The following is a 57,671-nucleotide window of genomic DNA, read 5'->3' on the forward strand; positions in this document are numbered from 1 at the left end:
CCGCATTGCGCCGCATGGCGGCCAGGGCGGGGTGGTCGGAGTCGTTCTACGGCACGCAGCAGCGGTTCCTTGTGGAGAACGGCATTCTGGAAGCGCTGCGCGACCATGACGGAACCGATCCGTTCGGCGTGACGGCCAGGCGGAATCGGGCCATTCGCCAGCTGCTGCTGAGCGATGCGATGAGCGAAGCGTTCAAGGTGCTCGTTCTTCGCCGCTAAAGCGGTTCGACAACAAAACAGCCGGGGCGTCCCGGCTGTTTCGGTTTCCTTATGTTTCTCCCGTCCAAGGCGCAGAAGCCGATTGCGCTTGGGTCCAAGTATACGTCGTAACGGTTTTCGCCCCCGCTCCTAGAAGGGAAGCCCCATCTCGAAAACGGTCCAGTACGTAAAGCCCAGAAACGACAGGACCATATAAGCCCAAAAATCGTCAGGTAAGTACGTTCGGAAAAATTCAAATATCCCAACAGGACGAACACGGCCGTTTGGACAAAGAACAGGATGGCCATCTCGATCATATGTCCTGCAAATGCCATAAGACCGATAACCAGCGTCCAGAAGCCGAGTACCCGAAACATGCGCGCCATGTATTCATCCCCCTCTCGTCAATCATCCACCCAAACACTATTGACATTATAACCGTTCGGGGCAAAGCCTGTAAACCTTTTGCTATGACGAATTTCGTCGACGCCGGACTTGCCGCTGCCGCAGATATCCGCAGCTTGCCTCCGTCCTCTCCAGTTTGCGCCGTTTGGAGCGAAAACATGTATGAGCCCTGTGAAATTTGGATATACATTTTAGTATCCGATAGATTCTATGAACTCTACCAAGGGCATAGAGATAAAGTAAGCGCCTTTTACGTGAGGAGGTTATTGTAGTATGACAGCAGTGAGACAGGATGCGTGGAGCCCGGACGACGATTTGATTCTCGCCGAGGTGACGCTGCGGCATATTCGCGAGGGAAGCACACAACTCGCGGCATTCGAGGAGGTGGGGGAACGGATCGGGCGAACCTCCGCCGCTTGCGGATTCCGGTGGAACAGCTGCGTCCGCAAACGGTACGAGGAAGCGATTCAGCTGGCCAAGCAGCAGCGGCAAAAACGCAACTATATGAAAAACAGTCCTATTCGCCGGTGTCTCAAGTATCTGCCCTGTCCCTGATGGAAGGGGAGGAGAAGGGGGGCAAAGGGGACGCCTTCTCTGAAGAGGGCTTGTCAATCGATGCGGTTATCCGTTTCTTGCGGCAATGGAAATCGACGTATGCGGAACTTACCCGCCAAATCCGGATGCTGGAGAAAGAGTTGAAAGAAAAAGAGGAACTGGTAAGCGAGCTTCGCGAAGAGAACGAGCGGTTGACCAACGAGATAAATAACGCCCAGACCGATTACCGTACCGTCAATGACGATTACAAAACGCTCATTCAGATTATGGACCGGGCGCGGCGGCTGGCTGTGCTGACGGATGAAGAAGATGCGAAGGCCCGCTTCAAGATGGACGCGAACGGTAATTTGGAGCGAATCGAGTAACGTGCGATCGTGTCGCCCGGACGGGAACGGGCCAGGCACAGCCAGCGCGCGCCGGCAACGGCGCGCGTTTTGCGTTTTTGTCCGCCGCTCGCAGCCTGCCTGCCGTTCTGCTACAATGGCAGCATAGCCGCTTTCGGGCAAGCGGAGCAGAGAGCCAAGGAGGAAAGCGCATGGAATTTCATATCGTGGGAGGCGGCTCGATCGGTCTGCTGTACGCGGCGAGACTGGCGCTCGCCGGTTACCCGGCAACGGTATGGACGCGAACGGAAGAGCAGGCGGCGGAATTGAACCGCTGCGGCATCCGGCTGGAGGCGGGGGATGCGGCGAGACAGGCCGCCGTCCGTGCGGCCCCCTTGTCGGAAGCGGCGGCGACCGGACCGGATCAATGCGCAAGCCGGACGGTGCTGCTCGCCGTCAAGCAGCCGCAGCTGACGCCGGAGCTGCTCGGGCTTGCGGGACGGTTGGCGCAACCCGGCGCGGCGGTTTTATGCCTGCAGAACGGCATCGGCCATCTTGAGCGGATCGCCGCGGCGATGCCGGATGCCGACGTATACGCCGCCGTCACGACGGAAGGCGCCCGCAAGCTCGCACCGGCGGTCGTCCGCCATACCGGAGCGGGCGAGCTGTGGTTCGGGCCGGCGGCGCGGAATGCCCGGCCAGGGGGCGCCTCGGGCGGCGCAGATGGCCGCCATGCGCAAGCGGATGGCGAAAATGGGCGCCATTCGCAAAATTTGTTGCTTTTCGCCTTGAAAAAGGCAGGAATTGATGCCTATCTGTCGAATGACATCCATAACCGGATCTATGCGAAATTGTTGCTGAATGCGGTGATCAATCCGCTGACTGCGATTTACGGGGTGCGCAACGGCGCTTTGCCGGAAGATCCCGCCAGACTCCGTCTCATGCTCGCGCTTCACAAGGAAACGGAGGAGGTTCTGCGCGCGGCGGGAATGGCGCCGTCGGAAGACGGTTGGAAGCGTCTTCTGGACGTATGCGCAAGTACGTCGGCAAACGTGTCGTCCATGCTGGCCGACATCCGGGCCGGAAGGCGCACGGAAATCGACTGGATCAACGGAGGCGTATCGGCGCTGGCCAGGAAAGCCGGGCTGTCGTCTCCGCTCAATGACGCGATGGTAACGCTGGTGAAAGCGTTGGAACAATAGACGGGAGGGACGGGCGAACTTGGACTGGATAGTGAAGAACGTCAATTATTTGTACGCGGTTCTGGCGGTGGCGCCGGTCATCCCGTTCGCTCTCGTTTATTATATCTACGGCGCGTTTGTGAAAGACCGCAAAAAAGCGTTCCGTATGGCCATGGATGTTACGACGGGGCTGCTTATCGGCTGCGTTGCGGTTCTGTTTGACAAAATTTTCAACAGCGGGTTCGGTCTGTACGGCATCATGCTCGTCATGCTGCTTGGCGGCGGACTGCTCGGCAATTTGCAGTTCCGGAAACGGGGCGCCGTCAACGTAAAGCATATCGTGAAAGTTGTCTGGCGGCTCGGTTTTTCGCCATGAGTCTGCTTTATGTCGTGCTGATGTGCATCGGCCTCGGCCAAACCTTGATCGCAACCGTATACTAATGAATAATGCAATGAACGTCAGATTCGGCGACTCTTTCGCGTCCAAAGGGTCGTCGATTCGTTTTGACGGTCAACACCGCATTGTGTACAATTTAAAGCAGGTTTTAGCGCCAATGGGTTTCATTGACTATACAGGATACAGAGCAGGAGGTTCTGGCTGTTGACCATAAAATGGGAAACCTACAATTGGCCGGGAGGACAGCCGCTGGCCGAAGCCTATCGGCTACGGACAGATCCCGCCGTGCTGGAGTTGTTCGGCGCCCATCCGCTGGACGCGGAAGGATGGACGCAAAGATTGGAGCGGCTGCGCTCGCATGCCGATAAGCGGGCCGACATCCGGAAAGTCGCGGAGGCACTGCGCGCCTATAATGCCCGTTTCGATGCGCCGGAAGCGGTGGCGAACAATATCGACGCGCTGGCCGAAGGCGCTCCGGCCATCGTCGGCGGGCAGCAGGCCGGATTGTGGACCGGACAGCTGCTTGTCATCCACAAGGCGGTGACGGTCATCCAAGCCGCCCGTGCGGCTGCCGGCCGCCTCGGCCGTCCGGTCGTGCCGGTGTTCTGGATCGCCGGCGAGGATCACGATTGGGACGAGGCGAATCACGCTTATGTGCCGGGCGGCGATCTGGAGCCGCGGAAGATCGCCATTCCCCGGCCCGCCGGGGCGCGCACGTCTGTGAGCCGGACGATCGTCGACGCCGGCGCGTGGGACCGGGCGCTGGCGGAATTGTCGGATACGCTGCCCGATTCCGAGTTCAAGCTCGAATTATTGGAGCGGCTTGGATATGCCTCCCGCCGGTCCGCTACGCTGTCCGAGCTGTTCGCCGACGTGCTGACCTGGCTGTTCGGCCGCGAAGGTCTCGTCCTGCTCGATGCCGACGATCCGGCGCTGCGCCGACTGGAAGCGCCGATGTTCCGGCGCCTCATCGAGCAGGGCGACAGCCTCGCCGCGGCCTACGCGTCGGCGGCCGAACGGGTGAAGCTTGCGGGATACGGCATTCAGGCGGACGTCGTGCGGGACAGCGCGAACTTGTTCCTGTTCAGAACCGATGAACCGGAACGCGGCGGACACGAAGCGTCCGCCGGCGAGCGTACGCTGCTGTTCCGGCGCAACGGCCGCTTCGAAGACCGGCGGGGCTTTCCGGTAGCCGGGTTCGACGAGTTGCTGCGCATGGCGGATGAGCGGCCGGAGCTGTTCAGCAACAACGTGCTGACGCGGCCGCTCATGCAGGATTATGTCCTTCCGGTTCTCGCCGCCGTGCTCGGACCGGCCGAGATTGCGTACTGGGCGCTGACCGGCGAAGCGTTCGCGCTGCTTGATATGGCGATGCCGATTATCGTGCCCCGGCAGTCGTATACGCTCGTGGAGGGAGCGATTGCGAAGCATATCGGCAAGTACGGGTTCACCTTCGACGAGATTGTGAACCGCTTCGAGGCGAAAAAGCGGAATGGCTCGCCCGCCATGACGAGCTTGACATTGAGGGGCGGTTCGCCGAAGCGCGGCGGCGGTTTGCGGAAATATACGGTCCCGTGCTGCAGCTTGCGTCCGCCGTCGATCCGGGGCTGACGCAGCTTGGCGAGACGAACCGGCGCAAAATTATGGAGCAGATCGATTATATGGAAGCGCGGACGATCGATGCCCGCAACAGGCGGTTCGAAACGGTTGTCCGCCGGCTGGACCGGATGGCGAGGGCGATTGTGCCGCTCGGGAAACCGCAGGAGCGGGTCATCAATATGACCGCCTACTGGAACCGTTACGGAAGAGATTGGCTGGACGCGCTGCTGCGGCTGCCGTTTGAGCCGTGCGCCAGCCATCGTATCGTATACTTATAGGCCGCATTGCTAATTTGCGAGGAAAGGTTGTGACAAAATGAGCGCAGCAGCGAAAAGCGAAAGCGTCATTCGCGATATCGGACTTGCGCCGGAAGGTCGCTTGAAAATCGAATGGGTGCAGGCGCATATGCCCGTACTGAACCGGATTCGGGAAAAATTCGAAAAGGAGCAGCCGTTTAAAGGACTGAAAGTGGCGATCTCGCTCCATCTGGAAGCGAAGACCGCTTATTTGGCCAAAGTGGTGAAGGCGGGCGGCGCCGAAGTGGCGATAACGGGCAGCAATCCGCTGTCTACCCAGGACGACGTATGCGCGGCTCTGGTGGAAGACGGCATTACGGTGTTCGCCAAGTACAATCCCGATCCGCAGGAATATAAAGAGCTGCTGATCAAAACATTGGAGACGAAGCCGGATTTGATCATCGACGACGGCGGCGACCTGGTAACGATTCTGCATTCGGAGCGGCGGGATCTGCTTCCGAATATCCGCGGCGGCGCCGAAGAGACGACGACCGGCATTCTCCGGCTAAAGGCGATGGAGAAAGAAGGCTCCCTGCAGTTTCCGATGGTGGCGGTCAACGACGCGTTCTGCAAATATTTGTTCGACAACCGCTACGGCACCGGGCAGTCGGTATGGGACGGCATTAACCGGACGACCAATCTGGTCGTCGCAGGCAAGACGGTCGTCGTCGTCGGATACGGCTGGTGCGGCAAAGGCGTGGCGATGCGGGCCAAAGGGCTTGGCGCCAACGTCATCGTCACCGAGGTCGACGCGATCAAGGCGGTTGAGGCGTACATGGACGGCTTCCGCGTCATGCCGATGATGGAAGCGGCCAAAATCGGCGATTATTTCGTGACCGTAACCGGCAACCGCGATGTCATTCGCGGCGAGCACTACAAGGTGATGAAGGACGGCGCGATCTTGTCGAACGCCGGCCATTTCGACGTCGAAGTGAACAAGCCGGAGCTGGCCGCGCTTTCGTCCGAAGTGCGCACCGTTCGCCGCAATATCGAAGAGTACCGGCTCAAGGACGGGCGCAGCATCTATGTGTTGGCGGAAGGCCGCCTCGTCAACCTGGCGGCGGGAGACGGACATCCGGCCGAAATTATGGATATGACGTTCGCGCTGCAGGCGATGTCGCTCCAATACGTGAACGAACGCTACAAGGAAATCGGCAGCAAAGTGGTCAACGTTCCCTACGAGCTCGACGAGCAGGTCGCACGCCTGAAGCTGGAATCGCTCGGCATCGGCATCGACACGTTGACCGACGAACAAAAGGCCTATCTGGACAGCTGGACCGAGCATTAGGACAAACGGCGGGGCTGCGCCCCGCCGTGCGAATCCGTTTCATGTAATAAAGCACCTTCAGTTCCACTTCAACGTGGTTCCGAAGGTGCTTTTTGTTTGGTTCTCCATTGTTTTCCTCCGCTTTAATGAACGGGCGTCCGCTTGCCCGCTTCGCTTCGCGCGGCAGACAGCCGGCAGGCATGCCGGATCGCGGCGGTGCGCGCCAATTTGCGCAAATCCTGCTCTCCGCAGCACAAGAGCTCCGGATCGCCCGACAACTCCAGGAGCGCGCCGATGCTGGCATGTTCGGCATCGGCATCGTTGCCGAGCAAGTAATGGGCGATTTGATAGCAGTAATGCTCCAGCGATCGCAGCCGCTCCACCTTGGCAGCAAGCGTTGGACTCATAGCAAAACAACCCCCTCTTTCTGCTGACGCCCCGCCCCCGGGAGGCGCCGATATCCCAACAATAGCCGATAATTGTATCCAAGTCGTTTCAAAATCGTAACAATTTACCCGATAAATTAAATTTCTTAAAAAGAGCCGAAAGAGAAGGAATTTTATTTTAGGTGGCGAATTATCTTTTCAGAGTGGTGGAAAGTGGGACGAAGTGGGGAATTTGGGGGAAGGAGTGGACCGGCCGATGTTCATGGGCGAATATCAGCACAGCATTGACGATAAAGGCCGGCTCATCATTCCTTCCAAGTTCCGCGAATCGCTTGGCGCGCGGTTCGTCGTCACCCGCGGTCTTGACAACTGTCTGTTTGTATATCCGATGGAAGAGTGGAGCCTTCTGGAACAAAAGCTCAAATCGCTGCCGCTTATGAAATCGGACGCTCGCGCCTTCACCCGTTTTTTCTTTTCCGGGGCGACGGAATGCGAGCTGGACAAGCAGGGCAGGATCAATGTGCCGAACCACCTGCGTGAATACGCGAAGCTGGACAAAGAGTGCATGGTGCTCGGCGTTTCAAACCGCGTTGAGATTTGGAGCAAAGAAACATGGGCACAATACTATCAACAATCGGAAGAGACGTTCAATGAAATTGCCGAGAAGTTGGTCGATTTCGATTTTAACTTCTAGTTCGCTTTCATCATCAGGGAGGGCTGCCGCGTGTTTCAGCACAAGACGGTACTCAGGGAAGAAGCGGTCGACGGCCTGGCCGTCAAGCCTGACGGTATCTACGTCGATTGTACGCTCGGGGGAGCGGGGCACAGCGAGCTGATCGCTTCGCGGCTGACATCCGAAGGACGATTGATCGCTCTCGATCAGGACGAATGGGCCCACGAGCATGCCCGCAGCCGGCTAGCCCCATATTGGGATCGCGTTACGCTCGTAAAAAGCAATTTCAGATTTCTCGAGGAGGCGCTGCGGGGCGCCGGAGTTCCGGTGAACGGCAGCGGGGTCCCGGCCGTCGACGGCGTTCTGTTCGACCTCGGCGTGTCGAGTCCGCAGCTGGACGAAGCGGAACGCGGCTTCAGCTACAATCACGATGCGCCGCTCGATATGCGGATGGACCGCTCTTCCGGATTGACGGCTTACGATATTGTGAACGGCTGGGAGGAGAAGGAGATATCCCGTATCCTCCACGTCTACGGCGAAGAGCGGTTTGCCCGATCGATCGCCCGGCGCATCGCGCAAGTCCGGGCGGCAAGGCCGGTCGCGACGACCGGGGAGCTGGCGGAATTGATCAAAGAAGCGATTCCGGCGGCGGCAAGACGGACCGGGCCGCATCCGGCCAAACGGTCGTTCCAGGCGCTGCGTATTGCGGTTAACGACGAGCTCGGCGCCGAAGCGGAAGCGCTGGAACAGGCGATCCGCTGCCTCAAGCCGGGAGGGCGCATCGCGGTCATTACGTTCCATTCGCTTGAGGATCGGATTTGCAAGCAAACCTTTGCCCGATATGCGGGGACGTGCACTTGTCCGCCGGATTTTCCGGTCTGCGTATGCGGCGGCAAAGGCGTGCTGAAACTTGTCAACCGCAAGCCGATTACCCCAAGCGAGGAAGAGCTGAAAGACAATCCGCGGGCGCGGTCGGCCAAGCTGCGCATCGCCGAAAAACGCGCCGAAGACTGACGGATATATCGATGTGTAACCAAAGAACGAGTTCATGGGAGGGGAAATGAGCCTTGGCTTACAGTAATGGAAATTTGGCGCTGCAGCCGAAACGCAAACCGGAAGACCGCGCTGTCGTAAGGGAAAGGAAGAAGATCGTCGTCAAGCGCAAATCGCTGCCGGTACAAGAGAAGCTTCTGTACTTGTTCACGGTGGCGGTATGCGTGATCGTGGCCGGGGTCATCATTTTTCGTTATGCCCAAATCTATAAAATGAATTGGGAAATCAAGCAGCTGACGAATCAATATCAGGAGCTGGCTGTCGAAACGAAAGAGCTGCGCAAGCAAGTCGAAATGCTGGCCGATCCGGAACGCATTCGCGAGCAGGCGCTGGCGCAAGGGATGGTCGAAGCGGATCAGGCCGGCATTCCCGTCAAGCCGGATTCGGAGTCCGAGACCGCAGCATCCGCCGAATAGGTGACCGGCTATGAACAAACGGATCAAATTGCGCTCGCTGTTTGTCGGAGGGATCATCACCCTCCTTTTTGTTATTCTGCTCGGCCGCGTTTATTTCGTTCAGGTCGTCAAAGCCGATTTCTGGTTCGAGAAAGCGCGCGAGACGTGGGCGGCATACGATCATCTGGAGCATAAGCGGGGTACGATTACCGACCGTCAAGGACGGGTGCTGGCGATGGACGCGCTGGCCTATACGGTGGCGGTCAACCCCCAAGTGATCAACAAGCTGGGCATCGCGGACGAGGTCGTCGCCCGGTTGCATGACATTTTGGGGAAGTCCGAGAAGGAGCTTCGCGATCTGGTAACGGCAAAGCGCAAGGACGGGACGTATTATGCGCAGCGCGAAATCCGTCCGGAGGGCTGGAAGATCGACAAGGCGCTCAGCGATCAGGTGGCCGCTTTCCGGGATGAGCTGAAGGCGAGGCTGAAGGAGCAGAACGTCGGCATCTATCTATTGAGCGGCCAGAAGCGGTTTTATCCGAAAAAAACGCTGGCGTCGCATCTGCTCGGCTTCGTCAACAAGGAAGGAAACGCCGTATACGGACTCGAAGCGAGCTTTGACGACGTCATCGGCGGCGAAGACGGGGCGATCAAATACCAGCGGGACGGCAAGCAGGTGCAGCTCGCGCAAGGGGAAGTGGAATACAAGCCGGCCCGAGATGGGAAAAATATTACATTGACGATCGATTCGGAAATTCAGCATTATGTGGAGGAAGCGATCGGCGAGGCGCAGCGGGAATATAATCCGAAAAGCATCACGGCGATCGCCGTCGATCCGAACACGATGGAAATATTGGCGCTGGCGAATACGCCGAACTATGATCCGAATACGTATTGGTCCGCGAAAACCGCCAATTTCTACAACCATGCGATCCAATCCCTGTACGAGCCGGGCTCGACATTCAAAATCGTCACGCTGGCGAGCGCCGTGCAGGAAGGACTGTTCAATCCGAACGCGACGTTCATGTCCGGCAACATCCGTATCGGCAAGGATACGGTGAAAGATCACAACGGAGTGGGCTGGGGCGAAATTTCGTACCTGGACGGGGTCAAGCATTCCAGCAACGTGGCGTTCGTCAAGCTCGGCCAGGCGCTCGGTCCGGAGAAGCTTCGCGACTACATCACGGCTTTCGGCTTCGGCCAGAAGACAGGCATCCAGCTGCCGGCGGAAGTCGCCGGGAGCGTAAATTTCAGAAGCAACATTCCGATCGAGGTCGCGACCGTCACGTTCGGACAAGGGGTCGCGGTAACGCCGATCCAGCAGGTCGCCGCGGTCGCCGCGGTGGCGAACGGCGGCAAGCTGCTGCAGCCGCAGCTCATCAAACAAATCGAGGACCCGGTGACGAAGCAGGTGACGAAGGTCGAGCCGAAAGTGGTGCGGCAGGTCATCTCGCCGGAGACGTCGCGCAAGGTCGGCGAATATTTGGAACAGGTCGTCTCCGACCAGAAGATCGGAACGGGCCGGAACGCCTATATCGAGGGCTACCGCATCGCGGGGAAAACCGGTACCGCCCAGAAGTGGGACAACGCGAAACGAGGATACTCGAATGACAAATACGTCGTATCCTTTATCGGTTACGCGCCGGTCGAAAATCCGAAAGTGCTGCTCTACGTTCTTCTGGACGAACCGGACGTGCCGTACGCGGGCGGCGGCTCCGTCGCGGCGCCGATCTTCAAGTCGATCATGCAGAAGACGCTGCGCTACCTCGGCATTCCGCCGAAACTGTCGGACGCCGCGGTGAAGGATGCGAGCAAGGACGCGACCGTCAAAGTGCCCGATGTGACGGGCAAGGCGGTCAACACGGCGAAGAGCGAACTCAGGCAGCTGGCGCTGAGCTACGAGACGGTCGGCAAAGGCGGCAAGGTGCTGCAGCAAATTCCGCAGGCCGGCGCCGTCATCCAGCCGTCCCAGCGCATCTATCTCGTGACCGAGTCGCGCGACAAGCTGGCGGTTCCGAATATGCGGGGACTGTCCCTGCGGGACGCGATGGAAATCTGCTCCCTGCTCGGCATTCGCATCGTCGCCGAAGGCGAAGGATATGTCGTATCGCAAATGGTAGCGAAGCAAAACGGAGAACGCGTCGTGAAAATCGTCCTGAAGCCGTCCGCGCCGTCCGCCGGCGAAGAGAACCGGAACGGGACGGATGGCGCAAAGAAAGAGACGGACGAACCGGCAGAATGAACGCAAGGCGGCCGTCGGCCGGCGTTCTTGTGCCGCGCATGTCCGGACCCGGGCTTGTTCTAACCCCCACTTGTCCCGAATAGGCTGAGAATAACGGTTAATCGGAAACGACCGCTTCATTCTGGCCTGGTCGGAAGGGGGAGCAAGATGAAAGTATCGAGTGTGACGTTAAGGCGCCGGCTGTTCACGGCGCTTCTGCTGGCCGGCGCGGCATTCGCGGCTTTGCTGTTCCGCCTCGGTTACGTCCAGCTTTGGATCGGGGAGGAGCTGTCCGCGAAAGCCGAAGAGTCGTGGCGCCGGGAAGTGCCGTTCGCGGCCAAACGCGGAGAAATTCTGGATCGAAACGGAATCCGCCTGGCCTACAATATCAGCTCGCCGTCCGTCATGGCCATCCCGGTGCAAATCAAGGAGCCGGAGCGAACGGCGCGGGAGCTGGCAAGCGTGCTCGGCATGACCGAAGACAAGCTTTACAAGCTGCTCACGAAGAAGGAAAGCATCGTCAGACTGAATCCGGAAGGGCGGAACATTACGCCGGAGAAGGCGGAGCAGGTGCGGAAGCTGGCGCTGCCGGGCATCGTCGTGGCGGAGGACAGCAAACGCTACTATCCGTTCGGCAGCCTTGCCGCCCATGTGCTCGGCTTTGCCGGCGTCGACAAGGGGCTCGCCGGCGTCGAAGCGAAATACGATTCGCTGCTGAAAGGGATAAACGGCAGCGTGTCGTATTTGGCCGACGCGGCGGGCCGGCAGATGCCGGGCTCCAACGACACGTACCGGGCGCCGCGCGACGGGCTGAACCTGCAGCTGACGATCGACAAGCAGATTCAGGCCGTCATGGAGCGGGAGCTGGACGCGGCGATGAGCAGGTTCAAGGCGGACCATATGATCGCGATCGCGATGGACCCGGACAACGGCGAAATTCTCGGCATGGCCAGCCGGCCGACCTACGAGCCGGACAAATTCCGCGAGGTGCCTGCCGAGGTATACAACCGCAACCTGCCGATCTGGATGACCTATGAGCCGGGATCCACCTTCAAAATCATTACGCTTTCCGCGGCGCTGGAAGAAGGCAAGGTCGATTTGAAAAACGAGCGCTTTTTCGATCCCGGTGCGATCGAGGTGGGCGGCGCCCGGCTGCGGTGCTGGAAAAAAGGCGGACACGGCAGCCAAACGTTTCTTCAGGTGGTGGAAAATTCGTGCAACCCCGGATTCGTAACGCTTGGACAGCGGCTTGGAAAAGAGAAGTTGTTCGATTACATAAAGAACTTCGGATTCGGGGCCAAAACCGGCATCGATATGGCCGGCGAAGCGACCGGCATTTTGTTCAAGCTGAACCGCGTCGGTCCGGTGGAACTGGCGACAACCGCGTTCGGCCAGGGCGTATCCGTAACGCCGATCCAGCAGATTACGGCGGTATCCGCCGCGATCAACGGCGGAACGCTGTATAAGCCTTACGTCGCCAAGGCATGGATTCATCCGGAAACCGGCGAAACGGTGAGCGAGATCGAGCCGGAGGCGGTAAGGCAGGTCATCTCCCCGGAAACGTCGAAGCAGGTGCGGGAAGCGCTCGAAAGCGTCGTCGCCAAAGGAACGGGGCGCAACGCCTTTATCGACGGCTATCGCGTCGGAGGCAAAACCGGCACGGCGCAAAAAGTGGTGAACGGCCGCTATTCGCCGAACGAGCATATCGTGTCGTTCATCGGCTTCGCCCCGGCGGACGATCCGGAAATTATCGTCTACGTCGCGGTCGACAATCCGCAGGGCATCCAGTTCGGGGGAGTCGTCGCCGCGCCGATCGTCCGGAACATTCTGGAGGACGCGCTCGACATCCTCGACGTGCCGCCCCGCAGCAACCAGCTGCCGCGTGCATACAAATATGGAGAGACGCCGATCGTTACCGTCCCGAATCTCGTGGGCAAAACCGTATCGGACATCTACGAAGATATGAACATGAATTTCAATTTGTCGTCCGCAGGCACCGGTTCGACTGTCATCCGTCAGGCGCCGGCGGCCGGCACGAGGGTGGAGCGCGGATCGACGATTCGCATCTATCTCGGCTCGGATGCCGATTTGCCCGGCGATGTTGAAAAACATGACCATGGATCATAATGGAAAATAAGGACAAACCGGTGCCGATAAATGTAAGGAGGAACCGCAGATGAAATTGGAGCAATTGGCCGGTTTGCTGCTGACGGCCCGCCTGGAGGGAGACGGGAACGTGTCCGTCTCCAGCCTGGAGACCGATTCCCGTCAGGTGAAGCCGGGGGCATTGTTCATCTGCCTGCCCGGCCATACGGTCGACGGGCACGACTTCGCCGCGGAAGCCGTGGAGCGGGGGGCGGTCGCCATCGTGGCCGAGCGCCGTCTCGATGTCGGCGTTCCGCAGCTGATCGTGCCGGAAAGCCGGCTGGCGATGGCCGTGCTGGCCGACGCATTCTACGATCACCCGAGCGACAAGATGAAGCTGATCGGCGTAACCGGTACGAACGGCAAAACGACGACAACCTACTTGATCGAGCGGATTTTGCTCGATGCCGGCCGCAAAGCGGGCGTGATCGGCACGATCGAAATGCGGTACGCCGGCTTGACCGTGCCGGTGTCGGGCACGACGCCGGAGGCGCTCGAACTGCAGAAGCGGCTCGCCGACATGGCGCGGGCGGGCACCGAATATTGCGCCATGGAGGTATCGTCCCACGCCCTGGAGCAAGGGCGGGTCAAAGGCTGCAAATTCCGCACCGCGATCTTCACGAACCTGACGCAGGACCATCTCGATTATCATGTGACGATGGAGCGGTACAAGGCGGCGAAAGGGCTGCTGTTCGCCCGGCTCGGCAACGGCTACCCGGCTTCTGCGGAGGAGCGGAGCTACGCGGTGCTCAATGCCGACGACGAAGCGTCCGAAACGTTCCGGCGCCTGACGGCGGCCGAGACGATCACCTACGGCATCGACCGCGAGGCGGATGTGCGCGCCTCGAATATACGCATTACGTCGCAGGGCACATCCTTCCATGTCCGGACGTTTCGCGGCGAAGCCGACGTCACGCTGCGGATGGTCGGCAAGTTCAACGTGTACAACGCGCTGGCGGCGCTGACGGCCGGTCTGATCGAAGGGCTGGAGCTCGGCGCGATCATCCGCAGTCTGGAATCGGTCCCCGGGGTGCCGGGACGGGTCGAGGCCGTTTCCGCGGGACAGCCGTTCGCCGTCATCGTCGACTACGCGCATACGCCGGACGGCCTGGAGAACGTGCTCAAGGCGGTGAAGGAATTCACCGAAGGGCGGGTAATCTGCGTCTTCGGCTGCGGCGGCGACCGCGACCGGACGAAGCGTCCGATCATGGCCCGCATTGCAGGTCAATATGCGGATTATGTCATCGCCACGTCGGACAATCCGCGCACGGAAGACCCCGAGCGGATTCTCGACGATGTGGAAGAAGGATTCCGCTCGTCGGGCGTCGGGAAAAGCCGCTACGAACGCATTGCCGACCGCCGTCTGGCGATTCAAAAAGCGGTTGAAATGGCAAGCCCGGGGGATGTAGTATTGATTGCGGGGAAAGGCCACGAAACGTATCAGATCGTCGGCGGCGTTACGCATCCGTTCGACGATCGGCTCGTGGCCCAAGAAGCGATAAGGGGACTGCTGACGTGATAATACGCAACATGGAACAGATCGCCCGCATGTGCGGCGGGCGATTGGATGAGCGGAGTGGCTCGGCCGTCGTTCGAGGCGTATCGATCGATTCCCGGACGATCGCGCCGGGGGAACTGTTCGTGCCGCTCGCCGGCGACCGCTTCGACGGTCACGATTACGTGGAAGCGGCTGTCCGGGCCGGCGCGGCCGGCGTGCTGTGGCGGGAAGACCGCCCGGTGCCGGAAGCGCTGCGCGCCGCCGGGACGCCGGTCGTGCGCGTCGCCGATACGTTAACCGCTCTTCAGCGTCTTGCCGGCGCCTACCGGGACGAACTCGGTCTGTTCGTCATCGGCATTACCGGCAGCAACGGCAAGACGACGACGAAAGATATGACGCATGCGCTGCTCGGAACGAAGTTCCGTACACGCAAAACCGAGGGCAATCTGAACAACCATATCGGACTGCCGCTTACGATATTGCGGCTCGGCGAAGAAACGGAGGCGGCCGTTCTGGAAATGGGGATGAGCGATTTCGGCGAGATCGAGTTGCTTGCCTCCATCGCCAAGCCCGATATCGCCGTCATTACCAATATTGGCGAGGCTCATCTTCAGCAGCTCGGCTCGCGGGAAGGCATCGCGCGGGCGAAGCTGGAGATTGCCGCCGGTCTGAAGCCGGGCGGACTTCTGCTGTACAACGGCGACGAGCCGCTGCTGCGCGAAGGGGTGAAACGGACGAAGCTCGCGGACGGCGTCCGTCTGGAAACGTTCGGCCTCGGCGAAGGCAACGACTGGACTGCGACCGACATCGAATTGTCGGCGCAGTCATCCGCTTTTGCGGTGCGTGCGCGCGGCGGCGCGTTGGCAGCGGAAGCTGCGGCGATCGGCAGACCGGCCGTCGCGGCGGCCGGCCGCCACAACGTCGCCAATGCGCTGGCCGCTGTCGCCGCCGCGCTTCACGCCGGCGTGCCGGGGGCGCGCATACGGGAAGGGTTCGCTTCCCTGAAACTGACGTCGATGCGGATCGAGCCGACCCGGGCGGCTTGCGGCGCGGTCGTGCTGAATGACGCGTACAATGCCAATCCGACGTCCGTCCGCGCAGCGATCGACCTTGTCGAGCAGCTGCAGGGCTATCGCCGCAAATGGCTCGTGCTCGGCGACATGCTGGAGCTCGGTCCGGACGAGGCGGCGCTGCACCGCGGCATCGGCGAATATGTGACGCCGCAGAAGGCGCAAGGGCTGCTGACGTACGGTCCGTTGTCCCGCCATACGGCGGAAGGCGCGGCGGACGCTTTCGCGGCTGCCGGCCTCGGCGATGCCGTGCGCCACTTCGCCGACAAATCCGAGCTTGCGGCATGGCTGAAGCGGCGGCTCGGTCCGGACGATCTCGTGCTCGTGAAAGGCTCGCGCGGCATGAAAATGGAAGAAGTCGTCCGGGCGCTGGAAGAATGACGGGGGTGAGCTGATGGACATCAAGGTCATTCTGTTAACGATCGCCGTTTCCTTTTTGCTTGCGGTTTTGCTCGGGCCTTTGTTCATCCCGCTGCTGAGGCGCCTGAAGTTCGGACAGCAGATCCGGGAAGAAGGGCCGCAAAGCCACCAGAAGAAGAAGGGAACGCCGACGATGGGCGGCATCATCATTTTGCTGGCGCTTCTGTTGTCGTTCCTTCGTTTTTCCGACAAGACGGGCGACTTCTGGGTGCTGCTTGTCGCCGCTCTCGGCTTCGGACTGGTCGGGTTTCTGGACGACTACATCAAAATCGTGTTCAAGCGCTCGCTCGGATTGACGGCCAGACAGAAGCTGTTCGGCCAGCTGCTGTTCGGCATCATCGTCTGCGTATTGCTGTACCGGACAGACCACAGCACGGCCATTTCCGTGCCGGGTACGGACTGGTCGTTCGATCTGGGCTGGTTCTATTACGTTTTCGTCATCATTATCATGTTCGCTACGAGCAACTCGGTCAATTTTACCGACGGCCTCGACGGCCTGCTGGCCGGTACGAGCGCCATTGCGTTCGGGGCGTATACGATTATCGCCATGCGGATGACGGAGCATGAATCGGCGGTGTTCTCCGCGGCGATGGTCGGCGCCGTGCTCGGTTTTCTTATTTTCAACCGGCATCCGGCCAAAGTGTTTATGGGGGATTCGGGTTCGCTCGCGATCGGCGGCGGCCTGGCCGCCGTGGCGATTTTGACGAAGACGGAGCTCCTGCTGATCGTGATCGGCGGGGTTTTCGTGATCGAAATGCTGTCTGTAATTATCCAGGTCACCTCGTTCAAGCTGCGGGGCAAACGGATATTCAAGATGAGTCCGATCCATCATCATTACGAATTGTCCGGCTGGTCCGAGTGGCGGGTCGTCGTCACGTTCTGGACAGCCGGTCTTGCGCTGGCCGGTCTTGGCCTTGCGCTCGCGAAAGCAATGTAACAAACGCGATATTTGACACCAGGAACGCATTGTCGAAGGAGATGGCAATTATGAATCATCCGGCCTCGTACAAGAACCGTCGCGTCGTCGTATTGGGGATGGCGAAAAGCGGCTTCAGCGTGGCGAGCCTGTTTTGCCGCTACGGCGCGAATGTCGTCGTGAACGACAAGAAAGACCGGGACCAGTGCCCCGAAGCGGACGAGCTGGAGAGGCTCGGCGCGACCGTCATATGCGGCGGGCATCCGGACGACCTGATCACGCCCGACACGGCGCTGCTTGTCAAAACCCCGGCATTCCATACCGCGTGCCGCCGGTTGCGAAAGCGGCGGAGCTCGGCGTAGAGACGGTGACGGAGATTGAAGTGGCGTACCATCTGTCGCCCGCGCCCATTATCGGCATTACCGGCTCGAATGCGAAGACGACGACGACGACGTGGGTCGGCCAACTGCTGGAAGCGGCCGGGATGAACCCGATCGTCGCCGGCAATATCGGCCGCCCGCTGTGCGACGCCGCTCAGGAAGCGGCGGCCGACAATTGGCTCGTCGCCGAATTGAGCAGCTTTCAGCTCAAGGGGACGGCGTCTTTCCGGCCGCGGGTCGCCGCGCTGTTGAACATTGCGGAGACGCATCTCGACTATCACGGCGATATGGACGACTACATCGCGTCCAAGATCAAGCTGTTCGCCAACCAAACGGAAGGCGATTGGGCGGTGTTGAACTGGGACGATCCGGTTTGCCGGCAGGTCGCCCAATCGGTGCGCTCGCAAGTTTTGCCGTTTTCGATTCGCGAGCGGCTGGAACGCGGCCTGTTTGCGGAACCGCCGTATCCCGCGGACGGAGCCGCCCCGGAGGCGGAAGGCCATGCGCCCGTCAGGACGATCGTATGGCGCGACGGACGGGGCGGCGAAACGACGCTGCTGCGGGAGGAAGAGCTCGGCGTGCCCGGCGCGCACAACACGGCCAATGCGCTCGCTGCCGCCGCCATCTGCATCGCCGCCGGGGTCAGCCCGGAGCAGCTGTCCGGGCCGATGCGGAGCTTGCGGGCGGTGGAGCACCGGCTGGAATTCGTTCGCGAGCGGAACGGAGTGAAATATTTCAACGACTCCAAAGCGACGAATTGGGCGGCGACCGCGAACGCCCTGCGCTCGTTCCGGGGCGGCGTCGTTCTCATCGCCGGCGGGCTTGACCGCGGCTCCGACTATATGGAGCTGCTGCCGGTGCTGCGCGAACGGGCGAAGGCGCTCGTCGCGCTGGGCGAGACGCGCGGCAAGCTGGCCCGCGTCGCAGAGCTGGCAGGTTTAGCCGCAATCAAAATCGTCGAACCTGAGAAGGACGCCGAATCGACGCTCCGCAAGGCGGTGCGCGAAGCGGCCCTTCTCGCCGAACCGGGCGATACGGTGCTGCTGTCGCCTTCCTGCGCGAGCTGGGATATGTTCGCATCCTATGAAGAACGGGGGCGCATTTTTAAAGATTCGGCGCATAACTTGTAAGTAGGGGGCTCGTCCCTACTTTCGCAGGCAAGAGGTGTCGATATCTATGGCTAAAGCCCGCTCCGCTCCCGACGTGTTCATGATCGCGTCGATCGCGCTGATACTCGCCATCGGCATAGTTATGGTGTACAGCGCCAGCGCCGTGCTCGCCTTTCACGAATTCGGCGACAAATTTTATTACGTGAAGCGTCAGCTGCTGTTCGCCGCGCTCGGCATCGGCGCGATGATATTCACGATGAACACCGATTACTGGATATGGAAAAAATGGGCCAAGCTCGGCCTGCTCGTTTGTTTCGGGCTGCTCGTCATCGTGATCGTTCCCGGCATCGGCGTCGTGCGCGGCGGCGCGCGCAGCTGGCTCGGGATCGGCTCGTTCGGCATTCAGCCGTCCGAATTCATGAAGCTGGCGATGGTCATCTTTCTCGCCAAGCTTCTCGCCGAACGGCAGCAGCAGGTCACGCAGTTCGCGCGCGGGCTGCTGCCGCCGCTCGGCCTGCTCGGCCTTGCGTTCGGACTGATCATGCTGCAGCCGGACCTCGGCACCGGCGCGGTCATGTGCGGCGCCTCGCTGCTCGTCATCTATGTGGCCGGCGCCCGCCTTTCGCATCTCGCGTCGCTCGCGGCGGTCGGGCTGGCCGGATTAGCCGGGCTTATACTGGCCGCGCCTTACCGGCTGCAGCGGATTACCGCATTTCTGGATCCGTGGCAGGACCCGCTCGGGGCCGGCTACCAGTCGATCCAGTCGCTGTATGCGATCGGGCCGGGGGGGCTTGTCGGGCTCGGCCTCGGCATGAGCAGGCAGAAATACAGCTATTTGCCGGAGCCGCAAACGGATTTCATCTTTTCGATACTGGCCGAGGAGCTGGGCTTTATCGGCGGCGCGGCCGTCATCCTGCTGTTTCTTATTCTGATCTGGCGCGGCATGAAGACGGCGGTGGCGGCGCCGGATGCGTTCGGCAGCTTGCTCGCCACCGGCATCGTCGGCATTATCGGCGTGCAAGTGCTGATCAACATCGGCGTCGTGATCGGCCTGATGCCGGTTACCGGCATTACGCTGCCGCTCGTCAGCTACGGCGGATCGTCGCTTACGCTGCTGCTTACAGCGCTCGGCATTCTGCTTAATATATCCCGTTATTCGAGGTGACGTTCATGCGAATCGTATTGACCGGCGGCGGAACGGGAGGACATATCTATCCCGCCATCGCGGTCGGCAAGCAAATGATGCGCGAGCATCCGAACGCCAAGCTTCTCTATATCGGCACGGAACGGGGACTCGAAAGCCGGATCGTGCCGGAGGCGGGCATCCCGTTCGAGTCGATCGACATCACCGGCTTCAAGCGCAAGCTGTCGCTCGACAACGTGCAGACGGTGATCCGATTTCTGAAGGGCGTTCGCCGCTCGAAGGAGCTGCTCCGCCGCTTCAAGGCGGATGCCGTCGTCGGTACCGGCGGGTACGTCTGCGGCCCGGTCGTCTATGCGGCGGCCCGTCTCGGCATTCCGACGCTCATTCACGAGCAGAACGTCATCCCCGGCCTGACGAACAAGTTTCTGGCCCGGTACGCCGACTGCGTAGCCGTCAGTTTTCAGGAATCGCTCGCCCATTTCGGCAAAGCAAAACGGACCGTTCATACCGGCAATCCGTGCGCGACGCATGTTGCGGCGGCGAACCGGAACAAAGGCTACGCCGCTCTCGGCTTGCCGGAAGGAAGCCGGATCGTGCTGGTGGTCGGCGGCAGCCGGGGAGCGAAAGCGATAAACGAAGCGATGGTGGACATGGCGCCGCTGCTCGGGCGGCTGCCAGGCGTCCACTTTGTGTTTGTGACCGGCGAGACTTATTTCGAGCGAACGATGGAGCGCATCCGGCAGGTTACGCCGATCGTCGCCAATTATTTGCACGTGCATTCCTATCTGCACAATATGCCGGAGGTGCTGGCCGCCACGACGCTCGTCGTGGGACGCGCGGGCGCATCCTCGCTGGCGGAGATTACGGCGCTCGGCCTGCCGTCGATTCTCATTCCGTCGCCCAATGTGACGAACAATCACCAGGAGGCGAACGCCCGCAGTCTGGTCGAAGCGGGGGCCGCGGAGATGGTGCTGGAGAAAGATTTGCGCGGAGCGGAACTGCTTGACAGGATCGACGCCATCTTGAGCGACGAGCATCGTCTCCGTTCGATGCGGCGAGCGTCGGAGGGGCTCGGCATGCCCGACGCGGCGGAGCGGATCGCGGCGGAGCTGAACCGCCTGACGCGGCGAGGCTGACCGCGTGAGGAGCGGAAACCGCCTGACGTGCCGGCTGCAGCGGTCTGGGCGTTTGTCACACCCGCATCGCATGCGGCATAAGATACCGTATAAATCGTGACTGCCAACCAGGCGGCCCGGTTTGACGAATCCTGACGCCGCTGGCGGCCGGACGCAAGGAGCGCTCGGATTCCGGCACAGACGAAGCAACAAGGAGGTTCGACCACATGAGGCAAACGATATCGCAACTGGAAGCGCTCGGGCAAGTCATGTACGACGAACCGCTCGCGCCATATACGACATGGAAGATCGGTGGGCCCGCCGATGTTCTCTTTATTCCCGGCGGCAAAGATGAGCTGGTGTCGGCCATCCGTCTGCTTAATCGGCATGGCGTCCCGTGGACTCCGCTCGGCCGGGGCTCCAACATGCTCGTCAGCGACAAAGGGATTCGCGGCGTCGTCATCAAAACCGGGGATTCGCTTGATTACATTCGCTTTGAGGATGAACTCGTTCATGCCGGAGCGGCGTATTCCTTCATTAAATTATCCGTAATGGCGGGGAAGGAAGGGCTGACCGGACTGGAATTCGCGGGAGGAATTCCGGGCACGGTCGGCGGAGCCGTCTATATGAACGCGGGCGCCTTGGGATCGGATGTGTCACGTATTTTCCAATCAGCTGAAATTGTACTGGGAACAGGGGAATTGGTTCGATACGAAGCGGAGGATATGAAGTTCTCTTATCGTCATTCGATATTGCAAGAACAGCCGGGCATCGTCGTGGAAGCGACATTCCGGCTGGCGCGGGGGGACAGGAAGACGATCGCCGCGGCGATGGCGGCGCACAAGGCCAGACGGCTTGAGACGCAGCCGCTGCAGATGGCCAGTGCCGGAAGCGTATTCCGCAATCCGCCGAACGATTATGCCGCCCGGCTGATCGAAGCGGCAGGTCTGAAAGGCTTCCGTCACGGAGGCGCTGAAATTTCCGCGCAGCACGCCAATTTCATTGTCAACACCGGGCAAGCGACAGCTGAAGACGTTCTCGCCCTCATGACGCATATCCGGAAAACCGTGAAAGACAAATTCGGCATCGAGCTGGTACCGGAAGTATTGGTGATGGGCGAACGGTAATTCGGAGGTGGTGATACATTGGATAAACTGGTGATTGAAGGCGGGAAACCACTCTCAGGAACCATTGCCATCCATGGAGCGAAAAATGCCGCATTGCCGATATTGGCTGCCAGCGTGCTGGCTTGCGGAACCGTCACAATCGACCATGTGCCCAAACTGCTGGATATCGGGGTGATGCTCGATCTGCTCCGGGAGCTGGGCTGCCGGGCTTGGCATGAAGGCGAAACCGTCGTGCTCGATACGGCGCCCGCGCATACATCCCATGTACCGGAAACGCTTATGCGCCAAATGCGCTCGTCGATCTTTCTGATGGGACCGCTGCTGGCGCGATTCGGAGAAGTACAGGTTTATCAGCCCGGAGGCTGCGCCATCGGCGAACGCAAAATCGATTTGCACCTGCAAGGGCTCGAGGCGCTCGGCGCGGAAGTGATCGAGCTGGGCAACCGGATTATTTGCCGCGCTCCCCGTTTGATCGGGAACGATATCCATCTCGCTTTCCCGAGCGTCGGCGCAACGGAAAATATTATGATGGCCGCCGTTCTGGCCGAAGGGCGGACGACGATTACGAATGCCGCGCGCGAGCCGGAAATTCAGGATTTGCAGCGATTTCTCAACAAGATGGGCGCGAAAATTATGGGCGCCGGAACCGATACGATTACGATCGAAGGCGTCAGGAAGCTTGAGCCCTGCCGTTACGAGGTTATTCCCGACCGGATCGTAACCGGCACCGTCATGGTGGCCGCCGCCGCAACCCGCGGGCAGGTGACGCTGCAGAACACCAATCCGGCCCATCTGACGTCGCTCATTCATGTGCTTCGCCGCTGTGGTGTTCAAATCGCCATCGACGGTGATATAATGAAAGTTAGCAGTTCCGCAAGGCCGAAGGCGATCGAGCGCATCGTCACGTCTCCGTATCCGGCCTTTCCGACCGATCTCCAGTCCCAGTTGATGGTGCTGCTGGCGGTCGCGGATGGAACGAGCATCATGAAGGAAACGATTTTGAAGGCCGCTTCAAGCATGTGGAAGAATTGACCCGGATGGGGGCGGACATACGCGTCGATATGAACGCGGCTTTCATACGGGGCGTTCCGAGACTGTACGGCGCGACCGTAGAAGCGACCGATTTGCGGGCGGGGGCAGCGCTCGTCATCGCCGGTCTTGCGGCTCAGGGCCGCACGATCGTCGAACAGGTGCATCACATCGACCGCGGCTATGACCGGATCGAGCAGATGCTGTCGCGACTGGGCGCCCGTATAACGAGATATTCCGCCGTACCCGACAACCGGGTCGTTCCCGGATAACCGAAAGGCGGTTCACTCCCGGCTCCCGCCTCTTAAAGTGGGAGCGGATGTTTTACGAAAGAAGGGACAAGCCATGTCTGAACCGATTCCGGTCCTCCGGGAGCCGGAGCGAAAGCGAAGGGGCAATCGGAAAGTACTGGCCGTGCTCCTGCTTCTGTTCGTCGTGCTGCTCGCGGTATTATTTTTCAATTCTTCTATCAGCAAAATTTCGTCTCTGGTCATAGAGGGTGAAATGTATTTGACGGCCGCGGAAATCCGGGAAGCTTCGGGGCTTGCGGTCGGGGACGCTTTCTTCGGCGCCGGAGCGGCGACGATCGAGAAACGCGTCAAAACGTTGAAGCCTGTCAAGGAGGTCGAGGTGACGAAACATTTTCCCGGCGTCGTGCGCATCGCGGTGCAGGAATACAACGCGGTGGCGTTCGAACTGTCCTCGACCGGGGAGTTGACCGCGATCTTGTCGAACGGCGCGAATATTCCGGTCGTCGGCGGCAGCATCGTTGCGGACAAGCCGGTGCTGACGGGCTGGAAACCGAACGATCCGGTCAAGGCCGAGCTATCCAGGCAGTTGGCTCGCATACCGGCCAAGGAGCTTTCGGACATATCGGAAATTACCCCGTATCCGTCGAAGGCGTATCCCGACCGGATCAAAATATATACGCGCACGCGGTTCGAAGTCGTGACGGCGGTGTCGGTGCTGAAGGACAAAATTCCGATGCTCAATGCCGTCGTCGAGACGCAGCAGCCGGGGCGCGTGACGATGCTGCTGGCCGACACCTATGAGCCTTACGAGCAGGAGACCGACGAATTAGAGACTACTCAATAGCAACAAAAAATGGTAGTATTTTATGGGTAAAGCCGCGTTTGGGCCTTTCGTTTCGACGGATTCGGAGAAATTGCCAATTACTTCATGTATGAAAAATTTGTAGAAAAAGAGGTTTCGTCAATAACGCGTTGAATATGATAGAAATGCATTTATTTTATAACAAAGAGATGCGATTTTCATGCAAAGCGCATGATACATGCAATCGTGAAACGGGAGGTGCCGCGGGTTGAGCAACAGCGACATCATTGTCAGTTTGGACATCGGTACGTCCAAGGTTCGTGCTATTATTGGCGAAATGAAAAACGGAGCCATTAATATTATTGGAGTTGGATCTGCCGACTCGGAAGGGATACGAAAAGGAGCCATCGTGGATATCGACCAGACCGTCACATCGATACGCAAAGCCGTCGATCATGCGGAACGGATGGTCGGCATTCAAATAACGGATGTGTACGTCGGAATCCAGGGCAACCATATCGCCTTGCAAACGAACCATGGTGTAGTGGCGGTTTCCAATGAGGACCGCGAAATCGGCGAAGAAGATATCGAGCGGGTGCTGCAGGCGGCCAAGGTCGTTGCGCTTCCGCCGGAACGCGAAATTATCAATCTCGTCCCGAAGCAGTATTTGGTGGACGGGCTTGAAGGCATATCCGATCCTCGCGGCATGATCGGCGTCCGCCTCGAAGTGGAGGCGACGATCGTCACCGGAGCGAAGACGGCGATACATAATTTGATGCGCTGCGTAGAGAAGGCGGGGCTTCAAATTTCCGGCGTCATTCTGATGTCGCTCGCTTCCGGCGTCATGTCGCTCACGAAGGACGAGAAATCGATGGGAACGGTGCTGGCCGATGTGGGAGCGGGCGCCACGACGGTCGCAATCTTCGATCAGGGCAGTCTGGCGGCGACTTCGACGCTGCCGATCGGCGGGGAATACGTCACGAACGATATCGCCTACGGTCTCAGAACCCAGACGGAGCAGGCGGAGAAGATCAAGCTCAAATACGGCTGCGCGCTCGTCAGCGACGCCGCCGAAGACCAGAAGTTCAAAGTTGTGCGGATGGGCACGAATATCGAGAAGGAATTTTCGCAAGTGGATTTGGCTAACATTATTGAGCCGCGCATGCAGGAAATTTTTCATCTGATTCGGGAAGAAGTCCGGCGACTCGGATACGGGGACAAGGTGAACGGCTATGTATTAACCGGAGGAACGGTCATGCTGCCCGGAACGCTGGGACTGGCCCAGATGGAGCTGGAATCGTCGGTTCGTATCGCGGTGCCCGACTATATCGGCGTGAGAGATCCTTCTTTCAGCAGCGGTGTCGGGATTATCCAGTACGTGTCGAAGCATATGAAGCTGCGCGGCGGAGGAGGCGGTTCCAAGAAGCCGGCTGGCCGCAAGAGCGGTGCGGCAGCTGCGCCGAAGCCCGGCATATTCGAACGGCTCAAAAATATGTTTAGCGAATTCATTTGATCGGGGGAATCATAATGTTGGAATTCGATTTTGATATGGAAACGATGGCCCAAATTAAAGTAATCGGGGTGGGGGGAGGCGGCAGCAACGCGGTAAACCGGATGATCGAGAACGGCGTCAAAGGCGTCGAATTCATTACGGTCAATACGGACGCGCAGGCGCTCAATCTGTCCAAATCCGAGCACAAGCTTCAAATCGGAGACAAGCTGACCCGCGGTCTCGGGGCCGGCGCCAACCCCGAGGTCGGCAAGAAGGCGGCCGAAGAGTCCCGCGATCTGATCAGTAATACGCTGAAAGGCGCCGATATGGTGTTCGTCACCGCCGGCATGGGCGGCGGAACCGGTACGGGGGCGGCTCCCGTAATCGCCGAAATCGCCCGCGAATGCGGCGCGCTGACGGTCGGCGTCGTGACCCGTCCGTTCACGTTCGAAGGGCGGAAGCGTTCCGCTCATGCCGAGATGGGCATCGAAGCGCTGAAGGACAAAGTGGATACGCTCATTACGATCCCGAACGACCGTCTGCTCGAAATCGTCGACAAGAAGACGCCGATGCTCGAAGCGTTCCGCGAAGCGGACAACGTGCTTCGCCAGGCGGTACAGGGCATTTCCGACTTGATTGCCGTACCGGGCCTGATCAACCTCGACTTTGCCGACGTCAAGACGATTATGACCGAACGGGGCTCGGCGCTGATGGGCATCGGCATCGCCTCCGGGGAGAACCGGGCGGCGGAAGCGGCCCGCAAAGCGATTATGAGCCCGCTCCTCGAGACGTCCATCGACGGCGCCCGCGGGGTCATTATGAATATTACGGGCGGCAGCAATCTGTCGCTGTACGAAGTGAACGAAGCGGCGGAAATCGTCATTGAAGCTTCCGATCCGGAGGTCAACATGATTTTCGGCGCGATTATCGACGAAGAGATGAAGGACGAAATCAAGGTGACGGTCATCGCTACCGGCTTCGATTCCAAACCGGAACAAAGCCGCGGCCGCGTCCTCAATCAGCAGCCGGCCGAGCAGCATACGGAACAGCGCCAGTCCGCGACGAATGTGAAGCCGTTCGGCAGCCATTCGAACGACCAGCTGGACATTCCGGCTTTCCTGCGCAATCGTCCGCGCGGCTGATTGTATCTTGCGCTCGTCATTATCGAACGGTATCGAAACATAACAGGGACCCCCTTTCCGAAGCCTGTACGGCAGCGGAAAGGGGGTCCCTGTTTTGCTCCGGAGACTCGACAAAAAAGATTGCTCCTGACGGCATGATTAGACAGACTTTGAAATAGTATTTTACTATACTAGTCTCAATCGCGCTCCAGCGCTTCGGCCTGACAGGCCTGCCGGGCGCCGCTTCAGGAAGGTGAAGCGATGGCAGTATATGTTGACGTCGTGTTCGCGATGAACCTGATGATTGACGGAAGCCTTTTGCTGATGACGGCATGGATACGGGATATCCGGGCCGTCTGGTGGAAGGTGCTGGCCGCTGCGGCGATCGGAGCGTCATATGTTATGCTCATGTTCGTTCCGACGCTATCGTTTTTGTTTACGTTCGCCATCAAATTCGTACTGTCCCTGCTCATGCTTTGGACGGCGTTCGGGTTTGCGAGTTTGCAATCGTTCATACGCAACGTTGCCGCATTTTATGCGGTTAATTTTGTCGCGGCGGGGGCGGTGCTCGGGGCGCACTACATGCTGCAGGGCCGTTCGGAAATTTGGCAGGGGCTCGCATTTATCGAAGGAGGCGTCCGCGCCGAACTGAAAACCGGCATCGTGTTCGTGTTATCGGCCGTTTGCATCGGCTTGTATATTTACCGTTCCGTCGTCAGAGGGAGACGCGAACGGGAACTGCTGACGGATCATCTGGTCGAGGTATCGGTGTTCATCGGCGAATGCGAGCGCCGCTGCATCGGCCTGATCGATACCGGCAATCAGCTGTACGATCCGTTGACGCGGACGCCGGTGATGGTGATGGAAGCGTCGGTATGGGAAGATGAGCTTCCGGCATCGTGGCTGGGTCATATCCGCCAGTCGCAGGTGGACCGTCTTGTAGCCGGAATAAGCGATGAAGAACCGTTCAAATGGCAAGACCGGCTGCGTCTTGTTCCGTACAGAGGCGTCAACCGCGGCACGCGCTTCATGCTGGCGCTGAAGCCCGACGCGGTCTGCATCGAGCGGGACGGGCGGCGGGAGGAAAGCCGCAAGGTGCTGGTCGCTCTCGATGGCGGAACGTTGTCGGCGGATGGGGCGTACCGGGCGATCATTCATCCGTCTTTGGTGCAGCAGCTTCATAAGGCTAATTAGACCGCGGAATATTACTGGGAGGGATGGACCGCATGTTCGTCAAATGGAAATTGATCCTGCAGTTATATTATTACCGTGTTTTATTTTTATTCGGGTTAAAGAGCGAAGAAATCTATTATATCGGAGGCAGCGAGGCATTGCCGCCGCCGCTCACCCGCGAGGAAGAAGAGTATTTGCTCGAGAAGCTGCCTTCGGGCGATTCCGCGATCCGGGCGATGCTCATTGAGCGGAATTTGCGTCTTGTCGTGTATATCGCCCGCAAGTTTGAAAATACGGGCATTCATATCGAGGATCTCGTTTCCATCGGCGCGATCGGTCTGATCAAGGCGGTCAACACGTTCGATCCGGAGAAAAAATCAAGCTGGCCACCTATGCGTCGCGGTGCATCGAAAACGAAATTTTGATGTATTTGCGCCGCAACAGCAAGACGCGCACCGAGGTGTCGTTCGACGAGCCGCTGAACATCGACTGGGACGGCAACGAATTGCTTCTGTCGGACGTGCTGGGGACGGAGAACGATACGATCTACCGCAATATCGAGGAACAGGTCGACCGGAAGCTGCTGCATAAAGCGCTCGACAAGCTGACCGAGCGCGAACGGATCATTATGGAGCTGCGTTTCGGCCTCGCCGACGGCGAAGAGAAAACGCAGAAGGATGTCGCCGACCTGCTCGGCATTTCGCAATCGTATATATCGCGGCTTGAGAAACGGATAATCAAGCGTCTGCGCAAAGAATTCAATAAAATGGTCTGAGAGCGGCGCGGCCCTTCTCCATCCGGAGGAGGGTTGCGGTATTTGTCGGACGGTGTCGGATCAGGAATAAAAAAGGGGGCCGAGGAGATAATGTACAGTAATGTTTCTCCTTGGGAGGTAATCGCGTTGACCCGAAACAAAGTCGAGATCTGCGGTGTGGATACCGCGAAGCTGCCCGTCCTGACAAACGCTGAAATGCGCGAGCTGTTCACCGCTTTGCAAACGAGAAACGAGCGGTCGGCAAGGGAGAAATTGGTTAACGGAAATTTGCGCCTTGTATTGAGCGTTATCCAGCGGTTCAACAACCGCGGCGAATTTGTGGATGACTTGTTTCAGGTAGGCTGCATCGGTCTTATGAAAGCCATCGATAACTTCGATCTCAGCCAAAATGTCAAATTTTCCACGTATGCCGTCCCGATGATTATCGGCGAGATTCGCCGCTATCTGCGCGACAACAACCCGATCCGCGTCTCGCGGAGCCTGCGCGATATCGCTTATAAGGCGCTGCAGGTGCGCGATACGTTGACGAACCAAAATTCGCGCGAGCCGACGATTTTCGAAATATCGGAGGCGCTGAACGTGCCGAAGGAAGATGTCGTGTTTGCGCTTGACGCCATTCAGGATCCGGTTTCGCTCTTCGAGCCGATATACCACGATGGCGGCGATCCGATCTACGTGATGGATCAGGTGAGCGACGAGAAAAGCAAGGACGGCACCTGGATCGAGGAAATCGCCTTGCGGGAAGCGATGCACAAGCTGGGCGAGCGGGAAAAGATGATTTTGTCGATGCGATTTTTCGAGGGGAAGACGCAGATGGAAGTGGCCGAGGAAATCGGCATTTCGCAGGCGCAAGTGTCCCGGCTGGAGAAATCGGCGATTCAGCAAATGCAGAAGCATGTCAAAATATAACCTCGCGCGGACTTGATCCGCGGCGTGCGGCAATACCGGGCGGCGCTTGCAGGCGCCGCTTTTCGCGTGCCGGAAAACATGCGGACCGCCTGCCGCTCTTTTTCAAACAAACAGGACATTTTCCCATTCGGGCTCATATATTGGTTACTAAGGGCGGAAAGGGGGAGCGGACTTGAAAATATCGGACTTTCAGGCGAAGGACGTCATTAATATCGTGGACGGCAAAAAGCTCGGGCAAATCAGCGACATCGAGCTGGATTTGCGGCACGGACGGATCGATTCGATCGTCGTTCCGCATTACACGAAGTTTTCGGAATGTTCGGCGGCGGGACGGACGTCGTCATTCCGTGGCGCAATATTGTGAAGATCGGGGCGGACGTCGTGCTTGTCCGCATAGACGACGCCAAAGCTTACCGCCAGGAGAATGAGGAGGCCGCGCAGGAAGTGTAAGGGTCGCTCTCGCGCTTGGCGTTATGGTACACTGGTAGCGGAGGTGCGACGAATTGATGGAACCGTTTCGTGAGCGAACGTCGGCGAAAGGACCTTCGCTTTTTTTATTATCTTCTTGGGTAAAACAATATAAAGGGCTGACCGCCGGATTTACCGGAAGGAACGGCGGCGTCAGCGGGCCGCCCTGGAACAGCCTGAACGTCGGCCTGCATGTCGGCGACCGGCCCGAAGATGCCGTCCGCAACCGGCGCATCGTCGCGGAAGCGATCGGCTGGCCGTTCGAAGCGTGGACATGCGCCGAGCAAGTGCACGGCGATCGCGTGCATGCGATCGGAGCCGACGAGAAAGGCAGCGGACGCGAATCGACGGAATCGGCGATTCCCGCCGCCGACGCCATCATGACGGCGGAGCCCGGCGTGCTGCTCGTCTCCTTCTATGCCGACTGCGTTCCGCTTTATTTCTACGATCCGGAGCGGGGCGTCATCGCGCTGGCGCATGCCGGCTGGAAAGGGACGGCGCTCGAAATCGCGAGCCGGACCGTCGAGGCGATGACGTCCGTATACGGCAGCCGCCCGTCGGCGATCCGCGCGGCGATCGGGCCGTCTATCGGCGGCTGCTGCTACGAAGTGGACGAACCGGTCATCGCGCGGATGGAGCCGCTCGTCCGCTCGCTTGCCGGCATATCCGGCATATCCGGCGACCGTCCGGCAATCATACCGACGGGAGAGGGCAAGGCGAGGCTCGACTTGAAAGAAATGAACCGACAGATTATGATAAAAGCAGGAATTATGCCGATCCATATCGAAATGTCTCAATGGTGCACAGCTTGCCGTACCGACCTTTTTTTCTCTTTCCGGGCGGAAGGGGGCCGGACGGGACGGATGGCCAGCTGGATCGGCATCGGAATGGAGTGAAACGAATTTTGACGCTGCAGGACAGACTTGACGCGGTGGAACGCCGCCTGCAGGCGGCATGCGCACGCAGCGGCAGGTCCCGGGAAGAGGTCCGGATCATTGCCGTGACCAAATATGTCGGAACCGCAACGGTCCTGGAAGCGCTGCGCTGCGGCATCCGCCACCTGGGCGAAAACCGGTGGCAGCAGGCGGAACCGAAGTGGCGGGCGATCAGCGGACCGGACGCCGCCGCCGATTATGCGGTACAAGCCGTCTGGCATTTTATCGGCTCGCTGCAATCGAACAAAGTGAAAGACGTCATCGACAAATTTACATACATTCATTCGCTGGACCGGATGTCGCTCGCTCAGGCTATCGACAGGCATGCGGCGCGTCTCGGCATCGTCGTGCCGTGCTTCGTCCAGGTGAACGTATCCGGCGAACAGTCCAAGCACGGTCTCGCTCCGGAAGAGACAGAGCATTTCCTCAAGGAGCTTGCCGCGTTCCGCTCCATTCGCCCGATCGGACTGATGACGATGGCGCCGCATGAGGAAGATCCGGAAGCGACGCGGCCCGTATTCCGGCAGCTTCGCCTCCTGCGGGACGAGCTGAATGCACGTTCGGCAACGGCGGAGCCGTTGACGGAATTGTCCATGGGAATGTCCAACGATTTTGAAATTGCGGTCGAAGAAGGCGCAACGTGGATTCGGCTCGGTACCGTACTGGTAGGAAAAGAGGAGGTATGAAGCGATGAGCGTCATGAACCGTTTTATGAATTTTCTGGGACTGCAGGAAGAAGAGGAAATTATCGAACGCGAAAAAGAAACGGAGCCGGCCGCGTACGAACAAGAAAATGAAACGCATCCGGCCGTGCAACGTAAAAGTATGAAAGGAAGCAATATCGTCAGCATTCATGCGCAGAAGAACGTCCGCGTCATTCTGAGCGAGCCGCGTACCTATGACGAGGCGCAGGAGATTGCCGACCATCTTCGTTCGCACCGGTCGGTGATCGTCAATCTGCAGCGCGTCAGGACCGATCTCGCCGTTCGGGTTGTCGACTTTTTGAGCGGTACGGTCTATGCGCTGAACGGCAGCATTTCGAAGGTGGGACCGAATATATTCCTTTGTACTCCGGATACGGTCGAAATTCAAGGCACCATTAGCGACATGCTGGCGGATGAGAACGACTACAAAAAATGAGGTGACCTTGAGTTGGAGGCAATCGCAACCTGGATCTGGAATCTCGAAACGATATATACCTTTATGATCATCGGCTACGTTCTTCTTTCCTGGCTCCCTAACGCCCGCGAAAGCTTCATCGGCCAGATTCTCGGGAAGCTGGTCGAGCCTTACCTCGCGCCGTTCAGGCGCTTCATTCCTCCGATCGGCGGCATGCTGGACATCTCTCCGATCGTCGCGGTGTTCGCGCTGCAGTTCGTCGCGTACGGGCTGATCGCCGTCATCGAATTCTTTATTTAACCGGCGAACGATGGTCGTCAGAAGGATACGGATATGGCAAATAAAGAAATTTACGAGCATTTTCATCCCGACGAACGGCCGTTTGTCGACCGGGCGACGGAATGGGTGGAGCGGTCCGCAGAGCGCCATGAGGTGAGGCGGACCGATTTTCTTGATCCGCGGCAGCTTTATATTCTCGAGACGATCGCGAACCGCAATCCGGACGTGCGGCTGCGGATGGACGGCGGCTACCCGGAGGCCGAGCGCAAGCGCGCTTTGATCGCACCGGACTACCGTTCGCTGGAGGATGAGCCGGCGGGCATCGTCGTGCTCTCCGTAAGCGCCGGCGGAACGGGCGGTACAGCTACAGCCGAGCTCGACCACGGCGATTACCTGGGCGCCCTGCTCGGCCTTGGCGTCAAGCGTGACCGGATCGGCGACATTCATGTCAGGGAAGACGGAAGCCATTGCCTCGTCGCCGAAGAAATCGCCGACTACCTGAACATCCATCTCCGGCAAGTCCATCGCGTCCATGTGACGACCGAAATTTTGCCGCTTGACGCTCTCGTGCCCGTCGTGCCGAAGCTGGAGGAGCTCGCGCTCACGGTCGCTTCCATGCGCCTGGACGGAATCGCCAGCGACGTGTTCCGGGTCAGCCGCTCCAAAATAACGGACCCGATCAAAGTCGGACGGTGTCGGGTCAACTGGAAGACGGAGGAGGAGCCGTCGAAACCGCTCAAGGCGGGCGACGTGGTATCGTTCAAGGGGCTCGGCCGTTTCAAGGTGCTTGATGTCGAAGGCGTGACGAAGAAAGGGAGAATTCGCGTCAGAATCGGCAGATTTGTTTGAACGTTTGCAGGATTTTGCTTATGGATGTCGAATTGTTTGCTTTACTAATCTTTGTTCGTCATATATTTGTTTAGGAGGTGCGCCAATGCCGCTGACGCCATTGGACATTCATAATAAGGAATTCGGACGGAGACTGCGCGGATATGACGAGGACGAAGTCAACGAGTTTCTCGATCAGGTCATCAAAGATTACGAAGCGCTGATCCGCGAGAATAAGGAACTGCAAAACCAACTGCTCGCGATGCAGGAGAAGCTGGATCATTTTGCGAATATCGAAGAAACGCTCAGCAAAACGATCATCGTGGCGCAGGAAGCGGCGGATGAAGTCAAAAACAACGCGAAGAAGGAAGCGCAGTTGATTATTAAGGAAGCGGAGAAGAACGCCGACCGGATCATTAACGAGGCGCTCGCCAAATCCCGCAAAATCGCCCTCGAGGTAGAGGAGCTGAAGAAGCAGGCGTCCATCTACCGGGCGCGTTTCCGGACGCTGGTCGAAGCCCAGCTGGAATTGCTCGGCGTCGAAAGCTGGGAAGCGCTCGAATCCGGCGCCAGAGACAAGGAAGATGCGGCGCTGAAGGTGGAGCATTCCCACAGCATGTAGCGGAAGCCGCGCATCGTTTCCGCAGCTGCCCGTTTGACAACGGGGGCGCGATTGCGCTATAACTATAACTGACAGCAATTTATAATGCCAATGAGATTCGTTGACGAGAAGGAGTACGCTGCGGGAGCGTTCCCCAGAGAGCCGGCGACATGCTGCAAGCCGGTGTTCGAGCCCCGGCGGAAAATCATCTCCGAGAAGCGGTGCCGAACCACGGCCGGCGAAGCGGCGGACGGAAAGCGCGCGAGGCGCATTTTCGGACAGCCGGGCGCTGTCGGCCGGTGCAAGTAAGTGCCGACGGCTTTCCCCCGTTATCGGGAACGCGAATGATGGTTCGCGACAAAGGCGCCGCGGCGCGTCTGTCATCGGTCTGGAACAGGATTGGGCCGATGCGGCGAAAACGCTGCGGAACAAGGGTGGTAACGCGAGACAACCTCGTCCCTTTACAGGGCGGGGTTTTTATTTTTTGCAGGAAAGGGTTGGATAAGGGCATGAACAGGGTAAATGTAAAAGAGAGCGCCCGCAGCCGCGAGCTGCGCGTGCTGGCCAAGTGGAAGGAGCAGAACACGTTCAAACGGTCGATCGAGAACCGCAGCGGCAAGCCGAATTTCGTCTTCTACGAAGGGCCGCCGACCGCCAACGGGGCGCCGCATATCGGCCATGTGCTCGGGCGCGTGATCAAAGATTTCATCGGCCGCTACAAGACGATGTCCGGTTACCGCGTCGTCCGCAAAGCAGGCTGGGATACGCACGGCCTGCCCGTCGAGCTCGGCGTGGAGAAGCAGCTCGGCATTTCCGGCAAGCAGGAAATCGAAAATTACGGCATCGAGGCGTTCATCAAGAAATGCAAGGACAGCGTCTTCGAATACGAGCGGCAATGGCGGGAATTGACTGAAGCGATCGCGTACTGGACCGATATGGACGATCCGTACGTCACGCTGCACAACGACTACATCGAAAGCGTCTGGCATATTCTGTCGACCATTCACGGGAAAGGGCTGTTGTACCGCGGACATCGGGTCAGCCCGTACTGTCCGTGCTGTCAGACGACGCTCAGCTCCCACGAAGTCGCGCAAGGCTATGAAGATGTCAAAGATTTGAGCGCGACGGTCAAGTTTCGGCTGAAGGATACGGGCGAAGCGGTGCTCGCCTGGACGACGACGCCGTGGACGCTGCCGGCGAACGTGGCGCTGGCCGTCCATCCGGAGCTTACGTATGTGAAGGCGCGGCAAGGGGACGAAACGTATATCGTCGCGGAAAATCTGGCCGAGCAGGTGCTCAAGGAGAACTACGAAATCGTCGGCCGCGTCAAAGGAGCGGAGCTTGCGGGCTTGCGCTACGAACCGCCGTTCAACTACGTGCCGGTCGAAGACGGACATGTCGTCATCGCCGCCGATTTCGTCAGCGACTCGAGCGGTACGGGCATCGTTCATATCGCGCCGGCGCATGGTGAAGACGACTACAAGGCGGCGCGGGCGAGCGGCATCGGCATGCTGAACGTCGTCAATTCGGCCGGACGATATGTGGACGCGGTGACCGATTTGGCGGGCCGGTTCGTGAAGGACTGCGACGTCGACATCGTGAAGATGCTGAGCGAGAAAGGGCTGCTGTTCGCGAAAGAGAAATACGAGCACAGCTATCCGTTCTGCTGGCGCTGCAAATCGCCGCTGCTCTATTATGCGACGGAAAGCTGGTTTATCAAGACGACCGCGGTGAAGGAACAACTGATTGCCAACAACAACGGCGTCGACTGGTATCCGGGGCATATCCGTGAAGGCCGCTTCGGCAAATTTCTGGAAGATCTGGTCGATTGGAACATCAGCCGCAACCGGTATTGGGGAACGCCGCTCAACGTATGGGTGTGCGACAGCTGCGGGGGCGAATGCGCGCCGGGCAGCCTGCGCGAACTGCGTGAGCGGGCGATCGGCGAAGTGCCGGCGGATCTGGAGCTTCACAAGCCTTACGTCGACGAAGTGAAGCTGTCCTGTCCGCACTGCGAGGGCGGAGTCATGACGCGCACGCCGGAAGTGATCGACGTCTGGTTCGACAGCGGCTCGATGCCGTTCGCCCAGTATCATTACCCGTTCGAGAACAAGGAGCTGTTCGAGGAGCAGTATCCGGCCGACATGATCTGCGAAGGCATCGACCAGACGCGCGGATGGTTTTTCAGCCTGCTCGCCGTTTCGACGCTGTACAACGGCAAGGCGCCTTACAAGGCGGTCATTTCCACCGGCCATATTCTCGACGAGAACGGCCAGAAGATGTCCAAGTCGAAAGGCAATGTTATCGATCCGTGGGAAATTATCGAAGCGTACGGCACCGACGCCTTCCGCTGGGCGCTGCTCGCCGACAGCGCGCCTTGGAACAGCAAGCGGTTCTCGAAAGCGATCGTGGCCGAAGCGAAATCGAAGGTCATTGACACGATCGTCAATACGCATGCGTTCTTCGCGCTATACGCCGACATCGACGGGTACGATCCGGCAGCCCATCCGTACGAGCCTTCGGCGAACAAGCTGGACCGCTGGATCGTGTCGCGGCTGAACTCGCTTGTCGCCGCCGTCGTCAAAGGGCTCGACGCCAACGATTTCCTGAACTCCGCCAAGGCGATCGAGCAATTTGTCGACGAGCTGAGCAACTGGTACATCCGCCGTTCCCGCGACCGCTTCTGGGGCAGCGGGCTGACCGGAGACAAACTTGCCGCATACGGCACCTTGCGGCATGTGCTGCTGACGCTTTCCCGTCTGATTGCGCCGTTCGCGCCGCTGCTCGCCGACGACGTGTATGGCAATCTCGGAGGCGGGGAGAGCGTCCACCTGGCCGATTATCCGACGGCGGACGAGTCGGCGATCGACCCGCAGCTGGAACAGGATATGGAAACCGCCCGCCGGATCGTCGAGCTGGCGCGCAACGTGCGCAACGAAACCGGCATCAAGACGCGCCAGCCGCTCGCCGAGCTGATCGTGTCGGTCGACCGCGAATTCGATGTCGCGGCCTACGAGGACATTATCCGTGACGAGATCAACGTCAAGTCGATTCGCGTAGAGACGAGCGACAGCGGATTTGTCGATTTCGCGCTGAAGCTCAATCTGAAGGTTGCCGGCAAAAAGTACGGCAAACAGGTCGGTCCGATCCAGGCGCATTTGAAAGAACTGCCGCCGGAAGACGCGCGCCGGGCCGTTCAGAACGGCGGGCTGACGTTCACGACGGCCGACGGCGAGGAGCTGTTCATTTCGCTCGATGAGCTGCTCGTCGAGAAACGGGCCAAATCCGGTTTTGCGTCGGCTTCGGGATACGGGCTGACGGCGGCGCTCAATACGGACGTTACGCCGGAGCTGGAGCGGGAAGGCTGGGTGCGCGAGGTGATCCGTGCCGTGCAGGATACGCGCAAGAAGCTCGACCTGCCGATCGAGCAGCGCGTGAAGCTGACGCTGGACGTCGACGACGAGCTGCGGTCCGCGCTCGATGCGTTCGAGCGGCTGCTGTACGACAACGTTCTGATCAGCGGCGTAACGTACGGCAAGGACGATGCGATGGAACGCGTCCGGCTTGGAGACAAAGAAATTGGAATTTTGATCCGGGCGTAAGGTTATGCTAGAAACAGCGGGAAACAGACGGGACCTTCGCGCCGTCGCCCCGCCGCCCTCGCGGCGGCACCGGGCGGCGCATAGGCTCGTCTGTTTTGCCATATATCCCGAATGATGGAGGGATGTTCATGAACGAAGAGAATCGGGAGCTGGACAAGCTCCGTCAGTCGCTCGATCTGGTCGACCGGCGGCTGCAGAAGATGGCCGCAGATATGGAACGGTCGCATATTGCCGATTATGTAAATTTGCTCAACCGCCCTTTTTCGCTCCTGTGGCGGAATTTGCTGGCCGGCACGGCGCGGGGCGTCGGCATCGCGATCGGCTTTACGTTTTTCGCCGCCACGATTCTGTATGTGCTGCGCATCCTCGGCGCCTTGAACTTGCCCATTATCGGCGACTATATCGCCGATATCGTCCGCATCGTGCAGATCCAGCTGGAAGGCAAAGCTTATTGACCGCCATTGGACGCGAACGCGGATGGCGGTCCCGGCGAGCGACGTGTCGTGTGGTGGACGGTCAAACCGCATCCCCGTCAGAGCGGGGGTTACGGCTCCTCGGAAACTTCGAGCGCGCGGTCGCCTTCGCGGCGCTCCAAATAATCGCGGTATTCGCGATTGCGGACGACGCTGATATGGCGGCCGGTAATATCGGTGGCCAAGAAGCTTTCGAGCGGCTCTACATAGCCGTCGCTTTCGTCGTTTTCGACGGACATGTCGTCATAGCTCGCGTCATTCGGATTTTCGGCCAGGGCCGGCGAATCGGAATTGCCCCATGACTCGACGATTTGCCAGGCGTCCTCGCCGTCGAAGCCGTTATAGGACGATTCCTCGTCCATGCTGCTTCGCCCGAACGGATTGTCCAGCATATCCTCTTCCGCCGGACGGCGCAAGGACACCTCCTGCCGGGGCGAATGCTTTTTGCAGTACAGCGTGTCCGGCACCGCTTCGAGCCGTTCGTAAGGAATCGCCTCCCCGCATGTCAGACAGCGGCCGTACGTCCCTTCGGATATCGCATGGAGAGCGGCGTCGATGCGGCGCAGCCGGAGATCGTCTTTTTCCAGCAAGGCGACGTCCTTGCCTCTCTCGAACATTTCCGAACCGACATCGGCCGGATGATTGTCGATCGCCGACAGCTCGCCCGTCTCTTCCCGCAGCGAATCGGCGAGGCCGTAATGATCGTTGCCCGCAAGTCTTCGCTCGGCTTCGGCTTTGGCCGCCTCGAGGCGGGAGCGCAGCTCCGCCAGCCGGGCTTCGCTTAAAGTCGTAGTCACGCGACATCACCTTCCTTTATAATCGGTTATACGCCTTGCCGGTTTAGTTTGAGCGGACGGCCGCTTTTTCAACAATGGTCATCTATGGAAACGCGCACTGGTAGCCGGAACGGGCTTTATGCTACAATAGTCGCGACAAGGGGGAAATGTGGATGAGATATTATTCGTACGGGATCGCGTTGTTCATTTTTATTGTCGATTTCATTACGAAAAAATGGATTGAAAACAACCTCGAGCTTTACGAAAAAATAAACGTTATCGGCACCTTTTTCAAATTACGTCCATTCGCAATACCGGTGCCGCCTTCAGCATTTTGGAAAATCAGCGCCTTTTCTTTTTGATCGTGACGGTAATCGTCGTCGGAGGCTTGATCTGGTACATACAGTTTAACCGCAAAACCGGCCGGCCGCTGATGATGATCGCGCTCGGGCTGGTGCTCGGAGGCGCGTGCGGCAATTTTATCGACCGGCTGGTCAAAGGGGAAGTCGTCGACTTTTTCCAATTCAATTTCGGAAGCTATACGTTTCCGATATTTAACGTAGCGGACATCGGCATCGTATGCGGCGTCATTCTCATCCTGCTGGACTCCTTCCTTACCCGCGAACCTCAAGACGGCGTCGTGTCGGCGGACAGCGCCGCCGCCGGCGCTTCCGCATCCGACGTGACCGAAACGGCCGACGCTTCCGGCGCTGCGTACGGCAAGTCGGCGGACGGCGGACAAGCGTCGGAACAGCAGACAGATGAAGAAGGGAACGGACAGCATGAACGGCAACAGCGATTACCATGAAGAAGAACCGTTGGAATTCGTCGTCGGGGCGGACGAAGCGGGGCAGCGTCTCGACAAATTGGCGACGGACTGCATCGCGGACGAGGCGGTATCCCGTACCCAGGTTCAGGATTGGATCAGGTCGGGCGCCGTCAAGGTGAACGGGCAGACGGTCAAGCCGAACTACCGGACGGCCGCCGGCGATATCGTCGTCATTCAGCCGCCCGAACCGGAGCAGACGGCCATATTGCCCGAAGATATCCCGTTGAACGTCGTGTATGAAGACCGTGATGTTATCGTCATCGACAAGCCGCGCGGCATGGTCGTCCATCCTGCGCCCGGCCATACGTCGGGGACGGTCGTCAATGCGCTGATGCATCACTGCCGCGATCTGTCAGGCATTAACGGCCAGCTCCGGCCCGGTATCGTGCACCGGATCGACAAGGACACTTCCGGCCTGCTGATGGCGGCCAAGAACGACCGGGCCCATCTGTCGCTTGCCGCCCAGTTGAAGGCGCATACGGTATCGCGGGTGTACATTGCGCTGGCGCACGGCAATATCCCTCACGACCGGGGGACGATCGATGCGCCGATCGGCCGCGATCCGAAAAACCGGAAGCTGTTCGCGGTAACGGACCGTAACGGCAAAGATGCGGTCACCCATTTTGCCGTATTGGAGCGGTTCGGCGACTACACGCTGCTTGAGCTGCAGCTCGAAACGGGCCGGACGCACCAGATCCGCGTCCATATGAAGCATATCGGCCACCCGCTGGCGGGCGATCCCGTATATGGTCCGTCGCGCACCGTCAAGCTCGGCGGCCAGGCGCTTCATGCGGCGACGCTCGGCTTCGTCCATCCGGCTACGGAGGAGTATCTTGAATTTTCGTCCCCCATCCCGCCTGACATGGAGCGGGTCATAGCGGAATTGCGCAGCCGATAGCGGCGAAATCGGCTGTATGGTCTGGCGAAAAGTGCAAACTTTTTGCATTTTCCTGCATTAATGTCGGCCACGAAAGTAGGTTATCCTTAAATCAGCGCGGAGCCGGGAGCCGTCCCGGCTTTATTCGTTGATTAACCACTCGACGGGAAAGGTGGAGCTTATCGTGACCAACATTAATCATCATTATCTGGAACTGCAGGGCAGCTACCTGTTCTCCGAAATCGCCAAGCGCCGCACGAAATTTGTGCAAGAACATCCGGATGCGCAAATTATTTCGCTCGGGATCGGCGACGTCACGCGCGCTTTGCCGGAAGCGGTCATTCAGGCGATGCACGCCGCCGTCGACGAAATGGCGAGACCGGAGACGTTTCGCGGATACGGACCGGAACAAGGATACGATTTTCTGATCGAGGCCATTATCGAGCACGACTACAAGGCTCGCGGCATCGATATTCAATCCAATGAAGTGTTTGTCAGCGACGGATCGAAATGCGACGTCGGCAACATTCAGGAGATTTTTAGCGCCGACAGCGTTGTGGCCGTACAGGACCCGGTGTATCCGGTCTATGTCGATACGAATGTGATGGCGGGACGATCCGGCGCATTCGACAAGACGGAAAACCGGTACACCAATATCGTCTATCTGGATTGCAACGCGGAGAACGGCTTCAAGCCTGCGCTGCCGGACCGCAAAGTCGATCTGATCTATCTGTGCTACCCGAACAATCCGACCGGCATGACGCTGAGCAAGGACGAGCTGAAGAAGTGGGTCGATTACGCGCGGGAAAACGGCTGCATCATTTTGTACGATTCGGCTTACGAAGCGTTCATCCGCGAGAAAGATGTGCCGCACAGCATATATGAAATCGAAGGCGCCAAGGAAGTGGCGATCGAATTCCGCAGCTTTTCCAAGACGGCCGGCTTCACCGGCATCCGCTGCGCGTACACGGTCGTTCCCCGCGAGCTGAAGGCGTACGACCCGCAAGGCAACGCGCATCTTGTCAACGATTTGTGGAATCGACGGCATTCGACCAAATTCAACGGTGTCTCGTATGTGACCCAGCGGGGGGCGGCCGCCATTTATTCGCCGGAAGGCAAGGCGCAGATCGCGGCGCTCGTCGATTATTATATGAGCAACGCGGCCATTATCCGCGAAGGGCTCGCTTCGCTCGGCCTTGACGTATACGGCGGCGTGAACGCGCCTTACATCTGGCTCAAAACGCCGAACGGACTCGATTCGTGGGCGTTCTTCGACAAGCTGCTGTCGGAGGCGCACATCGTCGGCACGCCGGGCGTCGGCTTCGGCCGGAGCGGACAAGGCTACTTCCGGCTGACGGCGTTCGGCAGCCGGGACAATACGGAAAAAGCGGTCGAGCGCATCCGCAAGCTGAGCCTGTAAACAAAATACGAAAGCTTGAATAGGCCGAACCGGGAACCCGCGGTTCGGCCTATTGACATCTTTTGTCGAACATGGGATAATGCTTTTTAATAAAAGCAGTACCTTTAATTCAGTCCCGAGAGGCTGGCAAGGTAGCGTGAATAAACGATCGATCCGACGGATTCCGCAGAAGGAATGACGCCAGAGCGCGCTTGACGTGCGCCCGAAGGCGGTTCTCTGTCTGCATCCGGGTCGGTAAAGCTCCTTGCGGCACGAATCGCAAGGAGCTTTTTTGCACGCTACGAATGAGGCGGCAGTAGCGGACACGGAAGGAGGATTGCGGCTGTGAGCACCGATAAACGCGTCATTATGGATGAAACCGCGATTCGCCGCGCGCTGACGAGAATCGCGCACGAGATCGTGGAGAAGAACAAAGGGATTGACAACTGTTTGCTGGTTGGCATCCGCACCCGGGGCATCTATCTGGCCCGGCGCATCGCCGAGCGCATCCGCGACATCGAGCAGCGCCCGGTGCAGGTCGGCGAACTGGACATTACGTCTTACCGGGACGACCGGAAAACGAAATCGTCCGCCCGCGATGCGGCGGTACTGAACGTGGAAGAGAAGCGGGTCATATTGTGCGACGACGTGCTGTATACCGGAAGGACGATACGCGCGGCGATGGACGCCATTATGGATTGCGGCCGTCCGCTGTCCATACAGCTGGCCGTGCTCGTCGACAGGGGGCATCGCGAACTGCCGATCCGTCCCGACTACGTCGGGAAAAACGTACCGACCTCCAGGCAGGAACAAATCGAAGTGTCGCTAACCGAAATAGACGATACCGACCAAGTCACGATCATTCATTGAACGGGAGGCCAGTTGAAGATGACAGCGACCAAGCTGATGCAGCGGAGCCTGTTGGGATTGAAGGACTTAAGCCGCGACGAGATCGAAGCGATACTCGATCGCGCGGCGTACTGGGAGAGCCGCCCGAACAAGATCGAGCCGGTGCTGCAAGGGAAGTTTGTGGCGAACATGTTTTTCGAAAACAGCACGCGGACGCGCTTTTCCTTCGAGATGGCGGAGAAGCGGCTGGGCGCCGAAGTGCTCAATTTCACCGCGGCGGCTTCCAGCGTGCAGAAGGGCGAGTCGATCTACGACACGGTGCGTACGCTGGAATCGATGGGCATCGACGCCGGCGTCATCCGGCTGAAGCCGATCGGCGTGCTGGCGGAGCTGGCGGAGTCGGTACGGGTGCCGCTTATCAATGCCGGCGACGGAAACAATGAGCATCCGACCCAGGCGCTGCTCGATTTGTATACGATGCGCAAACATTTCGGACGGCTGGACGGGCTGCACGTCGCGATCGTCGGCGACGTCCTGCACAGCCGGGTGGCGCGCTCGAACTTGTGGGCGCTGCATAAGTTCGGCGCCAAAGTTTCGTTCTGCGCGCCGCCGAACATGCAGGCGCCGGAGCTCGATGCGCCGTATGTGAGCTTCGACGAGGCGCTCCGGGCCGATGTCGTCATGATGCTGCGCGTGCAGCTGGAGCGGCACGAGAGCGGCATGCTGAAATCGGCCGAGGAATATCGCGAGCATTACGGCCTGACGGCGGAGCGTGCCGGCCGGCTGGCGCCGCACGCGATTATTATGCATCCGGCGCCGGTCAACCGCAACGTGGAGATCGACGACGAGCTGGTCGAGCATCCGCAGTCGAAAATATTTACGCAGATGGAGCACGGCGTGCCGATCCGGATGGCCGTTATCGAGCGGGCGATTCTGTAAAACAACCGGATGATCAGCCGAAAGGAGCGGAATAGATATCGTATGGCAATCTGGATTATAAACGGCAATGTATGGAATGACGAGGCGGAGCGGCTGGAGAGGAAACATATCCGCGTTGACGGCGGCATCGTGACGAATATCGAAGACGGGGAAACGGCGCCCGATACGGCCGGCTGCGAAGTGATCGATGCGGGCGGCAAGCTCGTTTCGGCCGGTTTCATCGATATGCACGTTCATTTGCGCGACCCGGGATTCGAATATAAGGAAGATATCGCCTCCGGGACGCAATCGGCGGCCAGAGGCGGGTTTACGACGATCGCCTGCATGCCGAATACCCGTCCGGTGACGGATACGCCGGAGACGGTTCAATATATTAAAGACAAGGCGAAGCGCGAAGGGGCCGTACGGGTGCTTCCTTACGCGGCGATTACGAAGAACGAGCTGGGACGCGAGCTGACCGATTTCGCCGCCCTGAAGGAAGCCGGCGCGATCGGCTTTACCGACGACGGAGTCGGCGTGCAGAACGCGCAGATGATGAAGGACGCGATGGCTTTGGCCCGCTCGCTAGACATGCCGATCATCGCCCACTGCGAAGACGACTCGCTCGTCAAGGGCGCGGCTGTCACCGAAGGCGCGTTCGCAAGAAAGCATGGGCTCAAAGGAATCCCGAACGAATCCGAAGCGATTCATGTCGGGCGGGATATTCTGCTCGCGGAAGCGACAGGCGTTCATTATCATGTATGCCATGTCAGCACCGAGCAATCGGTGCGGTTGATCCGGCTGGGCAAGCAGCTCGGCATCCGCGTGACGGCGGAAGTATGCCCGCATCATCTCGTATTGTCCGACGAAGACATTCCGGGGCTTGACGCCAACTGGAAAATGAATCCGCCGCTGCGGACGCCGCGCGATGTCGAAGCGGTCATCGAAGCGCTCGAAGACGGCACGATCGACATCATCGTCACCGACCACGCGCCGCACAGCGCGGAAGAGAAGGCGAAAGGGATGGAGCTCGCGCCGTTCGGCATCGTCGGCTTCGAGACGGCCTTTCCGCTTCTGTATACGAAATTCGTACGTACCGGCCGCTGGTCGCTCGGCTTCCTGCTGCGGCGGATGACGGCTGACCCGGCCCGCGTATTCGGGCTGCCGTCGGGCAAGCTCGCTCCCGGAGCGCCTGCGGATCTGACGATTATCGATCTGGAGAAAGAGCGGCAGGTCGATCCCGACACGTTCGCTTCGAAAGGAAGGAATACGCCGTTCGCCGGCTGGACGCTGCAAGGCTGGCCCGTGCTGACGATGGTCGACGGCGCCGTCGTCTGGTCCGGAATATGAGATAGCATACGAACATCTGAGGAGTGATACGGATGCAAGCGAGACTGTTGTTGGAAGATGGCACACTGTTTACCGGCCTGGCGTTCGGCGCGGAAGGGCAGACCACCGGCGAGGTCGTTTTCAATACCGGCGTGACCGGATATCAGGAAGTCATTTCCGATCCTTCGTACTGCGGACAGATTGTGACGATGACGTACCCGCTGATCGGCAATTACGGCATCGCCCGCGACGATTTCGAATCGGCCCGCCCGTTCGTCCACGGCTTCGTCGTGCGCCGCCACGAGCCGGTGCCGAGCAACTGGCGCGGCGAATATTCGCTCGACAATCTGCTTAAGGAATACGGAATACCGGGCATCAGCGATATCGACACCCGGATGCTGACGCGCAAATTGCGCCATCACGGCACGATGAAAGGCATTCTGACGACCGGCAACGAGCGGCTGGAAGAACTGCAGGAGCGGCTGGCGGCCACGCCGCTGATGCGCGATCAGGTGGCGCGCACCTCGACGAAGCAAATGTTTTCGAGTCCCGGCGGAGGCGAGCGCATCGTGCTGATGGACTTCGGCGCCAAGAGCGGCATTTTGCGGGAGCTGACGAAGCGAGGCTGCGACGTCGTCGTCGTGCCGCACGATACGACCGCCGATCAGATCCGGCGCCTGAAACCCGACGGCATCCAGCTGTCTAACGGCCCCGGAGACCCGAAGGACGTGCCTCATGCGGTCAAAACGATCGCTTCCCTGATCGGCGAATTTCCGATCTTCGGCATCTGCCTGGGCCACCAGCTGTTCGCGCTGGCCTGCGGCGCCGATACGACGAAGCTGAAGTTCGGCCATCGCGGCGGCAACCATCCGGTCAAGGATCTGGCGACGAACCGCTGCTTCATTACATCTCAAAACCACGGCTATACGGTGCTGGAACAATCGGTGAAAGGAACGCCGCTCGTCATAACGCAAATCAATAACAACGACAAGACGATCGAAGGGCTGAAGCATGAGAAATACCCCGCTTTCACCGTTCAGTACCACCCGGAGGCGTCGCCCGGCCCGTACGATACAAGCTATCTGTTCGACGAGTTTCTGGAAATGGTCCGCGCCCATAAAAGCAGCAAGCCGCGCCGGCCGTTGCAAGCCCGCCATGCAGAGGAAGCGGAGGCGTTGAAAGGAGAATTGCAGTATGCCCAAAAATAACGAACTGAAAAAAATTCTCGTCATCGGCTCCGGCCCGATTGTCATCGGACAGGCTGCGGAATTCGATTATGCCGGAACGCAGGCATGCCAGGCGCTCAAGGAAGAGGGGCTGGAGGTCGTACTGATCAACAGCAACCCGGCGACGATTATGACCGATACGAATATGGCGGATAAAGTGTATATCGAACCGATTACGCTCGACTTCGTCACCCAGATTATCCGGCAGGAGCGCCCGGACGGCCTGCTGCCGACGCTGGGCGGCCAGACCGGGCTGAACATGGCGGTCGAGCTGGCCCGCGCCGGCGTGCTGGAGCGGGAGAACGTCAAGCTGCTCGGCACCCAGCTGAGCGCCATCGAGAAGGCGGAAGACCGCGATCTGTTCCGCGATTTGATGCGCGAGCTCGGACAGCCGGTTCCCGAGAGCACGATCGTGACGACGGTCGAGGAAGCGGTCGATTTCGCAAACGAGATCGGCTATCCGATTATCGTGCGTCCGGCCTATACGCTGGGCGGTACGGGCGGCGGCATCTGCGCGAACGAGGAAGAGCTGCGCGAGACGGTTGCGTCCGGCATCCGCTACAGCCCGATCGGCCAATGCCTGATCGAGAAATCGATCGCGGGCATGAAAGAAATCGAATACGAAGTGATGCGCGACGCGAACGACAACTGCATCGTCGTCTGCAACATGGAAAATTTCGACCCCGTCGGCGTTCATACGGGCGACAGCATCGTGGTCGCGCCGAGCCAGACGCTGTCGGACCGCGAATATCAGATGCTCCGTTCGGCTTCGCTGAAAATTATCCGCGCCCTGAACATCGAAGGGGGCTGCAACGTCCAGTTCGCGCTCGATCCGCACAGCTATCAATATTATGTCATCGAGGTCAACCCGCGGGTCAGCCGCTCGTCGGCGCTTGCGTCGAAGGCGACCGGCTACCCGATCGCGAAGATGGCGGCGAAAATCGCCATCGGCTACACGCTGGACGAAATCGTCAATCCGGTAACGGGCCAAACGTATGCGTGCTTCGAGCCGACGCTCGACTATATCGTATCGAAAATTCCGCGCTGGCCGTTCGACAAGTTTACGACGGCCAACCGCAAGCTCGGCACGCAGATGAAGGCGACGGGCGAAGTGATGGCGATCGGGCGCACGTTCGAGGAATCGATTCTGAAGGCGGTGCGCTCGCTTGAGATCGGCGTTCACCGGCTGCATCTGAAAGGGGCGGAAGCGATCGACGACGAGACGCTCCGCGGGCGGCTTGCGAAGCCGGACGACGAGCGGCTGTTCCTCGTCGCCGAAGCCTTCCGCAGAGGATACAAGCTGCAGGACATTCAGGATATTACCCGGATCGACTGGTGGTTCCTCGATAAAATTCAAGGGATCGTCCGTTTCGAGGATCGCATTCGCTCCGAAGCGGCGCTGTCCCGGGAAACGCTGTATGAAGCGAAACGCATGGGCTTCTCCGATCGTTCGATCGCGGAGCTCCGCCGGGAAGGACAACCGGGAGGCAGCCATACGCAGGAGGACGAAGTCCGGGCTTTGCGGCTGGAGTACGGCATTAAGCCGGTTTATAAAATGGTCGACACCTGCGCCGCCGAATTCGAGGCGTCGACGCCGTATTATTATTCGACCTACGAGACCGAGAACGAAGTTGCGGAAACTGAGAAGCCGAAAGTGCTCGTGCTCGGCTCCGGCCCGATCCGCATCGGCCAGGGCATCGAGTTCGACTACTCGACCGTCCATGCCGTATGGGCCATTCAGAACGCGGGCTACGAAGCGGTCATTATCAACAACAACCCGGAGACGGTATCGACCGACTTCAACACGTCCGACCGGCTCTACTTCGAACCGCTGTTCTTCGAGGACGTCATGAACGTTATCGAGCAGGAGAAGCCGATCGGCGTCATCGTCCAGTTCGGCGGGCAAACGGCGATCAACCTGGCGGCGCCGCTGGCTAAGGCGGGCGTCCGCATTCTCGGCTCCAGCCTCGACAGCATCGACGCGGCGGAGGACCGCAAAAAGTTCGAAGCGCTGCTGCGCAAGCTGAACATCGCCCAGCCGAAAGGCAGCACCGTCACGTCGGTCGACCAGGCGGTGGAAACGGCCGGCGGGCTCGGATATCCGGTACTTGTCCGTCCTTCCTACGTGCTAGGCGGCCGGGCGATGGAAATCGTCTATTCCGATCAGGAACTGCTCAGCTACATGGAGCAGGCGGTGAAAATCAATCCGGAGCATCCGGTGCTGATCGACCGCTACATGCTCGGACGCGAAGCGGAGGTCGACGCGATCTGCGACGGCGATACCGTGCTCATTCCGGGCATTATGGAGCATGTCGAACGCGCGGGCGTCCACTCCGGCGACTCGATAGCCGTCTATCCGCCGCAGTCGCTGTCGGCGGAAATCAAGGCGCAAATCGTCGATATCACGATGAAAATCGCGAAGGAATTGAAAGTCATCGGTCTGGTCAATATCCAGTTCGTCATTCACAACGAGCAGGTGTACGTCATCGAGGTCAATCCGCGCTCGTCGCGGACGGTGCCGTTCCTGAGCAAAGTGACGAACGTGCCGATGGCCAATCTGGCGACGCGCGCCATCCTCGGCGAGAAGCTGGCCGATCTCGGGTACACGGACGGTCTCTGGCCGGAAGACGAATACGTCTCCGTCAAAGTGCCGGTCTTCTCCTTCGCCAAGCTGCGCCGCGTCGACCCGACGCTGACGCCGGAGATGAAATCGACCGGCGAAGTGATGGGACGGGACGTGCAATACGCCAAGGCGCTCTATAAAGGACTCGTCGGCGCGGGCATGCGCATTCCGCAGTCCGGCGCCATCATCGCCACGGTCGCCGACAAGGACAAGGAGGAAGCGACCGAGCTGATGCGCGGGTTTTACGAGCTGGGCTATAAAATTATCGCTACGGGCGGCACCGCCGACAAGCTCGAGGCGGCAGGCATTCGCGTGAAGCGCGTCAACAAGCTGAGCGAAGGATCGCCGAACATTCTCGATCTCATCCGCAGCGGTGAAGCGCAGTTCGTCGTCAATACGCTGACGAAAGGCAAGACGCCGAACCGTGACGGCTTCCGCATCCGCCGCGAGGCGGTGGAGAACGGCGTCGTCTGTATGACGTCGCTCGATACGGTGCGCGCGCTGCTCAATATGCTGGAGACGATCAACTTCTCCTCGCGCGCGATGCCTGTCATCGAAGCGAAATAAGGTGGGAACGGCCGGCGTCCGCCGGCAGCCGCTTTCGCGGCGCACCGGCGGACGGACTGGCCGTCTTCGCTGTTAGGGAGCTCGCGAAGCGGACTTTTCTCGAAAGGGGCCGGAATACAACATGCTGACAAAAGAGCAGGCGGCGGAGCGCATTATGGTGGCGCTCGACTACCCCGGAACGGAACAGGCGGAGAAGCTGCTGAAGCAGCTCGACGGCATTCCATGCTATATCAAGGTCGGCTTGCAACTGTTCTACGCTGCGGGCCCTTCGTTCGTCGCCCGATTGAAGGAGCGCGGCTACCGCGTCTTTCTCGATGTGAAAATGCACGATATCCCCAATACGGTGCGGGGAGGCGCGAACAGCGTAACGAAGCTTGGCGTCGATATGTTCAACGTGCATGCGGCGGGCGGCGTGCGCATGATGGAAGCGGCGCTGGAAGGCGCCGATGCGGCATTGGCCGGCGGCGCGAAGCGGCCGACCGTCATCGCCGTGACGCAGCTGACGAGTACAAGCCGTGAAGTGCTGAACGAAGAGATCGGCATTGCCGGTTCGACGGAAGAAGCGGTTATCCGATACGCGCAGCTGGCGAAGCGTGCCGGATTGGCCGGCGTCGTCGCATCGCCGCTCGAAGTCCGGACCGTCAAGGCGGCCTGCGGTCCGGCATTTCAGACGGTGACGCCCGGCATTCGCCCTTCCGGGACCGATCCCGGCGACCAGTCCCGGATCATGACGCCGAGGGAGGCGCTGGCGCAAGGCGCCGATTACATGGTCATCGGCAGACCGATTACCGCCGCGGCCGATCCGAGAGCGGCGATCGAATCGATCATGGAGGAGCTGATACAAGGATGAGCAATCCTTTACTTGAGCAGTTGCCGCGCCGCATTGCGGGCGACCTGCTGAGCATCGGCGCGGTCGCGCTGCGTCCGAACGAGCCGTTCACGTGGACGTCGGGTCTGAAATCGCCGATTTATTGCGACAACCGGCTGACGATGTCGTATCCGGACATCCGCGACCGGATCGCCGAAGGCTTCGCGGCTATCATTCGCGAACGTTACCCGGATTGCGAGGCGGTGGCCGGCATTGCGACCGGCGGCATTCCGCATGCGGCATGGGTGGCGCAAAAGTTGAATCTGCCGATGCTGTATGTCCGGGACAAAGCGAAAGGGCACGGCAAGACGAATCAGATCGAAGGCCATTATCAGGCGGGACAGAAAGTGGTGCTGATCGAGGATTTGATTTCGACCGGCGGCAGCTCGTTGAAAGCGGCGCTCGCCGTACGCGAGGCGGGCTGTAAGGTGCAAGGCGTCGTGGCGATCTTTACGTACGAGTTTCCGCAAGCGGCGGAGGCGTTCAAGGCGGAAGGCATCCCGCTCGACACGCTGTCCTGCTACTCGGCGCTGATCGAAACCGCGCTCGAGCAAGGCGCGGTCAAGCCCGAAGATATCGGCCTGCTTCAATCGTGGCGCGAAAATCCGCAGTCGTACGGCCGCTAAAGGCGTGTCGGCCACGATCTTCCCTCCGGTCCGGCGGATGGCGATATTTTTCCGTCGCACATATTGCCTCTTGGAGGGAATGATGGTAAGATGTTACATCAAACGGAAGGGTTTCTAGGGATCCGACGGACCGGAAGGCGCGGGCGACGCGCCGAGGGACGGGCGAACCGAGCGAAACCGGCGCCCGCACCGCGCGACTTGCGAATCGTTGGCGCTACACCGTAAGGGATAAAAGACCTTCGGCAAGTTCCGCCCTATCAGGGCCGGGCTTGCCGGAGGCTTTTTTGCTTTACCGGAGAAAAGGCGGACGCGGCCCAAAGAGGAGGAGGCGTTATGCTGGCGCTGAGAACGGAAGGACTGAGCAAGACGTTCCGCGTGAAGCGGAAAAAGCCGGGATTCAGGGAGAGCGTCAAATCGCTGCTGCGGCCGGAATGGATCGAGAAGGAAGCGGTCGCCGGCATCGACCTGACGGTCGAGCGGGGCGAAACGCTCGCTTTTCTCGGGCCGAACGGCGCCGGGAAGTCGACGACGATCAAAATGCTGACCGGCATTTTGCATCCGACCGGCGGGCTTGCGGAGGTGCTCGGCTTTACGCCGTGGAAGGAACGCGAGAAGCTCGCTTACCGGATCGGCACCGTCTTCGGACAAAAATCGCAGCTGTGGTACCATCTGCCACCGGCCGACACCTTCGAGCTGATGAGCCGGATCTATGAGCTGGACCGGCAAGATTACGCGAAGCGGCGGGACGATCTGATCGGCCGCTTCGAGCTGGAGCGGCACTGGAGCACGCCGGTGCGGAAGCTGTCGCTCGGAGAGCGGATGCGCTGCGAGATCGCCGCCGCCTTCCTGCACCGGCCGCAGCTGCTGTTCCTCGACGAGCCGACGATCGGCCTCGATGTCGTCATCAAGCAGCGGATTCGCGAGCTGATAACGGAATTGAACCGGGAAGAAGGGACGACGGTGTTTCTCACTTCGCACGACCCGGGCGATATCGAGCTGCTGTGCCGGCGGGCTGTCGTCATTCATCACGGCGGCATTATTGTCGACGAACCTGTGGAACGGTTGAAGCGGGAGGTGCTCGCCTACAAGACGATTACGCTGCAGACCGATGAAACCGACCAAACGGAAATCGCCGATTGGAACGGTCCGGGCGTCCGCGTGCTGGCCGTCTCGCCCGGCATGCTGCGGCTTGCCGTAGACGTCGGCGTCACCGCGATCGAGCCTGTTCTCGCCTCGATCGTCGGCCGAATGCGCATTCGCGACGTGACGATCGAAAATCCGCCGATGGAAGAGGTTATCAAGCATATTTACGCGCGGGAGGCGGGGAGGAGGGAAGGGGCATGATCGGCGCAAAACTGGCCAAATACCGGGCGGTCGGCGTCATTACGCTGCGCCATCAGTTGGCTTATATGACCGATTTTTGCTGCGGTCGGTATTCCTGCTTCTTATACTGTTCATCTTCGTTCAGCTTTGGAGCGCAGCCTATGCGGGAACGGGCGAACCGGTCGTCGCCGGGTTCACCTTGAAGCAGATCGTTTGGTATCTCGTATTCACCGAAGCGCTGACGATGGCGTTTCCCCATCTGTGCTTGCGGATGGAAGACGAGATCAAGCAGGGCGATATCGCGATACGGCTCGTGCGGCCGTTATCTTATATCGGCTATCACTATATGGCGTTTTGGGCGAAGCCGCGCTGCGCTTTGTCGTTCATTTGGCGGCCGGCAGCGCGATCGCCTGGTGTTTCGTCGGCCCGCCGGCGTTCGGCGCCGGATGGGCGGGGCTTCTCGCTTTAAGCGCGGGCGCAATGACGGTCGCATTCCTGCTCAATGTAACGGTTGCGCTCTGCGCTTTCTGGGTCGAGGAAACGAGGGGGCTGGAGTTCGTGCTGCAGAAGCTGCAGTTTACCGTCGGCGGTATGCTGCTTCCGATCGATATGATGCCGGATTGGCTGCAGCGTGTTTGCGCCTGGCTGCCGTTCCAGGCGGTGCTGTATATGCCGGCCAGAACGGCGGTGGATTTCGCGGGCAGCCCGCTTGCCCGTTATTTGGCCGTACAGGCGGCCTGGACGCTGGCGCTCGCGGTGCTGGCGGTTTTCATTTACCGGAGAGGAGTGAGGCGGCTTCATGTCAACGGCGGATAACGGAGACGGCTGTCACGGCGGTCCGGTTCGAACGGCGAGTACCGGAGCGGGGTCTGCCGAAGGCTCGCCGGAAACGGTGAGTACCGGAGCGGGGACCGCCGAAGGCTCGCCGGAAATGGCAAGTACCGGAACGGGGACCGCCGAAGGCTTGCCGCGAACGGCGAGTACCGGAGCGGGGACCGCCGAAGGCTTGCCGCGAACGGCGAGTACCGGAGCGGGGTCTGCCGAAGGCTTGCCGCGAACGGCGAATACCGGAGCGGGGCCTGCCGAAGGCTCGCCGGAAACGGCGGATAGCCGCCGCGGGCGCCCGGCCGGCGTCCTGCGCTTCGTGCTGACGTGCTGGAAAATCAATCTGGCGGGTGCGATGGAATTTCGGCTGAGCTTCTTCCTGACGGCCGGCATGATGTTCATCAACAATTTCATGTGGCTGTTTTTCTGGAGTCTCTTCTTTCACCGGTTCCCCGCGGTGAACGGCTGGGAATTGAGCGACATCATGATGCTGTGGGCGGTCACCGCGGGCGGATTCGGCTGGGCGAACGTGCTGTTCGGCAATTTCAACCGGCTGGCGACGATTATTGCAACCGGGCAGCTCGACGTCTATCTGGCCCAGCCGAAGCCGGTGCTGCTCAACGTGTTGGCGAGCCGCATGTCCTTGACGGCGATCGGCGATTTGCTGTTCGGGTTTGCCGTTTACGGCATCGCCGGCGATCATTCGCTGCGCGGAGCGCTGCTGTTCGGGTTCGGGCTGCTGCTGGCGGGCGCGATTATTATGTTTTTTACACTCGCCGCCAACACGCTCGCCTTTTTCATCGGCAACGCCGAAGGGCTTGCCTATCAGCTGTTCAACGGCTTTCTCGCGATTACGACCTATCCGACGGACATTTTCAAAGGCGCCGTCCGCATCGTCCTGTTTACCCTGGTGCCGGCCGGTCTCGTCAGCTATGTTCCGATCGGCTTGCTGCGCGACATGCGACCCGGTTTCGTCGCAGGCGCGACGGCGGCCGCGATCGTTTTGATGGCGCTGGCCATCGTTCTGTTCCGCTCCGGTCTCCGGCGCTACGGATCCGGCAATCAGCTGGCGCTGCGGCAATAGTTCGCCTATCCGTCCGCAGACGGAGTCCTGTTCCGTTCTCCGGACCGTTCATCCGGCTTTCCCCTTCCTTTATAGTGAATTACAGAAATAAAGAAAGGGTGAAAGCGGTGTGGGCACGAAAAGCGACTATGTGCTTGAAGTAACGGATTTGCACAAATCGTTCGGCACCGTCAAAGCGGTAGACGGTATCGGCTTCGCGGCCGAACGGGGCGAAGTGTTTACGATTATCGGCCCGAACGGGGCAGGCAAGACGACGACGCTGGAGATGATCGAAGGGCTGCAAAAACCGGACCGGGGCTCGATTTCGATTCTCGGCATGGAATGGGGCAAGGATACGGAAGCGATCAAAATGAAAATCGGCGTTCAGCCGCAGTCGAGCGCGCTGTTCGATCTGCTGACCGTCGAGGAAAATCTGGACGTATTTGCTTCCTTTTACGAAAAGCGGCGGCCGATCGAAGACATTATCGAGATGGTCAATTTGTCGGAGCATCGCGGCAAGCGGGTCAAGACGCTGTCCGGCGGCCAGAAGCAGCGGCTCGCGATCGGCCTTTCGATGATCAACGATCCGGAGCTGATCTTCCTCGACGAGCCGACGACCGGTCTCGATCCGCAGGCGCGCAGAAACATTTGGGATATCGTTCGCAAGCTGAAATCGCTCGGCAAAACGACCATTTTGACGACGCATTACATGGAAGAAGCCGAGCAGCTGAGCGACCGCGTCTGCATCGTCGATCAGGGGAAAGTTATCGCGATCGATTCGCCGCGCGCGCTGATCGGACGGCTGACGCGCGAACGCGAGGTGCGGCTGACGTTCGCGGGCGGAGCGGGGGCGGCAGCGGCTGCCGAAGGCGCCGCCCGGATGGGCGCTGCGGCTGTGCGGGTTGAGCGCGAGCAGGACCGGCTTACCATATGGACGGCGAATCCGGAAGAAACGCTGTACGCGCTGTTCCGTTATACCCATGAGGAAGGGCTTGCTGTCGAGCAGGTGTCGATTCGGGAAATGAGTCTGGAGGATGTCTTCATCGCCTTCACCGGAAAGGAGTGGCGGGACTGATGGGGAACAAATCCGGGATTCGCCAGTTCGGCAAGCTGTTCGGCGCTCACTTTAAGATGACGTTTCGCGAAAAGCAGGTTTGGTTTTGGTCGATCTTTTACCCGGTGCTGCTGCTGGTCATTTTCCTGCTCATATTCGGCAGAACGGGCAGCGACGATTTCTCCGCGCGGATTGCGGTCGTGGAAGGCGCGTCCACGCCGGCCGCCGCAGGGGTCAAAGAGGCGCTCGGATATGTGGATGTGCTGGAGCAGACCGAAGAGAAGCCGGCCAATCTGGACGAAGCGCGGCAGTGGTTGATCGACAAGGAGGTCGACGCGGTCGTCGCGCTGCCGGAAGCCGGCGGGGAGATCAAGCTGCTGCTGAACAAGGAGAAGCAAAATTCGGTAACCGCGCAGGCGGTATCCGGCATATTGAACCAGCTGGTCGTGCAGTCCTCCCTGGCGGCCGCAGGCGTCGAACCGCAGTTGACGATCGCGACGGAATATGTGTCGGCCGGCAGCGACAAGCTGTCGTACACCGACTTTCTGATGACGGGCATGATTGCGCTAGCCATCTCCCAGTCCGGCTTGTTCGGCATGATGGGCATGGTCGAAATGCGCCGGAACGGGCTGCTGAAGCGGCTGTTTCTGGCGCCGGTCGACTTGCGGATGTTCGGCCTCAGCAGCATGGCCGTACGCTTCCTGCTCAGCCTGATCCAGGTTGCGCTGCTGACGTTGATCGGCGTCCTGTTCTTCGGCGCCCATCTCAACGTCGATCCGCTAGGCTTCGCGCTCGTGTTTTTGGTCGGCACGCTGTCATTTGCCGGCATGGGCTTCCTGATCGCGGCTGTCAGCAAGTCGATGGACAGCTACATGGGCATCGCGAATCTGGCAAGTTTTCTCATGATGTTTCTGAGCGGCATTTTCTTCGATCTGGGCTCGCTGCCCGAATATATCCGGCCGATTTCGCATGTTTTGCCGCTTACTTATTTTGCGGACGGCTTGCGGGATGCGATGGTGTACGGTTTCGGGATCGGGAGCGGGAACTTCTGGCTCAACCTGGGGATTATGGCGGTCTGGGGGCTGACGGCCTTTCTGATCGGGTCGCGGCTGTACAAGTGGAATAAAGCGTAGGACGCCTGGCGCGTCCTCGCCCGCATGCAAGACTGTCCGTTCGGGGCAGTCTTGCTTTGTCTTCGCGTTCGCAGCCGCATGCTCCGTATTATTTCATATTGTTGCATAACGATGAAAACCCTTTTATTTCTTTGCCGCTTCCGCTGATTTATAATGTAGGCAAACGGGAGAGAGGTTGTGAGATTCGTATGAGCAAAACGTTGCGCTGGGGCATTATCGGCTGCGCGGGAATCGCCAAGCGGGCGATGATTCCGGGCATTCGCCATTCGCAAACGGGCGTCGTGGCGGCCATTGCGAGCCGCGAGCTGTCCAAAGCGCGGGAGACGGCCGAGGAGCTCGATATTCCGAAGGCGTACGGCAGCTACGAGGAGCTGCTGCTCGATCCGGAAATTGATGCCGTTTACATTCCGCTGCCCAACCATCTGCATATGGAGTGGACGATACGCGCGGCGAAGGCCGGCAAGCATGTGCTTTGCGAGAAACCGATCGCGCTCAACGCGGAGGAAGCGCAGCGGATGGCGGACGAATGCGCCAAAGCCGGCGTCGTGCTGGCGGAAGCGTTCATGTACCGGCATCATCCGCGCTACGACCGGATCAAGGAAATTATCCGCTCCGGCGAAATCGGCGATATTCGCGGCATTCACAGCACCTTCACGTTCAACAGCGCAGGCCATAAAGGCAATGTCCGCTTCCGCAAAGACTGGGGCGGCGGCGCGATTTACGATGTCGGCTGCTATCCGATCAGCGTCGCCAGACTGCTGCTCGATGCCGAGCCGGAGGCGGCGACGGTCCATGCGCTGTTGTCTCCGGAGCATGACCATGTCGATATGATGGCGTCCGGTCTGGTGGAATTTCCGGGCAGCGTCGCCCTGACGTTCGATTGCGCGATGTGGGCCGCATTCCGCAATACGCTGGAAGTGCTCGGCACGGATGGACGCATCGAGGTGCCGTCCGCCTTTATCGGCGAGCCGCATTTCAAGGTGTATGCGAAGGACGGGGAGCGCGAGGAGCGGATGGAGACGCTCGACCAGTACGCGCTGCAGGCCGACGATTTTGCCCGGACCGTGTGGGGCGAGCAGCCGCAGCGTTTCAGCCCGGCCGACGCGGTGAACAACATGAAGGTCATCGACGCCTGCCTTCGTTCCGCAGAGACGCGCGAGCGCGTCGTCATTTCCTAAACCTAATCCAACACTGAAAGGGGAGCCCTTATGCGTTCGGTCAAAATCGAAGGGTTAAAGCAGGAAGTCGCTCCGCTCATTATGGGATCGGATTATTTTACGCCCGAAATATACGACTTGGTCAGCCAAAACCTTGACGCATTCGTCGCCATCGGCGGCAATACGATCGATACGGCGTTCATTTACTGCGGCGGAAAAAGCGAGCAGGCGATCGGCATGTGGATAGAGGAGCGCAACAATCGCGAGGACATTCTGATCTGGACGAAAGGCGCTCATCCGAACGAGAAGGGCAAGCGCGTCAACCGCGACGCCATTGCCGAGGAGCTTGCGATCAGCCTGGAGAGGCTGCGCACCGACTATGTCGACCTGTACGCCCTCCATCGAGACGACCCGGATGTACCGGTCGGCCATATTTTGGAGGCGCTGAACGAGCATGTCGAAGCGGGACGCATCCACGCTTTCGGCGCATCCAACTGGAC

50 protein-coding genes and 8 pseudogenes (1 of these 58 running past the window's edge) are annotated in these 57,671 nt (G+C 59.6%); 55 read left to right on the forward strand and 3 right to left on the reverse strand.

From position 1 onward, the window contains the following. Positions 1 to 218: pseudogene (locus PACILC2_RS12070) on the forward strand (class I SAM-dependent methyltransferase); the annotation flags it as partial. Positions 219 to 347: 129 nt separating this feature from the next. On the opposite strand, the pseudogene PACILC2_RS12075 reads toward PACILC2_RS12070, so the two are convergent. Continuing rightward, positions 348 to 583 (reverse strand): annotated as a pseudogene (locus PACILC2_RS12075) (DUF2626 domain-containing protein). A gap of 292 nt (positions 584 to 875) precedes the next feature. Between PACILC2_RS12075 and PACILC2_RS12080 the strand changes: the two are divergent. The 6 genes and pseudogenes from PACILC2_RS12080 to PACILC2_RS12100 all read left to right on the forward strand — a co-directional run bounded on the left by PACILC2_RS12080 (position 876) and on the right by PACILC2_RS12100 (position 6,241). After that, positions 876 to 1,522 (forward strand): annotated as a pseudogene (locus PACILC2_RS12080) (RsfA family transcriptional regulator). Between the two features lie 170 nt (positions 1,523 to 1,692). Beyond that, positions 1,693 to 2,682: a ketopantoate reductase family protein gene (locus PACILC2_RS12085; RefSeq protein ID WP_213528993.1), complete on the forward strand. Its 990-nt coding sequence runs from the start codon at positions 1,693 to 1,695 to the stop codon at positions 2,680 to 2,682. A 19-nt stretch (positions 2,683 to 2,701) separates the two neighbouring features. Next, positions 2,702 to 3,037 carry a DUF3397 domain-containing protein gene (locus PACILC2_RS12090; protein ID WP_244863464.1) on the forward strand — a complete coding sequence of 112 codons (336 nt, stop codon included), beginning with the start codon at positions 2,702 to 2,704 and terminating at the stop codon, positions 3,035 to 3,037. Positions 3,038 to 3,262: 225 nt separating this feature from the next. Continuing rightward, positions 3,263 to 4,669, forward strand: coding sequence for a bacillithiol biosynthesis cysteine-adding enzyme BshC (bshC, locus tag PACILC2_RS12095; RefSeq protein WP_443678848.1), 1,407 nt, complete (start codon positions 3,263 to 3,265; stop codon positions 4,667 to 4,669). Further along, entirely contained in the window at positions 4,579 to 4,935 is a 357-nt protein-coding gene (locus PACILC2_RS29745) for a hypothetical protein (RefSeq protein WP_443678849.1), read from the forward strand. The genes bshC and PACILC2_RS29745 overlap by 91 nt, the downstream gene beginning before the upstream one ends. A gap of 37 nt (positions 4,936 to 4,972) precedes the next feature. Beyond that, entirely contained in the window at positions 4,973 to 6,241 is a 1,269-nt protein-coding gene (locus PACILC2_RS12100; RefSeq protein WP_062492389.1) for an adenosylhomocysteinase, read from the forward strand. Between the two features lie 122 nt (positions 6,242 to 6,363). Here the strand turns inward: PACILC2_RS12100 and PACILC2_RS12105 are convergent, their stop codons facing one another. Then, positions 6,364 to 6,627 carry a hypothetical protein gene (locus PACILC2_RS12105; RefSeq protein ID WP_062492390.1) on the reverse strand — a complete coding sequence of 88 codons (264 nt, stop codon included), beginning with the start codon at positions 6,625 to 6,627 and terminating at the stop codon, positions 6,364 to 6,366. A 235-nt stretch (positions 6,628 to 6,862) separates the two neighbouring features. Here PACILC2_RS12105 and mraZ point away from each other — a divergent pair, with 235 nt between their 5' ends. The 29 genes and pseudogenes from mraZ (at position 6,863) to PACILC2_RS12250 (ending at position 37,711) form a co-directional block, all read left to right on the forward strand. Then, positions 6,863 to 7,300, forward strand: coding sequence for a division/cell wall cluster transcriptional repressor MraZ (gene mraZ, locus PACILC2_RS12110; RefSeq protein WP_062492391.1), 438 nt, complete (start codon positions 6,863 to 6,865; stop codon positions 7,298 to 7,300). Positions 7,301 to 7,330: 30 nt separating this feature from the next. Then, the gene (gene rsmH, locus PACILC2_RS12115; RefSeq protein ID WP_213528994.1) at positions 7,331 to 8,293 is read left to right on the forward strand and encodes a 16S rRNA (cytosine(1402)-N(4))-methyltransferase RsmH; all 963 of its coding nucleotides are present in this window, start codon (positions 7,331 to 7,333) and stop codon (positions 8,291 to 8,293) included. A gap of 53 nt (positions 8,294 to 8,346) precedes the next feature. Next, positions 8,347 to 8,748 (forward strand): cell division protein FtsL, encoded by a 402-nt coding sequence (ftsL2, locus tag PACILC2_RS12120; RefSeq protein ID WP_062492393.1) that lies wholly within the window; start codon positions 8,347 to 8,349, stop codon positions 8,746 to 8,748. Positions 8,749 to 8,758: 10 nt separating this feature from the next. Further along, complete coding sequence (locus PACILC2_RS12125) at positions 8,759 to 10,969, forward strand: penicillin-binding protein (RefSeq protein ID WP_213528995.1); 2,211 nt, start codon at positions 8,759 to 8,761, stop codon at positions 10,967 to 10,969. A 147-nt stretch (positions 10,970 to 11,116) separates the two neighbouring features. After that, on the forward strand, positions 11,117 to 13,075 hold the full coding sequence (locus PACILC2_RS12130) for a stage V sporulation protein D (RefSeq protein WP_213528996.1): 1,959 nt from the start codon (positions 11,117 to 11,119) through the stop codon (positions 13,073 to 13,075). A gap of 49 nt (positions 13,076 to 13,124) precedes the next feature. After that, entirely contained in the window at positions 13,125 to 14,612 is a 1,488-nt protein-coding gene (locus PACILC2_RS12135; protein WP_213528997.1) for a UDP-N-acetylmuramoyl-L-alanyl-D-glutamate--2,6-diaminopimelate ligase, read from the forward strand. Beyond that, positions 14,609 to 16,042 carry a UDP-N-acetylmuramoyl-tripeptide--D-alanyl-D-alanine ligase gene (locus PACILC2_RS12140; protein WP_213528998.1) on the forward strand — a complete coding sequence of 478 codons (1,434 nt, stop codon included), beginning with the start codon at positions 14,609 to 14,611 and terminating at the stop codon, positions 16,040 to 16,042. The genes PACILC2_RS12135 and PACILC2_RS12140 overlap by 4 nt, the downstream gene beginning before the upstream one ends. Before the next feature lie 13 nt (positions 16,043 to 16,055). After that, positions 16,056 to 17,018 (forward strand): phospho-N-acetylmuramoyl-pentapeptide-transferase, encoded by a 963-nt coding sequence (mraY, locus tag PACILC2_RS12145; RefSeq protein ID WP_062492398.1) that lies wholly within the window; start codon positions 16,056 to 16,058, stop codon positions 17,016 to 17,018. A gap of 50 nt (positions 17,019 to 17,068) precedes the next feature. Further along, a pseudogene (murD, locus tag PACILC2_RS12150) lies at positions 17,069 to 18,507 on the forward strand (UDP-N-acetylmuramoyl-L-alanine--D-glutamate ligase). Between the two features lie 46 nt (positions 18,508 to 18,553). Next, on the forward strand, positions 18,554 to 19,651 hold the full coding sequence (gene spoVE / locus PACILC2_RS12155; RefSeq protein WP_062492400.1) for a stage V sporulation protein E: 1,098 nt from the start codon (positions 18,554 to 18,556) through the stop codon (positions 19,649 to 19,651). A gap of 5 nt (positions 19,652 to 19,656) precedes the next feature. Continuing rightward, on the forward strand, positions 19,657 to 20,766 hold the full coding sequence (gene murG / locus PACILC2_RS12160; protein WP_062492401.1) for an undecaprenyldiphospho-muramoylpentapeptide beta-N-acetylglucosaminyltransferase: 1,110 nt from the start codon (positions 19,657 to 19,659) through the stop codon (positions 20,764 to 20,766). Between the two features lie 206 nt (positions 20,767 to 20,972). Then, positions 20,973 to 21,872 carry a UDP-N-acetylmuramate dehydrogenase gene (gene murB / locus PACILC2_RS12165; protein WP_062492402.1) on the forward strand — a complete coding sequence of 300 codons (900 nt, stop codon included), beginning with the start codon at positions 20,973 to 20,975 and terminating at the stop codon, positions 21,870 to 21,872. A gap of 18 nt (positions 21,873 to 21,890) precedes the next feature. Continuing rightward, positions 21,891 to 23,173, forward strand: a pseudogene (murA, locus tag PACILC2_RS12170) (UDP-N-acetylglucosamine 1-carboxyvinyltransferase). Positions 23,174 to 23,246: 73 nt separating this feature from the next. Continuing rightward, the gene (locus PACILC2_RS12175; RefSeq protein WP_213528999.1) at positions 23,247 to 23,996 is read left to right on the forward strand and encodes a cell division protein FtsQ/DivIB; all 750 of its coding nucleotides are present in this window, start codon (positions 23,247 to 23,249) and stop codon (positions 23,994 to 23,996) included. 226 nt (positions 23,997 to 24,222) lie between these two features. After that, positions 24,223 to 25,467 (forward strand): cell division protein FtsA, encoded by a 1,245-nt coding sequence (ftsA, locus tag PACILC2_RS12180; protein WP_062492405.1) that lies wholly within the window; start codon positions 24,223 to 24,225, stop codon positions 25,465 to 25,467. Positions 25,468 to 25,481: 14 nt separating this feature from the next. Then, positions 25,482 to 26,588, forward strand: a complete 1,107-nt coding sequence (gene ftsZ, locus PACILC2_RS12185) for a cell division protein FtsZ (protein ID WP_213529000.1) — start codon at positions 25,482 to 25,484, stop codon at positions 26,586 to 26,588. A 240-nt stretch (positions 26,589 to 26,828) separates the two neighbouring features. Continuing rightward, positions 26,829 to 27,761: a sigma-E processing peptidase SpoIIGA gene (gene spoIIGA / locus PACILC2_RS12190; protein WP_213529001.1), complete on the forward strand. Its 933-nt coding sequence runs from the start codon at positions 26,829 to 26,831 to the stop codon at positions 27,759 to 27,761. Positions 27,762 to 27,793: 32 nt separating this feature from the next. Further along, positions 27,794 to 28,515: pseudogene (gene sigE / locus PACILC2_RS12195) on the forward strand (RNA polymerase sporulation sigma factor SigE). A gap of 126 nt (positions 28,516 to 28,641) precedes the next feature. Next, positions 28,642 to 29,424: an RNA polymerase sporulation sigma factor SigG gene (gene sigG / locus PACILC2_RS12200; protein ID WP_213529002.1), complete on the forward strand. Its 783-nt coding sequence runs from the start codon at positions 28,642 to 28,644 to the stop codon at positions 29,422 to 29,424. A gap of 172 nt (positions 29,425 to 29,596) precedes the next feature. Further along, positions 29,597 to 29,874, forward strand: a pseudogene (locus tag PACILC2_RS12205) (YlmC/YmxH family sporulation protein). A 56-nt stretch (positions 29,875 to 29,930) separates the two neighbouring features. Further along, positions 29,931 to 30,788, forward strand: a complete 858-nt coding sequence (pgeF, locus tag PACILC2_RS12210) for a peptidoglycan editing factor PgeF (RefSeq protein ID WP_213529003.1) — start codon at positions 29,931 to 29,933, stop codon at positions 30,786 to 30,788. Positions 30,789 to 30,796: 8 nt separating this feature from the next. Further along, positions 30,797 to 31,513 carry a YggS family pyridoxal phosphate-dependent enzyme gene (locus PACILC2_RS12215; RefSeq protein ID WP_062496689.1) on the forward strand — a complete coding sequence of 239 codons (717 nt, stop codon included), beginning with the start codon at positions 30,797 to 30,799 and terminating at the stop codon, positions 31,511 to 31,513. A gap of 4 nt (positions 31,514 to 31,517) precedes the next feature. Beyond that, a complete protein-coding gene (locus PACILC2_RS12220) occupies positions 31,518 to 31,967 on the forward strand; it encodes a cell division protein SepF (protein WP_213529004.1) in 450 nt (149 codons plus the stop codon). A gap of 12 nt (positions 31,968 to 31,979) precedes the next feature. After that, positions 31,980 to 32,246, forward strand: a complete 267-nt coding sequence (locus PACILC2_RS12225; protein ID WP_256364517.1) for a YggT family protein — start codon at positions 31,980 to 31,982, stop codon at positions 32,244 to 32,246. 33 nt (positions 32,247 to 32,279) lie between these two features. Then, positions 32,280 to 33,074: a YlmH family RNA-binding protein gene (locus tag PACILC2_RS12230; protein WP_213529005.1), complete on the forward strand. Its 795-nt coding sequence runs from the start codon at positions 32,280 to 32,282 to the stop codon at positions 33,072 to 33,074. An 85-nt stretch (positions 33,075 to 33,159) separates the two neighbouring features. Then, complete coding sequence (locus PACILC2_RS12235) at positions 33,160 to 33,675, forward strand: DivIVA domain-containing protein (RefSeq protein ID WP_062492414.1); 516 nt, start codon at positions 33,160 to 33,162, stop codon at positions 33,673 to 33,675. Positions 33,676 to 33,765: 90 nt separating this feature from the next. Beyond that, a complete protein-coding gene (locus PACILC2_RS12240; RefSeq protein ID WP_062492415.1) occupies positions 33,766 to 33,963 on the forward strand; it encodes a hypothetical protein in 198 nt (65 codons plus the stop codon). A gap of 200 nt (positions 33,964 to 34,163) precedes the next feature. Next, positions 34,164 to 37,256 carry an isoleucine--tRNA ligase gene (gene ileS / locus PACILC2_RS12245; protein WP_213529006.1) on the forward strand — a complete coding sequence of 1,031 codons (3,093 nt, stop codon included), beginning with the start codon at positions 34,164 to 34,166 and terminating at the stop codon, positions 37,254 to 37,256. A 122-nt stretch (positions 37,257 to 37,378) separates the two neighbouring features. Further along, positions 37,379 to 37,711 carry a DUF5665 domain-containing protein gene (locus PACILC2_RS12250; RefSeq protein ID WP_213529007.1) on the forward strand — a complete coding sequence of 111 codons (333 nt, stop codon included), beginning with the start codon at positions 37,379 to 37,381 and terminating at the stop codon, positions 37,709 to 37,711. 89 nt (positions 37,712 to 37,800) lie between these two features. Here the strand turns inward: PACILC2_RS12250 and PACILC2_RS12255 are convergent, their stop codons facing one another. Then, a complete protein-coding gene (locus PACILC2_RS12255) occupies positions 37,801 to 38,526 on the reverse strand; it encodes a TraR/DksA C4-type zinc finger protein (RefSeq protein ID WP_062492418.1) in 726 nt (241 codons plus the stop codon). Positions 38,527 to 38,678: 152 nt separating this feature from the next. Between PACILC2_RS12255 and lspA the strand changes: the two are divergent. From lspA to PACILC2_RS12340, 19 genes and pseudogenes are all read left to right on the forward strand, one after another. After that, a pseudogene (gene lspA / locus PACILC2_RS12260) lies at positions 38,679 to 39,121 on the forward strand (signal peptidase II); the annotation flags it as partial. 166 nt (positions 39,122 to 39,287) lie between these two features. Then, on the forward strand, positions 39,288 to 40,232 hold the full coding sequence (locus PACILC2_RS12265) for an RluA family pseudouridine synthase (RefSeq protein ID WP_062492419.1): 945 nt from the start codon (positions 39,288 to 39,290) through the stop codon (positions 40,230 to 40,232). 163 nt (positions 40,233 to 40,395) lie between these two features. Next, the gene (locus PACILC2_RS12270; RefSeq protein WP_062492420.1) at positions 40,396 to 41,631 is read left to right on the forward strand and encodes an LL-diaminopimelate aminotransferase; all 1,236 of its coding nucleotides are present in this window, start codon (positions 40,396 to 40,398) and stop codon (positions 41,629 to 41,631) included. A gap of 324 nt (positions 41,632 to 41,955) precedes the next feature. After that, positions 41,956 to 42,480, forward strand: a complete 525-nt coding sequence (gene pyrR, locus PACILC2_RS12275; protein ID WP_062492421.1) for a bifunctional pyr operon transcriptional regulator/uracil phosphoribosyltransferase PyrR — start codon at positions 41,956 to 41,958, stop codon at positions 42,478 to 42,480. A gap of 18 nt (positions 42,481 to 42,498) precedes the next feature. Then, positions 42,499 to 43,398 (forward strand): aspartate carbamoyltransferase catalytic subunit, encoded by a 900-nt coding sequence (locus tag PACILC2_RS12280; protein WP_062492422.1) that lies wholly within the window; start codon positions 42,499 to 42,501, stop codon positions 43,396 to 43,398. Between the two features lie 42 nt (positions 43,399 to 43,440). Continuing rightward, positions 43,441 to 44,727, forward strand: coding sequence for a dihydroorotase (gene pyrC / locus PACILC2_RS12285; RefSeq protein ID WP_213529008.1), 1,287 nt, complete (start codon positions 43,441 to 43,443; stop codon positions 44,725 to 44,727). Positions 44,728 to 44,759: 32 nt separating this feature from the next. After that, positions 44,760 to 45,914, forward strand: a complete 1,155-nt coding sequence (locus PACILC2_RS12290) for a carbamoyl phosphate synthase small subunit (protein ID WP_062492424.1) — start codon at positions 44,760 to 44,762, stop codon at positions 45,912 to 45,914. Then, positions 45,901 to 49,122, forward strand: coding sequence for a carbamoyl-phosphate synthase large subunit (carB, locus tag PACILC2_RS12295; RefSeq protein WP_213529009.1), 3,222 nt, complete (start codon positions 45,901 to 45,903; stop codon positions 49,120 to 49,122). Before PACILC2_RS12290 ends, carB begins: the two co-directional genes overlap by 14 nt. A 121-nt stretch (positions 49,123 to 49,243) precedes the next feature. Further along, positions 49,244 to 49,972: an orotidine-5'-phosphate decarboxylase gene (pyrF, locus tag PACILC2_RS12300; RefSeq protein ID WP_213529010.1), complete on the forward strand. Its 729-nt coding sequence runs from the start codon at positions 49,244 to 49,246 to the stop codon at positions 49,970 to 49,972. After that, complete coding sequence (gene pyrE, locus PACILC2_RS12305) at positions 49,969 to 50,616, forward strand: orotate phosphoribosyltransferase (RefSeq protein ID WP_280515311.1); 648 nt, start codon at positions 49,969 to 49,971, stop codon at positions 50,614 to 50,616. Before pyrF ends, pyrE begins: the two co-directional genes overlap by 4 nt. Before the next feature lie 333 nt (positions 50,617 to 50,949). Then, complete coding sequence (locus PACILC2_RS12310) at positions 50,950 to 51,960, forward strand: ABC transporter ATP-binding protein (protein WP_213529011.1); 1,011 nt, start codon at positions 50,950 to 50,952, stop codon at positions 51,958 to 51,960. Next, the gene (locus PACILC2_RS26850; RefSeq protein ID WP_244863465.1) at positions 51,957 to 52,142 is read left to right on the forward strand and encodes a hypothetical protein; all 186 of its coding nucleotides are present in this window, start codon (positions 51,957 to 51,959) and stop codon (positions 52,140 to 52,142) included. The genes PACILC2_RS12310 and PACILC2_RS26850 overlap by 4 nt, the downstream gene beginning before the upstream one ends. Then, a complete protein-coding gene (locus tag PACILC2_RS26855) occupies positions 52,139 to 52,408 on the forward strand; it encodes a hypothetical protein (RefSeq protein WP_244863466.1) in 270 nt (89 codons plus the stop codon). Before PACILC2_RS26850 ends, PACILC2_RS26855 begins: the two co-directional genes overlap by 4 nt. Before the next feature lie 11 nt (positions 52,409 to 52,419). Then, positions 52,420 to 52,755, forward strand: coding sequence for an ABC-2 family transporter protein (locus PACILC2_RS26860; RefSeq protein WP_244863467.1), 336 nt, complete (start codon positions 52,420 to 52,422; stop codon positions 52,753 to 52,755). Beyond that, entirely contained in the window at positions 52,739 to 53,848 is a 1,110-nt protein-coding gene (locus PACILC2_RS12320; protein ID WP_244863468.1) for an ABC transporter permease, read from the forward strand. The genes PACILC2_RS26860 and PACILC2_RS12320 overlap by 17 nt, the downstream gene beginning before the upstream one ends. 109 nt (positions 53,849 to 53,957) lie before the next feature. After that, positions 53,958 to 54,902 carry an ABC transporter ATP-binding protein gene (locus tag PACILC2_RS12325; protein ID WP_213529012.1) on the forward strand — a complete coding sequence of 315 codons (945 nt, stop codon included), beginning with the start codon at positions 53,958 to 53,960 and terminating at the stop codon, positions 54,900 to 54,902. Continuing rightward, positions 54,902 to 56,014, forward strand: a complete 1,113-nt coding sequence (locus PACILC2_RS12330) for an ABC transporter permease (RefSeq protein WP_213529013.1) — start codon at positions 54,902 to 54,904, stop codon at positions 56,012 to 56,014. The genes PACILC2_RS12325 and PACILC2_RS12330 overlap by 1 nt, the downstream gene beginning before the upstream one ends. Positions 56,015 to 56,202: 188 nt before the next feature. Then, positions 56,203 to 57,192 (forward strand): Gfo/Idh/MocA family protein, encoded by a 990-nt coding sequence (locus PACILC2_RS12335; RefSeq protein WP_062492429.1) that lies wholly within the window; start codon positions 56,203 to 56,205, stop codon positions 57,190 to 57,192. A 30-nt stretch (positions 57,193 to 57,222) separates the two neighbouring features. Further along, a protein-coding gene (locus tag PACILC2_RS12340; protein ID WP_062492430.1) for an aldo/keto reductase crosses the window boundary here: on the forward strand, positions 57,223 to 57,671 show its start. The gene runs 499 nt beyond the window's last position; 449 of the gene's 948 nt are visible here — the first part of the coding sequence; it begins with the start codon at positions 57,223 to 57,225; its stop codon lies beyond the right edge, outside the window.

Source organism: Paenibacillus cisolokensis (genome assembly GCF_018403665.1).
GTDB classification, from domain to species: domain Bacteria; phylum Bacillota; class Bacilli; order Paenibacillales; family Paenibacillaceae; genus Paenibacillus_AH; species Paenibacillus_AH cisolokensis.

Bases quoted from the DNA above. Each gene is read 5' to 3' on its own strand.
- PACILC2_RS12085 (WP_213528993.1), top strand. From the start codon at position 1,693: ATGGAATTTCATATCGTGGGAGGCGGCTCGATCGGTCTGCTGTACGCG.
- PACILC2_RS12100 (WP_062492389.1), top strand. From the start codon at position 4,973: ATGAGCGCAGCAGCGAAAAGCGAAAGCGTCATTCGCGATATCGGACTT.
- PACILC2_RS12105 (WP_062492390.1), bottom strand. From the start codon at position 6,627: ATGAGTCCAACGCTTGCTGCCAAGGTGGAGCGGCTGCGATCGCTGGAG.
- mraZ (WP_062492391.1), top strand. From the start codon at position 6,863: ATGTTCATGGGCGAATATCAGCACAGCATTGACGATAAAGGCCGGCTC.
- PACILC2_RS12125 (WP_213528995.1), top strand. From the start codon at position 8,759: ATGAACAAACGGATCAAATTGCGCTCGCTGTTTGTCGGAGGGATCATC.
- PACILC2_RS12130 (WP_213528996.1), top strand. From the start codon at position 11,117: ATGAAAGTATCGAGTGTGACGTTAAGGCGCCGGCTGTTCACGGCGCTT.
- PACILC2_RS12135 (WP_213528997.1), top strand. From the start codon at position 13,125: ATGAAATTGGAGCAATTGGCCGGTTTGCTGCTGACGGCCCGCCTGGAG.
- mraY (WP_062492398.1), top strand. From the start codon at position 16,056: ATGGACATCAAGGTCATTCTGTTAACGATCGCCGTTTCCTTTTTGCTT.
- spoVE (WP_062492400.1), top strand. From the start codon at position 18,554: ATGGCTAAAGCCCGCTCCGCTCCCGACGTGTTCATGATCGCGTCGATC.
- murG (WP_062492401.1), top strand. From the start codon at position 19,657: ATGCGAATCGTATTGACCGGCGGCGGAACGGGAGGACATATCTATCCC.
- murB (WP_062492402.1), top strand. From the start codon at position 20,973: ATGAGGCAAACGATATCGCAACTGGAAGCGCTCGGGCAAGTCATGTAC.
- PACILC2_RS12175 (WP_213528999.1), top strand. From the start codon at position 23,247: ATGTCTGAACCGATTCCGGTCCTCCGGGAGCCGGAGCGAAAGCGAAGG.
- ftsZ (WP_213529000.1), top strand. From the start codon at position 25,482: ATGTTGGAATTCGATTTTGATATGGAAACGATGGCCCAAATTAAAGTA.
- spoIIGA (WP_213529001.1), top strand. From the start codon at position 26,829: ATGGCAGTATATGTTGACGTCGTGTTCGCGATGAACCTGATGATTGAC.
- pgeF (WP_213529003.1), top strand. From the start codon at position 29,931: ATGGAACCGTTTCGTGAGCGAACGTCGGCGAAAGGACCTTCGCTTTTT.
- PACILC2_RS12220 (WP_213529004.1), top strand. From the start codon at position 31,518: ATGAGCGTCATGAACCGTTTTATGAATTTTCTGGGACTGCAGGAAGAA.
- PACILC2_RS12230 (WP_213529005.1), top strand. From the start codon at position 32,280: ATGGCAAATAAAGAAATTTACGAGCATTTTCATCCCGACGAACGGCCG.
- PACILC2_RS12235 (WP_062492414.1), top strand. From the start codon at position 33,160: ATGCCGCTGACGCCATTGGACATTCATAATAAGGAATTCGGACGGAGA.
- PACILC2_RS12240 (WP_062492415.1), top strand. From the start codon at position 33,766: ATGAGATTCGTTGACGAGAAGGAGTACGCTGCGGGAGCGTTCCCCAGA.
- ileS (WP_213529006.1), top strand. From the start codon at position 34,164: ATGAACAGGGTAAATGTAAAAGAGAGCGCCCGCAGCCGCGAGCTGCGC.
- PACILC2_RS12250 (WP_213529007.1), top strand. From the start codon at position 37,379: ATGTTCATGAACGAAGAGAATCGGGAGCTGGACAAGCTCCGTCAGTCG.
- PACILC2_RS12265 (WP_062492419.1), top strand. From the start codon at position 39,288: ATGAACGGCAACAGCGATTACCATGAAGAAGAACCGTTGGAATTCGTC.
- PACILC2_RS12280 (WP_062492422.1), top strand. From the start codon at position 42,499: ATGACAGCGACCAAGCTGATGCAGCGGAGCCTGTTGGGATTGAAGGAC.
- pyrC (WP_213529008.1), top strand. From the start codon at position 43,441: ATGGCAATCTGGATTATAAACGGCAATGTATGGAATGACGAGGCGGAG.
- PACILC2_RS12290 (WP_062492424.1), top strand. From the start codon at position 44,760: ATGCAAGCGAGACTGTTGTTGGAAGATGGCACACTGTTTACCGGCCTG.
- carB (WP_213529009.1), top strand. From the start codon at position 45,901: ATGCCCAAAAATAACGAACTGAAAAAAATTCTCGTCATCGGCTCCGGC.
- pyrF (WP_213529010.1), top strand. From the start codon at position 49,244: ATGCTGACAAAAGAGCAGGCGGCGGAGCGCATTATGGTGGCGCTCGAC.
- pyrE (WP_280515311.1), top strand. From the start codon at position 49,969: ATGAGCAATCCTTTACTTGAGCAGTTGCCGCGCCGCATTGCGGGCGAC.
- PACILC2_RS12310 (WP_213529011.1), top strand. From the start codon at position 50,950: ATGCTGGCGCTGAGAACGGAAGGACTGAGCAAGACGTTCCGCGTGAAG.
- PACILC2_RS26850 (WP_244863465.1), top strand. From the start codon at position 51,957: ATGATCGGCGCAAAACTGGCCAAATACCGGGCGGTCGGCGTCATTACG.
- PACILC2_RS26860 (WP_244863467.1), top strand. From the start codon at position 52,420: ATGACGGTCGCATTCCTGCTCAATGTAACGGTTGCGCTCTGCGCTTTC.
- PACILC2_RS12320 (WP_244863468.1), top strand. From the start codon at position 52,739: ATGTCAACGGCGGATAACGGAGACGGCTGTCACGGCGGTCCGGTTCGA.
- PACILC2_RS12330 (WP_213529013.1), top strand. From the start codon at position 54,902: ATGGGGAACAAATCCGGGATTCGCCAGTTCGGCAAGCTGTTCGGCGCT.
- PACILC2_RS12335 (WP_062492429.1), top strand. From the start codon at position 56,203: ATGAGCAAAACGTTGCGCTGGGGCATTATCGGCTGCGCGGGAATCGCC.